Annotated in this window: 52 protein-coding genes and 8 pseudogenes (2 of these 60 cut by a window edge); 35 read left to right on the top strand and 25 right to left on the bottom strand. The window is 68.0% G+C overall.

What is annotated here, in order from left to right; translation table 11 throughout:
- Positions 1 to 260, top strand: the 3' portion of a protein-coding gene (locus tag ACWGI6_RS15340) for a hypothetical protein (protein WP_453267944.1). Its footprint begins 241 nt before the window's first position; only the last 260 of its 501 coding nucleotides appear in the window; the start codon falls outside the window, past its left edge; its stop codon occupies positions 258 to 260.
- Between the two features lie 108 nt (positions 261 to 368).
- A pseudogene (locus tag ACWGI6_RS15335) lies at positions 369 to 548 on the top strand (IS5/IS1182 family transposase); the annotation flags it as partial.
- 268 nt (positions 549 to 816) lie between these two features.
- Here ACWGI6_RS15335 and ACWGI6_RS15330 read toward each other — a convergent pair.
- Positions 817 to 1,377: a GNAT family N-acetyltransferase gene (locus ACWGI6_RS15330; protein WP_453267943.1), complete on the bottom strand. Its 561-nt coding sequence runs from the start codon at positions 1,375 to 1,377 to the stop codon at positions 817 to 819.
- A 1,730-nt stretch (positions 1,378 to 3,107) separates the two neighbouring features.
- Between ACWGI6_RS15330 and ACWGI6_RS15325 the strand changes: the two genes are divergently transcribed.
- Both ACWGI6_RS15325 and ACWGI6_RS15320 read left to right on the top strand, forming a co-directional pair.
- The gene (locus tag ACWGI6_RS15325) at positions 3,108 to 3,431 is read left to right on the top strand and encodes a hypothetical protein (RefSeq protein ID WP_453267942.1); all 324 of its coding nucleotides are present in this window, start codon (positions 3,108 to 3,110) and stop codon (positions 3,429 to 3,431) included.
- 1,136 nt (positions 3,432 to 4,567) lie between these two features.
- Positions 4,568 to 6,061, top strand: a complete 1,494-nt coding sequence (locus tag ACWGI6_RS15320) for an IMP dehydrogenase (RefSeq protein ID WP_453267941.1) — start codon at positions 4,568 to 4,570, stop codon at positions 6,059 to 6,061.
- Between the two features lie 216 nt (positions 6,062 to 6,277).
- Here ACWGI6_RS15320 and ACWGI6_RS15315 read toward each other — a convergent pair.
- Positions 6,278 to 6,667, bottom strand: a pseudogene (locus ACWGI6_RS15315) (FAD-dependent oxidoreductase); the annotation flags it as partial.
- A gap of 2 nt (positions 6,668 to 6,669) precedes the next feature.
- Here ACWGI6_RS15315 and ACWGI6_RS15310 point away from each other — a divergent pair.
- Entirely contained in the window at positions 6,670 to 6,855 is a 186-nt protein-coding gene (locus ACWGI6_RS15310; protein WP_453267940.1) for a hypothetical protein, read from the top strand.
- Positions 6,856 to 7,036: 181 nt separating this feature from the next.
- Here the strand turns inward: ACWGI6_RS15310 and ACWGI6_RS15305 are convergent, their stop codons facing one another.
- The 3 genes and pseudogenes from ACWGI6_RS15305 to ACWGI6_RS15295 all read right to left on the bottom strand — a co-directional run.
- On the bottom strand, positions 7,037 to 7,597 hold the full coding sequence (locus tag ACWGI6_RS15305) for an IS5 family transposase (RefSeq protein WP_453267939.1): 561 nt from the start codon (positions 7,595 to 7,597) through the stop codon (positions 7,037 to 7,039).
- On the bottom strand, positions 7,483 to 7,836 hold the full coding sequence (locus tag ACWGI6_RS15300) for a transposase (protein ID WP_453267938.1): 354 nt from the start codon (positions 7,834 to 7,836) through the stop codon (positions 7,483 to 7,485). Before ACWGI6_RS15300 ends, ACWGI6_RS15305 begins: the two co-directional genes overlap by 115 nt.
- Before the next feature lie 679 nt (positions 7,837 to 8,515).
- Positions 8,516 to 8,653, bottom strand: a pseudogene (locus ACWGI6_RS15295) (ATP-binding protein); the annotation flags it as partial.
- A 956-nt stretch (positions 8,654 to 9,609) separates the two neighbouring features.
- Here ACWGI6_RS15295 and ACWGI6_RS15290 point away from each other — a divergent pair.
- On the top strand, positions 9,610 to 9,948 hold the full coding sequence (locus ACWGI6_RS15290; protein ID WP_453267937.1) for a MerR family transcriptional regulator: 339 nt from the start codon (positions 9,610 to 9,612) through the stop codon (positions 9,946 to 9,948).
- A gap of 1,019 nt (positions 9,949 to 10,967) precedes the next feature.
- On the opposite strand, the gene ACWGI6_RS15285 is transcribed toward ACWGI6_RS15290, so the two are convergent.
- Complete coding sequence (locus ACWGI6_RS15285; protein ID WP_453267936.1) at positions 10,968 to 11,174, bottom strand: hypothetical protein; 207 nt, start codon at positions 11,172 to 11,174, stop codon at positions 10,968 to 10,970.
- A gap of 91 nt (positions 11,175 to 11,265) precedes the next feature.
- Positions 11,266 to 12,033: a type I methionyl aminopeptidase gene (map, locus tag ACWGI6_RS15280; RefSeq protein ID WP_453267935.1), complete on the bottom strand. Its 768-nt coding sequence runs from the start codon at positions 12,031 to 12,033 to the stop codon at positions 11,266 to 11,268.
- Positions 12,034 to 12,098: 65 nt separating this feature from the next.
- Here map and ACWGI6_RS15275 point away from each other — a divergent pair, with 65 nt between their 5' ends.
- A complete protein-coding gene (locus tag ACWGI6_RS15275; protein WP_453267934.1) occupies positions 12,099 to 12,404 on the top strand; it encodes a helix-turn-helix domain-containing protein in 306 nt (101 codons plus the stop codon).
- 93 nt (positions 12,405 to 12,497) lie between these two features.
- On the opposite strand, the gene ACWGI6_RS15270 is transcribed toward ACWGI6_RS15275, so the two are convergent.
- Positions 12,498 to 12,770 (bottom strand): hypothetical protein, encoded by a 273-nt coding sequence (locus tag ACWGI6_RS15270; RefSeq protein ID WP_453267933.1) that lies wholly within the window; start codon positions 12,768 to 12,770, stop codon positions 12,498 to 12,500.
- A 108-nt stretch (positions 12,771 to 12,878) separates the two neighbouring features.
- On the opposite strand from ACWGI6_RS15270, the gene ACWGI6_RS15265 reads away from it, so the two are divergent.
- Complete coding sequence (locus ACWGI6_RS15265) at positions 12,879 to 13,973, top strand: NAD-dependent epimerase/dehydratase family protein (RefSeq protein WP_453267932.1); 1,095 nt, start codon at positions 12,879 to 12,881, stop codon at positions 13,971 to 13,973.
- Positions 13,974 to 14,145: 172 nt separating this feature from the next.
- Positions 14,146 to 14,355 (top strand): annotated as a pseudogene (locus ACWGI6_RS15260) (cytochrome ubiquinol oxidase subunit I); the annotation flags it as partial.
- A 464-nt stretch (positions 14,356 to 14,819) separates the two neighbouring features.
- Here the strand turns inward: ACWGI6_RS15260 and ACWGI6_RS15255 are convergent.
- The 3 genes from ACWGI6_RS15255 to ACWGI6_RS15245 all read right to left on the bottom strand — a co-directional run bounded on the left by ACWGI6_RS15255 (position 14,820) and on the right by ACWGI6_RS15245 (position 16,247).
- The gene (locus ACWGI6_RS15255; protein WP_453267931.1) at positions 14,820 to 15,215 is read right to left on the bottom strand and encodes a DUF2267 domain-containing protein; all 396 of its coding nucleotides are present in this window, start codon (positions 15,213 to 15,215) and stop codon (positions 14,820 to 14,822) included.
- 107 nt (positions 15,216 to 15,322) lie between these two features.
- Positions 15,323 to 15,718, bottom strand: a complete 396-nt coding sequence (locus tag ACWGI6_RS15250; protein WP_453267930.1) for a DUF2267 domain-containing protein — start codon at positions 15,716 to 15,718, stop codon at positions 15,323 to 15,325.
- Between the two features lie 94 nt (positions 15,719 to 15,812).
- The gene (locus ACWGI6_RS15245) at positions 15,813 to 16,247 is read right to left on the bottom strand and encodes an Hsp20/alpha crystallin family protein (RefSeq protein WP_453267929.1); all 435 of its coding nucleotides are present in this window, start codon (positions 16,245 to 16,247) and stop codon (positions 15,813 to 15,815) included.
- Positions 16,248 to 16,375: 128 nt separating this feature from the next.
- Here ACWGI6_RS15245 and ACWGI6_RS15240 point away from each other — a divergent pair, with 128 nt between their 5' ends.
- Positions 16,376 to 17,053, top strand: a complete 678-nt coding sequence (locus tag ACWGI6_RS15240; protein ID WP_453267928.1) for a type III effector protein — start codon at positions 16,376 to 16,378, stop codon at positions 17,051 to 17,053.
- A 586-nt stretch (positions 17,054 to 17,639) separates the two neighbouring features.
- Here ACWGI6_RS15240 and ACWGI6_RS15235 read toward each other — a convergent pair.
- Positions 17,640 to 17,909, bottom strand: a pseudogene (locus ACWGI6_RS15235) (IS481 family transposase); the annotation flags it as partial.
- A 698-nt stretch (positions 17,910 to 18,607) separates the two neighbouring features.
- On the opposite strand from ACWGI6_RS15235, the gene ACWGI6_RS15230 reads away from it, so the two are divergent.
- Positions 18,608 to 18,877, top strand: coding sequence for a DUF6343 family protein (locus tag ACWGI6_RS15230; RefSeq protein ID WP_453267927.1), 270 nt, complete (start codon positions 18,608 to 18,610; stop codon positions 18,875 to 18,877).
- Between the two features lie 219 nt (positions 18,878 to 19,096).
- On the opposite strand, the gene ACWGI6_RS15225 is transcribed toward ACWGI6_RS15230, so the two are convergent.
- From ACWGI6_RS15225 to ACWGI6_RS15215, 3 genes are all read right to left on the bottom strand, one after another.
- Positions 19,097 to 19,225, bottom strand: coding sequence for an LPFR motif small protein (locus tag ACWGI6_RS15225; protein ID WP_326615786.1), 129 nt, complete (start codon positions 19,223 to 19,225; stop codon positions 19,097 to 19,099).
- Positions 19,226 to 19,565: 340 nt separating this feature from the next.
- Positions 19,566 to 19,901, bottom strand: coding sequence for an STAS domain-containing protein (locus ACWGI6_RS15220; protein ID WP_453267959.1), 336 nt, complete (start codon positions 19,899 to 19,901; stop codon positions 19,566 to 19,568).
- A gap of 115 nt (positions 19,902 to 20,016) precedes the next feature.
- Positions 20,017 to 20,208, bottom strand: coding sequence for a hypothetical protein (locus ACWGI6_RS15215; RefSeq protein WP_453267926.1), 192 nt, complete (start codon positions 20,206 to 20,208; stop codon positions 20,017 to 20,019).
- Between the two features lie 327 nt (positions 20,209 to 20,535).
- Between ACWGI6_RS15215 and ACWGI6_RS15210 the strand changes: the two genes are divergently transcribed.
- The 4 genes and pseudogenes from ACWGI6_RS15210 to ACWGI6_RS15195 all read left to right on the top strand — a co-directional run bounded on the left by ACWGI6_RS15210 (position 20,536) and on the right by ACWGI6_RS15195 (position 22,748).
- Entirely contained in the window at positions 20,536 to 20,967 is a 432-nt protein-coding gene (locus tag ACWGI6_RS15210; RefSeq protein WP_453267925.1) for a hypothetical protein, read from the top strand.
- 334 nt (positions 20,968 to 21,301) lie between these two features.
- Entirely contained in the window at positions 21,302 to 21,859 is a 558-nt protein-coding gene (locus ACWGI6_RS15205) for a hemerythrin domain-containing protein (protein WP_453267924.1), read from the top strand.
- Between the two features lie 61 nt (positions 21,860 to 21,920).
- A pseudogene (locus tag ACWGI6_RS15200) lies at positions 21,921 to 22,316 on the top strand (CBS domain-containing protein).
- A gap of 105 nt (positions 22,317 to 22,421) precedes the next feature.
- Positions 22,422 to 22,748: a plasmid stabilization protein gene (locus ACWGI6_RS15195; RefSeq protein ID WP_453267923.1), complete on the top strand. Its 327-nt coding sequence runs from the start codon at positions 22,422 to 22,424 to the stop codon at positions 22,746 to 22,748.
- 296 nt (positions 22,749 to 23,044) lie between these two features.
- On the opposite strand, the gene ACWGI6_RS15190 is transcribed toward ACWGI6_RS15195, so the two are convergent.
- Both ACWGI6_RS15190 and ACWGI6_RS15185 read right to left on the bottom strand, forming a co-directional pair.
- Entirely contained in the window at positions 23,045 to 23,929 is an 885-nt protein-coding gene (locus ACWGI6_RS15190) for a SigB/SigF/SigG family RNA polymerase sigma factor (RefSeq protein ID WP_453267922.1), read from the bottom strand.
- A gap of 787 nt (positions 23,930 to 24,716) precedes the next feature.
- The gene (locus ACWGI6_RS15185; protein ID WP_453267921.1) at positions 24,717 to 25,208 is read right to left on the bottom strand and encodes a peptidylprolyl isomerase; all 492 of its coding nucleotides are present in this window, start codon (positions 25,206 to 25,208) and stop codon (positions 24,717 to 24,719) included.
- A 918-nt stretch (positions 25,209 to 26,126) separates the two neighbouring features.
- Between ACWGI6_RS15185 and ku the strand changes: the two genes are divergently transcribed.
- The 3 genes from ku (at position 26,127) to ACWGI6_RS15170 (ending at position 30,250) form a co-directional block, all read left to right on the top strand.
- Positions 26,127 to 27,095 carry a non-homologous end joining protein Ku gene (gene ku, locus ACWGI6_RS15180; RefSeq protein ID WP_453267920.1) on the top strand — a complete coding sequence of 323 codons (969 nt, stop codon included), beginning with the start codon at positions 26,127 to 26,129 and terminating at the stop codon, positions 27,093 to 27,095.
- 183 nt (positions 27,096 to 27,278) lie between these two features.
- Entirely contained in the window at positions 27,279 to 29,777 is a 2,499-nt protein-coding gene (locus tag ACWGI6_RS15175) for a molybdopterin oxidoreductase family protein (protein WP_453267919.1), read from the top strand.
- On the top strand, positions 29,774 to 30,250 hold the full coding sequence (locus ACWGI6_RS15170; RefSeq protein WP_453267918.1) for a hypothetical protein: 477 nt from the start codon (positions 29,774 to 29,776) through the stop codon (positions 30,248 to 30,250). The genes ACWGI6_RS15175 and ACWGI6_RS15170 overlap by 4 nt, the downstream gene beginning before the upstream one ends.
- On the opposite strand, the gene ACWGI6_RS15165 is transcribed toward ACWGI6_RS15170, so the two are convergent.
- Together ACWGI6_RS15165 and ACWGI6_RS15160 are read right to left on the bottom strand one after the other, a co-directional pair.
- A complete protein-coding gene (locus tag ACWGI6_RS15165; RefSeq protein ID WP_453267958.1) occupies positions 30,233 to 31,243 on the bottom strand; it encodes an SMP-30/gluconolactonase/LRE family protein in 1,011 nt (336 codons plus the stop codon). The two genes, ACWGI6_RS15170 and ACWGI6_RS15165, sit on opposite strands and share 18 nt — an antisense overlap.
- Positions 31,240 to 31,884 (bottom strand): diguanylate cyclase, encoded by a 645-nt coding sequence (locus tag ACWGI6_RS15160; protein ID WP_453267917.1) that lies wholly within the window; start codon positions 31,882 to 31,884, stop codon positions 31,240 to 31,242. The genes ACWGI6_RS15165 and ACWGI6_RS15160 overlap by 4 nt, the downstream gene beginning before the upstream one ends.
- A gap of 513 nt (positions 31,885 to 32,397) precedes the next feature.
- Here ACWGI6_RS15160 and ACWGI6_RS15155 point away from each other — a divergent pair.
- From ACWGI6_RS15155 to ACWGI6_RS15120, 8 genes and pseudogenes are all read left to right on the top strand, one after another.
- Complete coding sequence (locus tag ACWGI6_RS15155; RefSeq protein WP_453267916.1) at positions 32,398 to 32,619, top strand: DUF5133 domain-containing protein; 222 nt, start codon at positions 32,398 to 32,400, stop codon at positions 32,617 to 32,619.
- Positions 32,620 to 32,970: 351 nt separating this feature from the next.
- A pseudogene (locus ACWGI6_RS15150) lies at positions 32,971 to 33,340 on the top strand (VOC family protein).
- 127 nt (positions 33,341 to 33,467) lie between these two features.
- On the top strand, positions 33,468 to 34,424 hold the full coding sequence (locus ACWGI6_RS15145; RefSeq protein WP_453267957.1) for an LLM class F420-dependent oxidoreductase: 957 nt from the start codon (positions 33,468 to 33,470) through the stop codon (positions 34,422 to 34,424).
- A 28-nt stretch (positions 34,425 to 34,452) separates the two neighbouring features.
- Positions 34,453 to 34,962 (top strand): DUF6328 family protein, encoded by a 510-nt coding sequence (locus ACWGI6_RS15140; RefSeq protein WP_453267915.1) that lies wholly within the window; start codon positions 34,453 to 34,455, stop codon positions 34,960 to 34,962.
- 474 nt (positions 34,963 to 35,436) lie between these two features.
- Positions 35,437 to 36,066, top strand: coding sequence for a DNA polymerase ligase N-terminal domain-containing protein (locus ACWGI6_RS15135; RefSeq protein WP_453267914.1), 630 nt, complete (start codon positions 35,437 to 35,439; stop codon positions 36,064 to 36,066).
- Entirely contained in the window at positions 36,050 to 37,072 is a 1,023-nt protein-coding gene (gene ligD, locus ACWGI6_RS15130; protein WP_453267913.1) for a non-homologous end-joining DNA ligase, read from the top strand. The genes ACWGI6_RS15135 and ligD overlap by 17 nt, the downstream gene beginning before the upstream one ends.
- Positions 37,073 to 37,086: 14 nt before the next feature.
- Positions 37,087 to 37,626 carry an isochorismatase family cysteine hydrolase gene (locus ACWGI6_RS15125; RefSeq protein ID WP_453267912.1) on the top strand — a complete coding sequence of 180 codons (540 nt, stop codon included), beginning with the start codon at positions 37,087 to 37,089 and terminating at the stop codon, positions 37,624 to 37,626.
- 346 nt (positions 37,627 to 37,972) lie between these two features.
- Positions 37,973 to 38,638 (top strand): HAD family hydrolase, encoded by a 666-nt coding sequence (locus tag ACWGI6_RS15120; protein ID WP_453267911.1) that lies wholly within the window; start codon positions 37,973 to 37,975, stop codon positions 38,636 to 38,638.
- 482 nt (positions 38,639 to 39,120) lie between these two features.
- Here ACWGI6_RS15120 and ACWGI6_RS15115 read toward each other — a convergent pair whose 3' ends face one another.
- The gene (locus ACWGI6_RS15115; RefSeq protein ID WP_453267910.1) at positions 39,121 to 40,587 is read right to left on the bottom strand and encodes an aminotransferase class I/II-fold pyridoxal phosphate-dependent enzyme; all 1,467 of its coding nucleotides are present in this window, start codon (positions 40,585 to 40,587) and stop codon (positions 39,121 to 39,123) included.
- A gap of 116 nt (positions 40,588 to 40,703) precedes the next feature.
- Between ACWGI6_RS15115 and ACWGI6_RS15110 the strand changes: the two genes are divergently transcribed.
- From ACWGI6_RS15110 to ACWGI6_RS15085, 6 genes are all read left to right on the top strand, one after another.
- Complete coding sequence (locus tag ACWGI6_RS15110; RefSeq protein WP_453267956.1) at positions 40,704 to 41,390, top strand: UdgX family uracil-DNA binding protein; 687 nt, start codon at positions 40,704 to 40,706, stop codon at positions 41,388 to 41,390.
- Positions 41,391 to 41,867: 477 nt separating this feature from the next.
- Positions 41,868 to 44,945, top strand: coding sequence for an FAD-binding and (Fe-S)-binding domain-containing protein (locus ACWGI6_RS15105; RefSeq protein WP_453267909.1), 3,078 nt, complete (start codon positions 41,868 to 41,870; stop codon positions 44,943 to 44,945).
- A gap of 18 nt (positions 44,946 to 44,963) precedes the next feature.
- Positions 44,964 to 46,763: a thiamine pyrophosphate-requiring protein gene (locus ACWGI6_RS15100; protein ID WP_453267908.1), complete on the top strand. Its 1,800-nt coding sequence runs from the start codon at positions 44,964 to 44,966 to the stop codon at positions 46,761 to 46,763.
- 2 nt (positions 46,764 to 46,765) lie between these two features.
- Positions 46,766 to 47,890 carry an enolase C-terminal domain-like protein gene (locus ACWGI6_RS15095; protein WP_453267907.1) on the top strand — a complete coding sequence of 375 codons (1,125 nt, stop codon included), beginning with the start codon at positions 46,766 to 46,768 and terminating at the stop codon, positions 47,888 to 47,890.
- A gap of 13 nt (positions 47,891 to 47,903) precedes the next feature.
- Positions 47,904 to 49,706 (top strand): glycoside hydrolase family 15 protein, encoded by a 1,803-nt coding sequence (locus ACWGI6_RS15090; RefSeq protein WP_453267906.1) that lies wholly within the window; start codon positions 47,904 to 47,906, stop codon positions 49,704 to 49,706.
- A 29-nt stretch (positions 49,707 to 49,735) separates the two neighbouring features.
- Positions 49,736 to 50,752, top strand: a complete 1,017-nt coding sequence (locus tag ACWGI6_RS15085; protein ID WP_453267905.1) for an SDR family oxidoreductase — start codon at positions 49,736 to 49,738, stop codon at positions 50,750 to 50,752.
- A 151-nt stretch (positions 50,753 to 50,903) separates the two neighbouring features.
- Here the strand turns inward: ACWGI6_RS15085 and ACWGI6_RS15080 are convergent, their stop codons facing one another.
- Positions 50,904 to 51,311, bottom strand: a complete 408-nt coding sequence (locus ACWGI6_RS15080) for an ester cyclase (protein WP_453267904.1) — start codon at positions 51,309 to 51,311, stop codon at positions 50,904 to 50,906.
- Between the two features lie 23 nt (positions 51,312 to 51,334).
- Positions 51,335 to 52,282: an alpha/beta hydrolase gene (locus ACWGI6_RS15075; RefSeq protein ID WP_453267903.1), complete on the bottom strand. Its 948-nt coding sequence runs from the start codon at positions 52,280 to 52,282 to the stop codon at positions 51,335 to 51,337.
- Positions 52,283 to 52,366: 84 nt separating this feature from the next.
- Between ACWGI6_RS15075 and ACWGI6_RS15070 the strand changes: the two genes are divergently transcribed.
- The gene (locus ACWGI6_RS15070; RefSeq protein WP_453267902.1) at positions 52,367 to 52,819 is read left to right on the top strand and encodes a MerR family transcriptional regulator; all 453 of its coding nucleotides are present in this window, start codon (positions 52,367 to 52,369) and stop codon (positions 52,817 to 52,819) included.
- Here ACWGI6_RS15070 and ACWGI6_RS15065 read toward each other — a convergent pair.
- On the bottom strand, positions 52,813 to 53,382 hold the full coding sequence (locus ACWGI6_RS15065; RefSeq protein ID WP_381845883.1) for a transposase: 570 nt from the start codon (positions 53,380 to 53,382) through the stop codon (positions 52,813 to 52,815). The two genes, ACWGI6_RS15070 and ACWGI6_RS15065, sit on opposite strands and share 7 nt — an antisense overlap.
- 17 nt (positions 53,383 to 53,399) lie before the next feature.
- On the bottom strand, positions 53,400 to 53,915 hold the full coding sequence (locus ACWGI6_RS15060; RefSeq protein ID WP_453267901.1) for a winged helix-turn-helix domain-containing protein: 516 nt from the start codon (positions 53,913 to 53,915) through the stop codon (positions 53,400 to 53,402).
- Between the two features lie 123 nt (positions 53,916 to 54,038).
- Between ACWGI6_RS15060 and ACWGI6_RS15055 the strand changes: the two genes are divergently transcribed.
- On the top strand, positions 54,039 to 54,932 hold the full coding sequence (locus ACWGI6_RS15055; protein WP_453267900.1) for an IS982 family transposase: 894 nt from the start codon (positions 54,039 to 54,041) through the stop codon (positions 54,930 to 54,932).
- Between the two features lie 416 nt (positions 54,933 to 55,348).
- A pseudogene (locus tag ACWGI6_RS15050) lies at positions 55,349 to 55,543 on the top strand (glyoxalase/bleomycin resistance/dioxygenase family protein); the annotation flags it as partial.
- Positions 55,544 to 55,605: 62 nt separating this feature from the next.
- Here the strand turns inward: ACWGI6_RS15050 and ACWGI6_RS15045 are convergent.
- Positions 55,606 to 55,942 carry the 3' end of a SulP family inorganic anion transporter gene (locus ACWGI6_RS15045; RefSeq protein ID WP_453267899.1) on the bottom strand. It continues 1,169 nt past the right edge of the window, so only the last 337 of its 1,506 coding nucleotides appear in the window; the start codon falls outside the window, past its right edge; it ends in the stop codon at positions 55,606 to 55,608.

Genomic DNA, 55,942 nt, shown 5'->3' with positions numbered 1-55,942 from the left:
CGGTCGCCGACAGGCAGATCACCTCCGAGGACCCGGAGACGGACCCGCAGTTGAAGGTCGCCCTTGTCCGGGACCTCGCCGCCGCCACTGTGCGCGACTCGGGCTTCGAACCAGAACACGTCCTGTCGGTGTGCGTGGGCACCAGCGGCACCATCAGCGAAGCCGGCGTCGTACGCGTCCGCACCGGCACCCCGGGTTCCTCGGCATCGACCTGCGCGCCACCATCGAGAAGGAATTCGGCTGGCACGTCATTGAGCTGATTCCAACCTGACGTTGGTGTCCGTTAGTTGGGCAGCTCTGCCACACGATGAAGCTCCTGGTAGGAGGTGTCACGACCAAGATCCACCGCGCCCTGCCAGGAGCTTCGTGTGCTTGTGTACCCGTCGGTGATCGATCTGTCCACCGCGCAGCTGCGCCACCTGAGCCGCGAACTCGCGGCCCGGCGCCGGGAGGTCGGCACGCGGTGGCGGCGGCTGACTGCAGGACGCCAGGCTCTGCTCACCCTCGCCCACCTGCGGTGCGGTGATACCTACGCGCAGCACGCGAGCACGGCATCATCGACACCCTCGCCATGGCCACCCTCAAGAACTGGCGACTCCTGCGCAAGCTCCGCTGCGGCACCAACCGGATCACAGGCACCGTGAAGGCCGTCCTCGCCCTTCACCTCACGTCAGCGTGAGAAGGGCTCACTCCAGCAGGGGCACCGGGGATGACATCGCGCTGCCCACCGTACGCCGACAGCGGACCGAGGCGACCTGATCCATAGGAGGGCTCCGGATATCGCCTGGTGACTCGATGCCGCGCACGCCAGGGCTACTACCGCTTCCATTGCTCCTGGGTGATCTCGTACCGTACGCCCCCGTGCACGGAACCCTCGATCATCTCCATGTCGGAGGGGATGGGGATGTTGTCCGTGAGCGTCATCTTGAGCTTTTCCATGATGTTGCGCGAACCGTGGTTCACGGACATCGTCTCGGCCCAGATCATGCGCACACCGAGCTCAGTGAATGCCTTCGCCAGCAGGGCTCGCGAGCCCTCGGTCGCATAGCCCTTGCCCCATGCCGCCTGCCGCAGTCGGTAGCCGAGCTCGACTTCGTCCAGCGGGCCCTCTGGTTGTGGACGGGAGTGGAACCAGCCGATAAATGCACCGCCGTCCTTTTCGTACGCGGCGAAGAGCCCCAGTGCGCCGTCCCACCGCTCGTAGCCGGCGAGGATGCGCGGCAGGTATTGCTCTCGGACGACCTGCGGCGCGGTGGGCCGGCCGCCGGTCAGGTAGCGCATCACCGCCGGGTCGCTGTCCAGCTCGATCAGCAGGTCGGCGTCATCGGCAGTGAAGCGCCACAGGACCAGGCGATCGGTCTCCAGATAGGCATCCATGAATAGATCATGACTGGAGCAAGCCGGGCAGCCCAACGGATTTCCTCGGAACCTCGAGAACTTTGCTGCTTCCAAGGCCGCACTGCGACGCCCCGTAATTCCCTCACCCTGACGTGAGGTGAAGGCAGAGGACGGCCTTCACCTCACGTCAGCGTGAGAGTGGAAAGAGCTCACTGCGACACTTCTTCGCCGGCAGCGCCATCGCCGGCGGATTGTCATTGCTTGAGGTCTCTCGCTGGCTGGGGCACGCCACCATTCAGATCACTGCTGACATCTACGGTCACTTGACTCCAGACGCGGGTGCGAGAATGAGGTCCGTGAGGGACGGGGGGGCTTGCCGCAGCCAAGGCCGACCGTGCTGACCCGAAGCCTATGGAGGGGACGAACATGCAGGTCGGAGCTGTTTCGTGAGAATTCTGCACACCTTTTAGCGCTGGCTCTTTACCACGGTAGCGGTGATGCAGCAAACGCGCAGGTGAGGGCGGTGTGCATCAGGGGTGGGTCTTGAGGGGTGCTGACTCGGTGCTGACCTGGAGGCACCCCTCAGCACCTGTCATCACCTGTCCCGTGCTGGTCTGGTGCTGGCTACGGGATATCAAGCGCTGCCATTGAGCATCCTGCTGGCCGGTTTGGCCTATCCCTGTGCTGCTCGGCAGTGGCAAGGCGTGCGCGGTCTTTGCCGTCGTGGCGCAAATAGTCGCCATGGTGTGACGGTGGTGCTCAAGCCAGTGCCTGAATTGAAGTGGCCCGAACATTGAGATCCCATTCGGCGTGCTTGATGTGACTGACTTGTTGGAGGTCTCCACACATCTTGAGTCCCGAAACGGAGCGAAGGAGGGATTGGCTGGGACGGCTACGGATGCCCCTGTGCCCCTTCGTCGGAACGTGGACGAGCCCGCGACGCCGTGTCGGTCGGCATTATTGTGGCGGTGCTCGGAGTGCGAGTGGTGAAGACGCGGACGGAATTGCCCTGACCTGTTCCCTATGACGCATCATGTGGAGTGCGTGGTGATTCTGGAGCGGGCGGGGAAGGGCGCCTGACCTGCGGTTTTGTCCGTGCGCATTATGTGCGGTGTGGGCGTTATGGGCGATATCTTGACGCTGAAATGACGCTCGTGACGCTCATTTGACGCTCGTTCTGATGGGTCGTCAGGTGCCCGGTGTTGCTGGTCAGATGCCCCGCTGGCTGCGTGAGTACGGTGGGGCGCTGAGAGTTCGAGGCGCTGAGTGGAGTGGGCTGTACAGGTGTCCGGTGCGCTCAGCAGGTTCTTCGTCTGCTGGTGGCGCAGGTCTTGCGCGTCGTCGGCCAGCAGAAATGGCGTATGTCGAGGCGGGTGGCGGGTCGCTGGCCCGTCAACGGTCCGGATCTTGGTCCGGACCCGACGTCTCCGACCACGAGGTCTCACGGGCGTGGTGGTGACCTGCACGATCATCACGACCTAGGCCCCCGATGCCGCCAGCCGGGCTGTGGTCCCGGGCCGGTGACGTCGCTTAGAACTCGCGCAAATATGTGCAAGGGCGCCCGTGGCAGCAAGGCAGGCGCAGGCAGCTTGTCTGGGTGATGGCGCGCAGGGCGTCGAAGGTCTCTTGTTCGTGACAGCCCGAACTCGAAGTAACTGGCCGCCGCAAGGTGACCCTGCACGCCCTGGCCCCGAAGACGTACCAGTCCCAGCCTGTATCTACAACCGCGTCTTTGTCCGGCACACCACCGGCACGGAGCTCACCTTCGCTTGCGCGAAGAGCATGGCCCCGCCGGTCCGGGCGTTCCCGACTACCCGCTGCTCGGCAAGCTCCGGATGCGGCTGAGCTTCCACGCGGCGATGAACGCGTGGAAGCCCACCGGGCAGTTGCCGCGGTTGACGATGTGCCTGCCCGAGGTCGTCACAGCGGGCCACGAGAACGCCCCCGAGGACTGGCGTCCCCTGGGCGCCACCGTGACCGTCACCACGATCCCGGGAGATCACGTCAGTATGCTCAGCGCCGGTGAACTCCACCAGGCCCTCACCACGGCCGGTCCCGCCGGCCAAACGCAGCTCAACGGGGAGGGTTGGTGACCACGACGGCCGACGTCCGCGTGCTGCTCTCCGACATCTGGCCCACGACGGGGCCCAAGCGGGGTGCTAGACATCGGCGGCGTACCGATGACGGAAGTCGCCGAGCGATACGGAACACCCGTATACGTCTTCGACGAGGTCGACTTCAGGGAACGCTGCACCATATTTCGTGAGGCGTTCCACGACTTCGACGTGTACTACGCGAGCAATGCGTTCCTCACCCGCACCAGCGCGCGCATCGCCGAGGAGACCGGCCTCAGCCTGGACGTCTGCACGGGGGGCGAACTCGCTATGCCAAGGCCGTGGACTTCCCTGCCGAGCGCCTCCTGCTACACGGAGTCAGGCCGCCCAGGTGGCCGGCGGCGAATCGCCCCACGGCCAGGGTGATTTCCCGCGACAGCGTCGCCAGCGCAGGCGGGGAAGAATAGAGAGAAAACGCGGCTCCACGGGCAGGACGTCTTGGTCGACACCTGTCTCAACGGGGCCGCGTTGCTCTCGTTCCGACCGGTACAAAAACGTCTCACCACTCCCCTTGTGTCACCCAACGACGCGTTGACTACCCGGCCTTGGGGAAACTTCATCTTCACCTACTTCGAGTACTCCGACGACGAGCTGGCGAGCATCGGTGTCTCGCGCGGCACGGTGCGACTGGCCCTCGGCTACAGCAACAACGTCGCGGACATCATCAAGGACCTCAGCCAAGCGCTGTCCCACGTCCTGTCCCCGGCAAGGATTCCGTCGCCTCCTGAGCCATCGGCCACCCGCGCCGTCCCGTTCCACCGGTGTATGCCGACCGTCCCGGCGATCCACACCGGCGCGACGGTCGGTGCCCGCCCCGGGAGGCCCGGGTGGGGTGCAATTCGCCGCCCAGCGGGCGAACGTGTGCGGTGCGGTACCATCTCGTATGGCGTAATGGAAGTCAACGGCTGTGCAACACCGTGCAGGTTGGGTCTGTGGTTACCTCGCTGCCGATTCGGCCGCGCGCGAGCACTGTCCCGCCGGGTGTGCCCGCTCTCAGTTATCCGGAGAGCGCATTCTTCCGACTGTGCACCACCGGGTGGCGACAATCTGCACTGCCCGCACGAGCCTCGCCAACTTCACCGATAGCGGTTTGCAGGCTCTTTTCTGGAGACGACGTGAAAATCCTCCCCGAGATCTCTCGTACGCTGAGTGAATACCTCCTCATCCCCGGCCTGACCACAGAGGACTGCACGCCGGACAACGTGGATCTCGGGGCGCCGCTGGTGCGTCACCGGGTCGGCGAGGAGTCGGCCGTCCGAATCGCCACACCCATGGTGAGCGCCATCATGCAGGCGGTGTCCTCGCCGACGCTGGCGGTGGCCCTGGCGCAGGTCGGCGGGCTGTCGTTCATCCATCAGAACCAGCAGATCCCGGACCAGGCCGCGGAAGTACTCGCGGTGAAGCGGCACAAGGCCGGCTTCCGCACTAGCGAGGTCACGGTGGCGCCGCAGACCCCCCTCGGCGAGGTCGCCCGCCAGCTCTCGGAGGCCGAGCAGGGCGTGGCCGTGGTCACGCGGAACGGCGAGACGGACGGCGAGTTCCTCGGCATCATCAGCCTCGACGACTTCCACCTGGAGCGTCACGGGGCGTCCGAGACCGCCGTCAACCGGATGCGCGGCCGCGACAACCAGGTGACCGCCGACGCCTCGGTCACTCTGTCCGAGGCCAACGAACTCATCTGGCAGCACCATCTGGACGTACTGCCGGTGCTCGAGGACGGCCGGGTCGCCTCCCTGGTCCTCAAACGAGATTACCAGGCCCACAAGACGTATCACCGTGCGTCGGTGGACGGCGAAAAGCGTCTGCGCGTCGGTGCTGGCATCAACTCCCGCGACTTCAAGGACCGCATTCCCGCGCTGGTGGAGGCCGGCGCGGACGTGCTGTGTCTGGACTCCTCCGACGGCTATTCCGTGTACCAGGCGAGGACCCTCGAATTCGCCAAGGAAAAGTACGGTGACGATGTTTTCGTCGGTGCAGGGAACGTCGTCGACGGCCGCGCCTTCCGTTACCTGGCCGACGCGGGCGCGGCGTTCGTGAAGGTGGGGATCGGCGGCGGCGCCATCTGCACCACGCGGGCTCAGAAGGGCATCGGCCGCGGGCAGGCATCCGCGCTGCTCGCCGTGGCGGAGGCGCGCGACGCCTACGCACAGGAGACCGGGGTGTACGTGCCGCTGTGCTGCGACGGCGGTCTGCTCAACGACTCGCACATGGCGATGGCCCTGGCGATGGGCGCGGACTTCATCATGCTCGGCCGCTACTTCGCCCGGCTCGACGAGAGCCCCTCGCGCAAGCTGCAAATCGGTGGCCAGTGGTACAAGGAGTACTGGGGCGAGGGCTCGCGGCGCGCGCAGAACGCGGCCCGCTACGGCCAGCGCGGCCAGATGGTCTTCGAGGAGGGCGTCGACGGCTACGTCCCCTACGCGGGCAGCCTGTACGACAACGTGGAGCGGACCCGGGCGAAGCTGATCTCCAGCATGATCAGCTGCGGGTCGACGACCCTGCGGGACTTCCACCGGGATGCGGTGCTGGTTCCGGTGTCGGCGGAGTCCTTCAAGCAGACCGGCGCGGAGATCGAGGTGCGCCGGCCTGCCATCGACGCCGGGGAGTGACCTGACCGGCCGGACGGCCCGGTGCCCTCAGCCTGCGTCCCGAAGGCGCGGGGCCGTTCACCGTTACTCAGGTTGAAATCGCGATGTCCGCGTCCTGGTGACAACACCGTTGGCTTAGTCGGGTAGCCGGGTCATGGCAACGTGACCCGGCTACCCGACTTAGTGCCGTTCGGCAGCGCAACGATGGCCGCGTAGCGGCTCGTGCCGGGCAGGCGCTCAGCTTCGGATAAGCGCATCCCACTGATCTCGGGTCGGGCCGTCGTGTTTCGGCGTGAAGTCTGGGTGGGCAGCCAGCCAGGCGGTGACGTGTTGGTCCACTTCGTCGGTGCCGTAGGCGTCGTCGGCCAGTCGCAAGAGATGGCGCACCTGGGCTCGGGCTCGTATGACGACGGGATCGTCAAAGGCGCAAGCGGCCAGGGCGGCAGCCCGCCGATCCGCGGGTGGTGAGCCCCCGACCAGGCATTGCTCGTCGGCGCGGTCGGCCTTCATCTGCGCGTCGAACCAGGGGCGGAGGGCCTGTGCTGCCCACGTGTGGTAGTCCATGGGGTCCGCGGCGATCTGGTCGGCATGGGTGGCGAGGTGCTGGGCCGCTCGCAGGCCCGGCGCCGGTGCTGCATCTCACCAAGGCCGCAGACGAAGCCGCCCCCTCTGCCTCCGCGGCCCCCAAGGCTGCCGCTGCTGCCGCCGGCGATTCGACCACGCGGGGCCTGGGCGTCGCGGGCCTGACCGCGGGTGTCCTGGGCATCGGCACGGCCGTTGTCGCCCTCTACCGCAGCCGCTCCGCCCGCCCGTAACCAACCGGAACACCGGGCACGCTCTGGCGAGGCCGGGGCAGGCGGAGTGCTACCGCCCCGGCCCTGCCACGGCTTCCGCGAGAGACCGCACAGCTGTTATCGGCAGCGGGGACTGCCCAGCGCTGCTCGAATGCCTATCAGTGCCACCAGGTTGAGCGCGGCGGTGTATTCAGACGTCGTCTCATTTGGTGAGTCTGCGGCAACAGATGAGGCTGCAGGCGATGGCGGTGAAGGCGAGGAAGTGCTCCGCTTTGCGTTCGTAGCGGCGGTGCAGGCGGCGGCAGCCGGCGCGCCAGGACATGGTGCGTTCGATCGTCCAGCGGTGCCGGCCCAGCAGTGTTGAGGATTCGATGCCCTTGCGGGCGATGCGGTGCCGGATGCCGCGCTGGCGAAGCCATCGGCGTAGGTGGTCGTAGTCGTAGCCCTTGTGCGTGGAGCTTGGCGGGGCGTCGTCTGCGCGGGCCGCGGCGGGAGCGATCGGCGGGATCCCGCGTACGAGTGGCCCGAGCGCCTGGCTGTCCTGGAGGTTCGCGCCGGAGATCCCGATGGATAGGGGTAAACCGGTCCGCTCGGTGATCAAGTGGATCTTCGAGCCTTTCTTGCCCCGGTCTACAGGGTTCGGACCTGTCAGCTCCCCTCTTTCAGCGCCCGCATGTTCACCGAGTCGGTCGCGCAACGCGACCAGTCCAGGTCGCCGCGCGAGCCCAGTTCGTCGAGGATCAGCCGGTGCAGCTTGGCCCACACCCGCGTTGCGGACCATTCGGTGAAACGCCGGTGCGCGGTCGGCCCGGACGGGCCGAAGGCCGGCGGCAACTGCCGCCAGGTACAGCCTGTTGTGGCGACGAAGATGATCGCCGCGAGGACCTCGCGGTCGCCGTGTCGTCGCCGGCCCCCGCCCTGCGGTGGCGTCGGGGCGGGAGGCACCACCCGCTGGAAGAGGTCGTACAACTCGCCTGGCACCAAGCGTTCCACGATCAGCACAAGCCCAGACTGCCGATTACACCAAATGAGACGACGTCTAAAGCAGCATCGGTTCCGTCGTACAACAGGAAAGGTGCGGGGAGCTACGCAAGCGGCTCGGAACGATGATGACTCAATACTGACGTTTCTGAGGGAGCGTCAGGTGTAGTGCCGGGATGGCTGGGCGCTCATCATCTGCCAGTGTGCTCGGTGCGAAGCAGGTGGGGGAGGAACGGAGTTGGGAGTCGCGACCTCCGGCTGCGCTCTGGCGCAGCGTGAGCGCGGCGCCGGTGAGGCCGTCGGCGGTGGCGACGGGGTGGTCGGCCACCTGGCCAACTTCTCACATTGCTGGCGGTAGGGAGCATGGCCGGTGAGGTGAGTGCCCCCATGGCCTTCCGGCAGCGCACACCACATCTCGCTCTGCTGGGATTCTGATGCCACGCCGCAGATCGGGTTGTGGCCAGGTGGCTGTCCTTGTCTGCCCAGCTCGCCCATTCCATGCGGTGGTCCGCCGCGGAGATAGGGGAGAGGTGGCGGCCTCGATGCCCACACCGCAGCATGCAGGCACACCGCGATTCGACCCCGTCTCGTTTGCGAGGAAAGAGAAGTGGAATCAGCGCGACCGCCATCCGCTGCCCCGGTCGGTCCCCACGGCCGGGCCCCGGGGTTGGTGAGCGCAGTCGGTACCGCCGCCTTGGCGCTACCGGGTGAGAAGGGCGCTTACGGTCTTGCCGCCGCATGGCCGGCGGGTCACTGCGGTGGTGCGGGCGAGGCGGTTGACCATGGGCCAGCCGAAGCCTCCGGTGCCGTCGTTCAGGTCGGGGGTGCGAATGCGCGGTCGACGGCCGGCTGCCGGAGGGCTTCCAGGAGGCCCGGGTGGTGTCGCGCGCATCGGCGACGGCGGTCGCGGAGCGGATGGTCGTGGCGTCGATGCACATCGTGTCGATCAGGTTCACCCTGGCCTCTGGCTCGTCAATGCCCGGCCCTGCCTGCCCGTCCCTCGTGCCCGCCCAGGGCTCCCTTAACCCGCCGGGCCCGATTACCTCACCGTCGAACACGCGAAAATCTATCTTGGCTGGAGTAGACATTGGGTGGTGGTGTGGTTATGGTTTCTCTCGTAGCCGAGATCAGCGAGGCCCGGCAGAGACGAACTGGCGGGCAGCAGTACAGGCAGTTGCAGTGTGCAGGACGGTGCGGTGGTGGAGTTCCGAAGCCAGAGCGGTTGCAGGAAGGCGACGGGACTGACGACCGGACCGGGGGCCCGCAGTGATCAGGGGCCGCCGTGAGCAGTACCGCAGTGGCAGTTCAGTAAGTGCAGTTCGCAGTACCAGCAGTGCGGTTGTCAGTAGTTCCTCGGCAAAGGCGTCGGCTGCGGCGCGCGTACCGGGAAGTTCGGCAGTGGGGTTCTAAGCCAGAGCAGACGCAAGATGGGCGACGGGGCTGGCTGCCGAATAGTGGCGCTTAATCAGGTCGCCAGCAGTTCGCATCACCAGTAGTACAAGCAGTACGCAGTCCCCGTTGGCAAGTAGTTGATCAAGAGGGAAGAACGGAGGAGTTGAGCGCCATCAGGATCGCCCGGGCGGAATCACTGAACCCGGGTACCGCAGGACATCGATAGTGAGGTGGTCTCCGGTCAAGCAACCGCGATCCCCGCACCCCCGACAGCATCTTGGTCGGGTCTGCGGAAACAGAAGGCCGGTGCAGTACCAGGACCGGCAGATGGTGTAGCAGTTCCTTCGGGGCCCTGGTGCCAATGGCACCAGGGCCCCTCCACGCGTTCCACAGAGAGGTGCAATGACAGCAGACGACTCGTACGGCCGTCTCGATGACGACGACTACCCCGCCTACACCATGGGCCGGGCCGCCGAAATGCTCGGCACCACGCAAGGCTTCCTCCGCTCCATCGGAGACGCCCACCTGATCACCCCGCTCCGCTCCGAGGGCGGCCACCGCCGCTACTCCCGCTACCAGCTGCGCATCGCCGCCCGCGCCCGGGAACTCGTCGACCAGGGCACCCCCATCGAGGCCGCCTGCCGCATCATCATCCTCGAAGACCAACTCGAAGAAGCCCAGCGCATCAACGCCGAACACCGCCGCTCCGCCGAATCGGCGAATCCAAAGGCCGCAGCCTGAGACGGCTGGGACCTGCGGCCTGCCCCGGCAGCTTCGTCGCTGCCGCTCACGCACGTTACCCGGAACGCTTCAACGTCCCGGGTAACGCTGTGGCGGGAACCTGCCTGTTTCTGCCTGACGGAGTCCGGCAGAAACAGAAGCCCACATCAGCCGCCTGAGCTGCCCCTCGGAGCGCGGCGGCCTGCGGCGAGTGCGTGGGCAGCTCACTGGGCTCGGGCCGCCGTGAATGCAGCGATTGCTGTACGGCGACATGCTCGCCAGCTGCGTGCCGACCACCTGGCTGGACTCACGGCTACTACCTGGATGTGGCGTCGCCAAAAGTCTCACCCGGCACGCCACCAAACCCCAGGCGGGCAAGTACGGCGAGGCAAAGACATGCGACTGGTACCGGGACCTCGACCTGCTGCCCGGCAGCGTCGAGAGCGTCATCGAACTGACAGCGTGTTGGCGGAGACCGTCGACCGCATCCTGCTGGACACGGGCTTGGCCGATCGATGGCGGTTGCCAGGCCCCGCGATGAGGAACTCGGCATCGTGTGCCCGGCACCGGACGCCACGGCCTTCCGACGGAACCCGCCCGGCGCGGCGCCCGCGGCCTCCCACGTCGCATGCTTGCCTCCGGCGGGCAGGCCGTACCTCCCGCAGGAGCGGCGAGACCTAGCGGGGGCTCGGGCGGAACGCGGCCAGGGTATGAATGGTGCCGATGGGGCGGGGCGAGTCCTGGGACCGCGACCCGACGCCTCCGGCAGGGTGTGCTCATCGAGGTGTCGGGTAGGGGGTGGGCGACGGGGGCTCAGCAACCGGACGGAGCCGGCCATGCGCGAGAGCGTCATGACGGCAGGAGCGGTACGGGAGACGGCGTCGAAGGTGTGTGCCGTCCCGGCTCCGACGGTGCTGCCGCAGATCAAGGACCCGCGGCACATGGCTCCCGCCGATGCGCGTGAGCTCACGAAACTGTTCGTGCTGCGCCTTGAGCGTTGGAGGAGGGAACGCACGAGTATCGGTACGTGCGCAACACCCTCATGAGGAAGCCGAGGCCAGCGGGACTCCAGCCGGCCGAGCCGGAGGAGTCGAGATCGGGCTGGGGGCGAAGCCCGCGTCGGCGAGGCAGCGGCGGGCGGGCGGCACCTTCCGGAAGCTCTCCCAGTTCGGAAGGTTGATGGCAACCAGGACCTCGCCATCGTGCGGGTGGCTGTTCGGTGTGCAAGTGGCGATCAGCTCGGACATGGTGACCTCCCGGTTCGAGGCGGCCGGGATAGTTGAGGCCCGGCCGCGCCTGGCAGCCGGGTCTGCTGACGCGGCAGCGGTGTGGGCTCCCTTACGGTCGGGTGAGAATTTCGGCTCCGCTGTCGGTGATGGCGATGGTGTGCTCGCTGTGCGCGGTCCGGCAGCCTGTCGCGCTGCGCAGCGTCCAACCGTCGGCGTCGGTGACGAGTGTGGCAGTGTCGGCCATGACCCAGGGCTCCAGGGCGAGCAGCAGTCCGGGGCGCAGCTTGTATCCGCGGCCGGGCCGTCCGGTGTTCGCGATGTGTGGGTCCTGGTGCATGGTCGAGCCGATGCCGTGGCCTCCGAACTCGGTGTTGATCGGGTAGCCCGCCTTGCTGAGGATCGTGCCGATGGCGTGGGAGAGGTCGCCGGTGCGCGCCCCAGGCTTGGCGGCAGCGATGCCGGCGGCGAGTGCACGTTCGGTCGTCTCGATCATCGCGACGCTCTCCGCTGGCCTGGCCTTGCCCACCAGAAAGCTGATCGCGGCGTCCGCGGCCACCCCGCCCCTGGCTACGGCGAGGTCGAGAGTCAGCAGATCCCCGTCTGCCAGCGTGTAGTTGTGAGGCTGCCCATGGAGCACTCCGTCGTTGACGGCCGTGCAGATGTAGTGCCCGAACGGGCCGCGCCCGAAGGAAGGCGCGTAGTCGACGTAGCAGGACTGCGCTCCCGCCTCGGTGATCATCTCCTTGGCCCACTGGTCGATGTCCAGCAGGTTCGTCCCGACCGTGCTGCGCTGCTTCAGCGTGTGCAGGATGTTTCCGACCAGGGCGCCGGTGTCCCTCGCCCGCTCAAGTCGCGCGGAGTTCAGGATCTCAATCATGGGGGACCTCTCATGTGCGTCCAATAACTATCCCGGTATAACTGTACCGGTATTAGAATGGGGTCATGGTCAGGTTGCCGCTCACCCCCGCCGAGGTAGAACGCGGACAGCGCCTTGGCGTCCTGCTCCGCCGAGCCCGGGGTTGCCGCTCGATGCTGGACGTGGCGCTCGCTTCGCGCATCTCGCCGGAAACTCTGCGGAAGATCGAATCCGGCCGTGTGGCTACCCCCGCCTTCCCGACCATCGCAGCGATCGCCGACACCCTCGGCCTGTCTCTCGACGCCGTCTGGGCCGAGATTAGCCAGGCGGAGCGAACCGTCGAGGATCAGTTGGTCCTGCCTGTCACACGGCATCCATCGCTGGTTTCGTAACGCCGCACTCAGAGAGTCAGCGGTTCACTGACCGCGCTGTGCCGGTACGCCTGCGCGCAGGCTGATCACCTCGTCGACCAGCCCGAGCACCGCCTAGCGGACCTCGGCGGCTACACCGACCTGGCCGCCTGTCGGCTCCATCGCTTCCTGCCCGAAGGGCGCGAGCGCCCTCACCGTCGCGGTGTGCCCGCACTCGGGGAAGGTGTGGGAGACCCGGTAGCCGACGCACTCGCGGCAGGCGGCGACATCGCCGTTCTTCCACTTCGGCATCGCGGTGCGGTTGGCCGCTTCACCGTCGACCCACGTCTTCGCTCGGCCGCCGGCCCGGGCCGGCGGCCGCTTCACGGAGGCGTCAGCGGATGCCACGTAACACGTGATGGTGAGAAAATCGAACCAGGGGCAAGGGTGGGCTCCGAGAGCGAGCACGCCAGGTTCACGAGCCCTTGGCGATGCCGGCCGCGAAAGGAGTCCGTCATGGTGGACGACCACAGTGGCAGCGAGACTCGGGCTTCCGGCCTGAAGGTGGTCGTTGTCGGGGCCACGGGCAACGTCGGCACCAGTGTCGTGCGGGCGCTGAGCGAGGAGCCCGCGGTCGGCTCCGTCCTCGGCCTCGCCCGTCGGCCGTGCCAGCTGTCGGTTGCCAAGACCCGATGGGCGTGTGTAGACGTCGGCGACCCGCAGGCCGACCTCGAAAGTCACTTCCGGGGCGTGGATGAGGTCATCAACTTGGCCTGGCTTTTCCAGCCCACCCACAACCCGGTGACCACCTGGCGTACGAACGTCTTGGGGAGCATGCGGGTCTTCGACGCGGTGGTGGCCGCCGGTGTCCCCGCTCTCGTCCACGCTTCCTCGGTGGGCGCCTACTCACCCGGGCCGAAGCACCGATTCGTCGACGAATCCTGGCCCACCCACGGCTGGCCGGAGGCGGCCTACTGCCGGGAGAAGGCTTATCTGGAGCGGGTGCTCGATGCCTTCGAAGAACAGCACCCCTTCGTCCGGGTGGTACGGATGCGACCCGGTTTTCTCTTCAAACGAGAATCGGCCTCCGAGCAGCGCCGCCTTTTCGCCGGCCCCCTACTGCCCCAACGCCTGGCCCGCCCCTCACTTCTCCCCGTCCTTCCCGATATCCCAGGACTACGGTTCCAGGCGTTGCACACCGACGACGCGGCCGACGCCTACCGCCGCGCGGTACTGCGCCCGGTTCACGGAGCGTTCAATCTCGCTGCCGACCCGGTCATCGACGCCAAGGAACTCGCCGGTCTTTTCCATGCCGGTACCGTGCGGCTCCCGCTGCTGCCGCTACGAAATGCGCTCGCCGCGGCGTGGCACCTCCATCTCGTGCCGGCCTCTCCCCAGCTTTTCGACGCGGTCCTGCGGCTGCCGCTGCTGGACACCACACGAGCCCGCACCGAGCTGGACTGGACCCCGCAGTACAGCGCGACCGAGGCCCTCACCGAGTTCCTCCACGGGCTGCAAGAGGTCGCCGGAGCGGACACAGTACCCCTGGCCCCCCGGCTGCCCGGTGGACGGGCCAGGGAACTGGTCACAGGCGTCGGCCGACGCCCATGACAACGGAGGCGCGCACCGGGAAGTTCGGCGCTGTGGTTCTAAGCAGAGCAGAAGCAAGAGGGGCGAAGGGGCTGGCTGCCGAACAGTGGTGCTGTCACAGACCATCCAGAGCGGCACGGACGACGCCAGCAAATAGAGCTGGCCGAGCTTCTTATGGTCCGTCGTGGTAGCCCGCTCGCTCGAATGGGCCACCTCCTGCCCGCAGCCGCGGCACAAGTTCAACACGCTGCCCAAGATCCGTACCGAGTCGCCGGCCTTCGACCTCCACTACCCGCAGGTGGCCCGGCTCGACGAGAAGCGGTCCGCCGGCCGACGAGATGTCGTCGAGCCCAGCAAAGGCGTAGCGCCGATGACGGATGAGACCAAGGACGACGACGCATGACTCCTCCCTCCGCCCAAGGGCCAGCCCCTGACCCGGCAGCAGGCACCGACAGATTCGAACGATTCCTCGGCGCGGAACACGAGCGTGCCCAGACCCGGAAGCGCTACCATGCCGGCGAACGACCCACTCAGCCCCAGCGCGTGCAAGGGCGGCTCGCACCACAAGAGACAACTCACGAGATACGAGAACGGGTTCGCCGCCGTTGCCTCAAAGTCGCTTTGCTCCTTGGCTCCATCTTGCACTGACCCTGTGCCTGATCCTATGGATCACGCAATGAGCACAATGGGCAGGAAGCATGCCCTCATCGCAGCCATGCCCCGAGCGCATCAGCCTGCCCAGGGCAACCCCGCGCACAAGTGAAACGTCAGTGGCGCTGCCAGGAGCGCTGTCAACGCCCGCTTCCCGGGCCGGCGGCGCATTCGCGGCCATTCTTCCCGAGGCACAGCCCAGCGGGGCGGCTGTGTTCAGGCAGCCTGTGTGAGTTCGGCGCGGCCGAACAGGAGCCCGTATCCGGAGGGGAGCTGGGCAAGGATGCGGGTGAGGAGGCTGTGGCCGGCGAGCTTGGCGACGGACGTGAGAACAGTGCCGGTGTCCCATCGTGCGGTGGCCGGAGTGCCGCCGGTGCGGGCGGCGAGGTCCTTGACGAAGTCCCGGCCGGTGAGGGGCTGGGTGCCGGGGATCTGGGCGGTGAACACCATGGCGGCCTCGACGGGCAGGCGGGCCGCGAGGTCGACGCGCTCCTCACCGGTGAGCTGCCGGCCCAGCGCGGCCAGTACGGCGCGGACGACTTCGCCGGCTCGCTCGCGGGTGGGGTAGGCACCTTCGTACCGGACTCGCTCCAGCATCTGGTCGAAGGTCATACCCGGTGCTGGAAGAGCCGGTTCAGGCTGCAGGGACATCGGGGAACGTCGCCTTTCTGGTCAAAGGATCGTGGTTGAACGTGCGCAATGTGGGCCGTGTTCTGCGCTCATGCAGACTGGGGGCGGCCGAAGAGGAGGTCGTAGCCCGGTGGGAGCTGGAGCAGGATGCGCTGCATGAGCTCTTCGCCCGCCGCGTCCGCGGCGACGCTGAGCACGGCACCGATGTCCCACTCGACGGTCTCCTTGGTGGCTCCCTCGATCCAGGCCGCGGTGGCCTGCACGAACCGCTCGGCGGAGAGCGGTTCATCGGCCTGTAGCGGGTTGAGAAGGATCAGGGCGTAGGTTTCCGGCAGCCGGGCGGCGAGTTCGGCTCGTTCGTGTCCCACCAAGTGGGCGCCGAGCAGAGCCAGGACGACTCGGGCCGCCCGGTCCGCCTCCTGTGGTGCGTCATATTCGCCGCGTTCCTGGACGTGGGTCAGGAACGCCTCCCACCGCAGGGTCATCGCAGATGCCCCCTTCGGAGCGTGCGCGGAGGGCGGGGCCAGGAGGGAGGGGAGATCCGCCCCGTCCTCCGCCGCTAATACAGGTGTGATCGGCTCAGCCGCTGATCTGCTTCTGCGTAGAGTCCCCGCCGATGGCGATCTTGCGGGGCTTGGCGCGCTCGGCGATTGGGATGCGCAGGGTCAGGACACCTGCGTCGTAATCGGCCTTGATGTGTTCGGTATCGAGGGTGTCGGCCAGCATGACCTGGCGCGAGAAGACGCCCAGCGGGCGCTCGGAGAGCTCCATCTGCACGGTGTCGCCCTTGGTGCCCGGCCGGCGCTCGGCCCTGACGGTGAGCATGTTCCGCTCGACGTCGATGTCGATCGCATCCGTGGTCACCCCGGGCAGGTCGAGGGCGATCACGTACTCCTCACCCTCGCGGTAGGCGTCCATCGGCATCGGCGATGGCCTCGACCAGGTGCCGGATGTTCCCAGCAGCTGCTGGGTGAGCCGGTCGAGTTCGCGGAACGGGTCGGTGCGCATCAACATCGCGAAACACCTCCAGAGACTTAGGGCAGTAGCTGCCAATGCGCTTCACCTGACACCGTTGTACCATGTCATCCGATGGACGACAAGCCAGAGAGTCGTCCATCGGGTGACAAGATCGGAGGATCACGGTGCCCCCACCCGACCAGCCCACGCCTTCCCCGAGCCAGCACGCGGCTCCCGTGCCCTTCCTCGCTGCCGCAGCGGCGCTGAACACCATCAACGAAGCCATGCACACCGCCCACACCGCGCAGGCCGACGAACCGCACACCCCCGCCACCGCACCCCAGCAGGCCCTGGCATCTCTGATACTGCTTCGGGAAGTCCGCGAACAGCTGGCGGTCTGGGAGACCGGCCTGATCGAAGCAGCCCGGGAAGCCGGCGCCAGCTGGGCGGACCTGGCCCAGCCCCTCGGCGTCGCCAGCCGCCAGGCCGCCGAGCGCCGCTACCTCCGCCTGCGACCCGATCCCGCCAACACCACCGGCGAAGAACGCGTCAAAGCCACCCGCGACCGCCGTGCCGCCAACCGCACCGTGGCCGCCTGGGCCCGCAACCATGCCGCCGACCTGCGCCAGCTCGCCGGCCAGATCACCGCCCTCACCAACCTCCCCGCCAACGCCCACGCCCCCATCGAGCACCTCAACCGAGCCCTCGCCGACAACGACGCCGCCCATCTCCTCGCCCCCCTGGCCGCCACCGCGCCGCACCTCCAGCACAACCACCCCGACCTCGTCACCCGCATCGAAACCCTCACCCGCCACGCCGAACAACTGCGCCACCACAGCAACGATCAGCGCCGCACCGCCTGAGCTTGGGGACAAGCGCAGGACCGCATGCGTCTGCTGGATGCGCCGATGCTGCACCCAAGGGGCAAGTACGGCAGAAGAGGGACTCGGTTCCGCTTCTTGGGCTCGGAGCCGCGAAGGCATGCGGGCCTGCGCACGCGTCCGCCGCCCGCTGGGAGGGTATGCAGTATCGCTTGGGCGAGCCTTCCGGAGGCCGTGGCTGAAGGCGGAAGCGGCGAGTGGGAGCCGAGCGGGTGAGTTTCCGGTTCTTGTATCGGGCACCTGGACAGTGAATGGCGCGGGTGTACCTAGGGCAGCACCGACCCGTTTTGCGAAGATCGGCTTCTGGAGGAAATATGCAGGTCACCATGCACGGGAATGCTGTTGGAACGCCGCCGGTCGAGCCTGCGCCACCGCCGGTGCCCACGCCGGGGAGGCCGCCCCTGCAGCCGGACCCGGATGCCCCAGAGCCCCCGCCCGGGCCCCTCGATCCCGTACACCCCGACCCGCAACCACCGCCGGCTCCCGAGCCGGAACCACAGCCTGAGCCGACCTAGGCGCTCGGCCTCTGAGGCGCGGGTCAGGAAGGCCGCGCAGGTGGGGCGGTCTTGTCGGGCAGACCCTCGGTGTAGGCCGGGCGGGAGTGGTCGTCCAGGGCGGTGTGCAGGTAGGTGTATCCCATGCCGCCTCGTCGGTCCTTGTTGGTACTGCCGGCTGCCCGGCCGAGGACTTTGTGGCCGCCGCTGTCGGGGATACGGCCAAGTTTCTTGACGTCGATGTGGACCAGTTCGCCGGGCCGGTCCCGCTGGGAGCGGCGGATGGGCTCGCCGGTGGCCCGGTCCAGTGCGGCCAGGGCCGGCAGGCCGTGGCGTTTGAGGATCCGGTGGGCGCTGGAAGCTGCCACGCCCACGCGAGCGGCCCGCCGCAGGGGCCGATCGATGCCCTCTGCGGCGGCGTCGGATTGCAGTCGGCGCGTAGCTCGGCCGCTATCGCCTCAGCGGCGATGCGGACGAGGTCTCCGCAGCGATGGCACGCCACGAGATCCTGCCTCTGCCCGTCATCGACGGCCACCCGCCTGGTCGGCTTGGTGGACTGGCCGACATCGCGCGCCTGCCCGACCCCAGGTCGCCCAGCTCCTTGAAGCCCTCTCGACAGGCTGAACCGACGCGACAGCAGATCGTCTGGAGCCCTGCGGGCTTGCCAGGTGGCGGGAGTTCTCCTTCGGACCTGGACTAGAGATGTGCTCCCGGCGCCGCGTAGGAGTGCCAGTGCCCCAGAGCGCCGGGTGCGCCCATCCACCAGAATCCGGCGGCCGGGTGGCCGTGCCGAGCGGTCCGCCCGCCGGGCCGGAGGGGTGGACCGCGTCGTTGTCGTCGCTCCGTGATCGCGTCCAGTAGCGTTTCGCGTTCAGGCTGATCCGGCCTGGTGCAAGGCTCCTCCTGGCCCCGACGCCTTGGGCGAGGCCACCCCCACATCCAAGGGGCGCTGGGGTGGTCTTCACACCTCACGGGCGCTGTGCATCGCAGGAGCGGGATGTGACAGTCCCTGGGCAGTACTGCATCTGCGAGGAGCGCAGCCATGAGACGTCCACGCACTGGGACCGAACCGGTAACGGCCCGTAGCCCCTTGCGGCTGCGGCTCATCCTGGCTTCTGCCGCGGTGGTGATCTTCGTCGCGGCAGCCGTGGGCCTCGCGATGGGAGTGCGCTCCGCCGGACCACACGATTCCCCCAGTCCCACCGTGCTGTTGGTGCTGGCGGTGGTGTGTGGCGTGCTCGCCATCGCCGCGGTGCTGGATCTCGTGGTCGTCATCCGCCGCCTGCGAAGCGAGAGGACCACGGGCCCGTAGGGCCTGTGCCGCTCGTGCCGGCCTGGCCTCGAGTTGCGGAGGGGCCGGCACGAGATGGAGGTGCCCACGTCGCGGCGAGCGCATTTCGTAGCGGCAGCGGGAGCCACACGGCGCGCGCGTTACTGGCTTCCGGGTAGGTCGGGCAAGCGCAAGCCCGGCTGGACGGGGTACCAGCCGGGCAGTTTGGGGGCGTCCGCGCGTCGATGTGCGGCTGATCTATCAGTGGTGCCCGTGAGCAGAGCTTGAGGCACCGCCGAACAGCCGGGCCACGGCCCGGAATGGCAGGGTGACGACGGTGGCGATGGCCCCGCCGATGGACCGAAGAACATCTGCGATTGCCCTCAACACGGTGAACCTCCGTACTTCTCCAGCACAGTGCGCCGGCTCGGACTTGCCGCTGCACGGCCGATCACTGGTCAGGTGCCCGCTGACCGGCCGAGGAAACAGAGTCGGTGATGGAACAGAACGCCATCCGGCCAGACGGAGCAGTCTCCGCACAGGCTCCCGGAGCGAAAGCTCCAGCCCGACGCCGCCGCGTAGAAGCCCTGAGAGGCCTGCAGGTCGCGGGTCAACAGGTTCACTCGCATAGACCCAGGCGCGGGAGTGGCGGCGGGAGGCGGCATCTGGACCGGCGTCGCCCTCGTCGAGCGGTGTAGCCCTGCCGCAGCATGCGCCGCGCCCGGCTCCGCTACTCCGTGAGGCTCACGACGGTGTCGAGGCCGGCATGCCGCAGGGTGCGCTGAACGGCGCGGCGGGCCCCGCGGGTGGTGACGGAGACAGTTTCCGGCGCTCGTGTGACCGCGCGGAGCAGGGCGTAGGCGCACGCGAGGCCGATGCGCTCAAGGCCGCTCATGTCCCATACCCAGGTGCCTGCCTGCCGCAGGTTCCGGTCGTTGAGGAGCTCTTCGAGCTCGGGCAGAGCGTGCGCGTCCAGGACACCGGAGAACGTCAGGACAGCAAGCTGCTCGTCAGCCTGGGTAAGCGCTACGGGTGCGCGCTCCGGCTGGGCGGGCTGAGGGGGCATGGCTGCCACGGCGACCTCCTTGCAACACGTCGCGAACGTGCCTCCATATTCTCAACATTCTCGACGGACGCTGCGGGGTAGCCCGCTGGTTGACCGTGGCTCGTGCCATGCGGGGTCAGTCCGCGGGGTGGGCGGGGTCCTTCATCACCCAGGTACCGCCGGGGCAGTCTTCCGGCAGGGGAGGGAAGGTGTGGTTCTTGACGTTGGTGCTGGTGTTCCACCGGTGGGACTGTCCGCAGTCGCACTCGTGGATGCCGCTCTGGGGGACGGTTTCGCCCGGGTGGAAGGTCTGCGCTGGTTCGCTCATGTTTCCTGTCCATGGCTGGCAGCCTGGCCCCGCGACCGGAGACATGCGCAGGAGGGATGCATGCAGCTTCGGCGATCGCGGGCCGTGCCGATGCCGTCACTTTGCGAATTTGTCCGGTAGCTTTTTGTGTCCAGGCTGGTCGGTTCCGCGCGGTCAGTTAGTCCTCTCGGCGAGTGGCGGGCGGCCTGGGTGCAGGCCCCCTGTATCTGGCAGCCGGGTTTGCGTGAGCCGCCCCTGCTTCTTTCAGGGACAGGGGCGGCCTTCGCGTCTGCCGACCTCCGATACCCGTTCCCGGGTGCCGTGGCAGGGATGGGAACGAGGAACGGTATGGACAAGAGCGACGAACCGATGGCCGGCCTGGCGCTCTGTGACCTGTGCGGCATGCCCCTTCCGCCGGCAACGCAGACCTGCAGCCTGGTCCCCGATTCTTCCTTCCTCCACCCCTACGACCCGGACCATGACGGCCTGCGCCGCCTGGCAGCCTGCGGCCCCGAACACCTCAGTGAACTCCAGCAGCAGTACCGCGAGCGGCCCTTCGTCAAGGACGAGCTGTGGGCGGGCAAGGTCGTCCGTGCCCTGCGCACGCAGCCGGACCTCGACGAGGACGAGCTCGCCGACGTGACAGGACTGAACTACATCCAGATCGAGCGCGGCCTGACCTGGGAGAGCGAACGCTTCCTGCGGGAACAGACGCCCCCGAACGATCGCGAGGGACCAGCAGGAGCAGCCGGGACGCAGAACACCGAAGAGCCGAACTGAGCCCCAGCCGCCGCTGTGAGGGCAGCAGGGGCGGGTGGTGCGTGGACACAATGCGAAGAGCCACCCTGGTGGCCTGGGGCCAGGGTGGCTCCTTTCTCTCCACCACGGGCTCTGGCACGGCCCGTCTTCTCCGGCGCCTGCCTCCCGGAGGTCTTTCCCCCTTCAGCATAGGCCAATAGGCCCTGGGACCTTCAGGCGTCCTGTGTCCGGTCGCCACGCCCATTCGTCCGCTAGAGGGGCAATTGGGTCCCCAGCGGTGTTAGGCCCCCACGAGTTCGGGAACCCGTGGTGCGAGAGCCGGACGTGCCGGCTGCAGAGCGAGAGGCGGCATGCCATGGGGCATGGCGGCGATGTGATCGCGGAGCTGACCACCGACCACCGGGAAGTCGATGACCTCTTCAAACAGTTCGAGGATGCTCCCCCTGGCAGTAAGGATCGCAGGCGGCTGGTGGATGCGTTGACGATCGAGCTGGTGCGGCACTCCGTCGCCGAGGAGGAGTACCTCTACCCGGCGGTGCGGGAACACCTGGAGGAGGGCGACACGCTGGCGGACAAGGAGCTCGCCGACCACGCGCGCGTAGAGCAGCTCCTTGACGACCTCCAGCAGCGCGAGGCCGATGATCTCGACTTCGACCGGTTGGTGCTGAAGCTGCGCACCGAGGTGACCGCGCACGTTGATGACGAGGAGAACCACCTCTTCACCCAGCTGCGCACCCACGTGCATCCCTACGTCCTCGAAGAGCTGGGCAACAAGATCCGGCAGGCGAAGAAGACCGCTCCTACTCGTCCGCATCCCGGCGCCCCGAGTACGCCGCCGGCCAACAAGCTGCTCGCCCCGGGCCTTGGGATGGTGGACCGGGTGCGCGATTACGTCTCCGGCCGCGGCAAGTAACCGCCGTCTCCTTCCCCTACCCAACGAAAGGTGCAAGAGCATATCTGCGGCACGCGACATCATGACCGCTGCCGCGGAGTGCATCGGCCCTGAGGACAGCGTCCTGGACGCCGCCCGCAAGCTCACCGACCTCGGCGTCGGCGCCCTGCCGATCTGCGGTACCGACGACAAACTCAAGGGTGTTCTGACCGACCGGGACATCACCGTCAAGGTGCGGGCAAGGGCCGCGACCCGCAGCAGACCAAGGCCGGTGAACTCGCCCAGGGCGAGGCCGTCACCATCGGCGCCGACGACAGCGCCGACGAAATCTTCGCCACGATGGCCCGACAACAAGGTACGCCGCCTGGCCGTCCTCGACGGGCACCGCCTGGTCGGCATGGCGGCACTGGCTGACGTCGCCCGCGCCCTGCCCGACCCGCAGGTCGGTGACCTCCTCGAAGCCCTCTCCACCGACTGACGACACCGACGCTGCCCGGGTGGCGACGTCGGCCCGCCGGACGTGGACTGGTATTGCCCGCCGCAGAACCGCCGGGAAGGCTGAACGAAGAAAGGGTGAGCAACCGTGCCTGCAGGATCCAACAAGAAGCGTGAACGGCAGTACGAGCACATCAAGGAACAGGCCGAGGAGCGTGGCACCTCCGAGAAGCGGGCCAAGGAGATCGCCTCCCGCACGGTGAACAAGGAACGCGCCCGCTCCGGCGAAGCCAAAACCGCCGGCAAGGCCTCCACCCGCGACCCGAAATCCGCCCCGCAACGCGGCGGCGAACGCTCCCACAGCGGGCCCGGCGGCCCGACCAGGGACCAGCTCTATGAAGAGGCCAAGAAGAAGAACATCGAAGGCCGCTCCACCATGAACAAGGACCAACTGCGCCGGGCCGTCGGCCGCTGAACCACTGGCTCCGACCCGCTCACATGGAGACAAGGGCCGGGCGCAGCCTGCCACTACTTCGGGGAGTGGCAGGCTGCGCCCGGCAGCTGAATAGGGCAGCCGCAGATCACCCAGACCGTCTCCGGCCCGCGTGTCCAAGAGCTTCGTCGTCGTCCCCCGCCACTGGTAAGTCGAGCGCACGTTGGGTGGTTGATGTCGAGACGGGAGATGCGGGCGGGCTCGTGCGGGCCACCGCCGCCTGGGCCCCGCGCAGCGACGACCAGGTCGATCCCGGCGGTCCTCTTCGGCAGTCTGGCTCAGGCGTCGGCGAGGAGTCCCGCCCGCAGAGTGGCGCATGCACGGGCGAGGAGGCGGGAGACGTGCATCTGGGACAGTCCCAGCTTCTTGCCGATCTCGGACTGGGTCATCTCCGCCCCGAAACGGAGCTCAAGGAGAGTGCGCTCACGCTCATCGAGCTGAGCCACGTGCGGCTTGAGAGCCTGGAGATCCTCGGCCAGCGCGAGCGCGGGGTCCTCGTTGCCGATCAGGTCGGCGATGAATCCGGTCCGCTGCTGGCTGCCACCGGTTTCGATGGGCCGGTCGATGGAATCGGCGTCATAGCCGTTGCAGGCGACCAGGCCCTCGATGACCTCGTCCTCCGCCAGCTCCAGCTGGGCCGCGTAGTCGGCTATGGAGGGCTCGGGAATGCCGCGTCCCTCCAGCTCCTCGCGGGCGCGCGCAAGGTCCACGCGCAGCTCCTGCAGCCGGCGCGGGACGTGCACGGACCAGGTCGTGTCGCGAAAGAACCGCTTGATCTCCCCGGTGATGTAAGGAATCGAGAAAGTGGTGAACTCGTTCTCCCGCGCTATGTCGAAGCGGTCGATGGCCTTGATCAGACCGATCGTGCCGACCTGCACGACGTCTTCCATCTCCTGCCCGCGGCTGCGGAAGCGGCGCGCGACGTAGCGCACCAGTGACAGGTTCATCTCGATGAGCGTGTTGCGCGTGTACTGGTACTCCGCCGTGCCTTCCTCAAGGGTCGCCAACCGCTCGAAGAACAGCTTCGACAGGCGACGCGCATCCGGCGGGGCCATACGCTGGGCCTTGTCCACCAAGGGCAAAGAAGGCGGTGCAGACTCAGGCGCTGCTTGCCTTTCCGAGCGGGTCACGGATGTGTGGATCTGCGTCGCTGGCGTCGCCATGGCTGGCTGCTCCTCTCTGTTTCCTGTCACCGCGTCGCTCCGTCACCTACCCGTCGGCTCCAGGTAAAACATCTTCCATGGGGAAACTGTTTCCGCAGGGCAACTGAGACGGCACATGCCTGCGGCGCGCCCCCGTCGCGGCCGATGAGCCCCAAACAGGCCTTGATCGAGCTGCTCTTGTAGCGCACGCAGACAGGCCATCGGGCAACTGGGCTCCCTACCGCGGAGGCCCGCCCGGATCGTTGCCCAGCGCACCACCACCCACGCGCAAGTCAAAGCCTGCGCACCGGCACCGTCGCAGCGCTGAATCGCACCCGCACCCCACAGGGAGCTCCTCCTCGTCAAGGTTCAGCTGCTTACGCAAGATCCGTGCGATCTTGCCCGCCCACGGCTCCTCGACGAACGAATGCTCGCGGTACGGCTGGTGAAGTTACCGGGGTACTCGCGGCCGAAAGCCCGGGGGTGCAGTCGAGCGCGTGTGGCCGAGCGGAAGAGACAGACTGCGCCCGCGCAGCCTTTTCTTCGGCATCGCCCAGGCACCCGTGGGGCGACCGCTACCGCCGCCCCGACGTGCTGCTCGAGGCCGGATCCTGCCCTGCGCTGTGCAGCCCGCCCGGCTCGTTGGTTTTGTCCACGAGAACGGACGTCAGATGTTCACGTCTTCGGGAGGCGCGGAGAAGGGGATGTCGTTCGAATTCTGTGGCCGCATCCTGTCTGCCAGGACGGGCCGGTCGGGTGCGAGGGCGCTGGCCGGTAGCCGAAGGCGCCCTCCCAGGTGGCCCGGTTCTCAGTCGATGCGCTTGGCGGATGTGATGTAGATCGGCTCGACCGGGACGTTCTGCATGCCGTTCTTGGTTGTCGTGGGGGTGTTCACGATCTGGTCGACCACGTCCATGCCCTTGGTGACCTTCCCGAAGACCGCGTAGCCGGCATCACGGCCGGGGTCGAGGAAGGCGTTGTCGGCCACGTTGAAGAAGAATTGCGAGGTGGCCGAGTCCGGGTTCGAGGTGCGGGCCATGGTCACCGTTCCCCTGACGTTGTGCAGCCCGTTGCTGGCCTCGTTGCGGATCGGGGCCTTGGTGTCCTTCTGTTGCATCTGCCGGGTGAAGCCGCCGCCCTGGGCCATGAAGCCAGGGATCACGCGGTGGAAGATCGTGTTGTTGTAGAACCCACTGTCGACGTACTGCAGGAAGTTCGCTGCCGAGACTGGGGCCTTCGCGCCGTCGAGCTCGATCTCGATGTCTCCGAAGCTGGTACTCAGCAGGACATGGGGGCCCATAGTCGTGTCTCCTGTCACCGATGGATTGTTGATCACTCTCGGTGGCAGCCTGCACCATCCTCAGGCTGCGCGAGGCCCAATCCGGCCAGTCGGCGGCGTGTTCCTCGCTGAGAATGAGGCGCTTGGAGAGGTGTCGACGTTCGATTCCCCAACGGGAACGCTGACTCCCGAAGTGGTGTACAAACGCTGCTCAACCTCGTGGACAAAGCCAGCTCGTCGAGCATGTCCTCCCGCGCTGGAGGAGCACGGGGATCTCGACCGGGCCATGGGGTTCTTGCGCCGGCTCGGCGAGCGGGGCTGCGGCGCTCAGCATCAGCGGGCCGCATGGCGCCGTCGTGCACGCCTGGCGGACGTGGTGGACGACCTCGAGCTGCTGACGCCTGGCCGACGAGGAGGGCCAAGGCGGAGGCTCCTGGAAGACCGTGGTCTCCGCCGGATCCCAGAGGCTCTCAGTGATCTCGTCCATCACACCCTCCTGTAGTCCCCTCGGGTCCTCTTGGTGAGACGCGGCTTTCAGGTCTCGCTCCGTGCGGGCCGGCGGGCACGGACGCGTGGCAACGGTGCCGGCAGTGCGGTGCGGTTTTCCCGCCAGACGGCAAGTAGATATGCGGCAAGTCGGCCCTCGAGAAGTGTGGTGGCACCGATTCCGAAATGTGCCGACGGAACCGGAAGCTGTCCAGGCGAGGACCGGACAGGGTGCTTCTCGCTGGCTGTCTTTGCCTGCGTTGAGCGCCGAAAGAGGACGGCGTTGCTCGCGGTCACCGACCCCGCGCCGGCAGCCGAGGGCTTGGACTGCGACCCCACCGAACCGGTTCCAACCGCTGGCCCGTGGCGCAGCAGCGGATGCGATCACCGGCGATAGCGCGTGCCATGGAGGGGTGACGGAGCAGGAGGGCTCGGTGCAGAGAGGTGCGGCTTGTGGCGCGCGCGGTATGGAGTGGTTCCCTGACCTTTGGGTTGGTCACGCTGCCGGTGCGGATGTACACGGCGACGGAGAGCCACACCTTGCACTTTCACCAGCTCCAGCGCGGCACCGCAGACCGGGTCCGTAACCAGCGGGTCAATGAGCGGACCGGGGAGGAGGTCGCGCCCGACGACATCGTCAAGGGCCTGGACGCAGGCGACGAGTACGTACTGGTCGAGCCGGAGGAGCTGGATGACATAGCGCCTGGCCGGTCCAAGGCGCTGGAGATCAGCGGTTTCGTGGATCTGGCTGAGGTCGAGCCGGTCTTCTTCGACCGGACCTACTACCTGGGCCCGGCGGGTAAGGACTACGCCAAGGTCTACGGCCTGCTGCACAAGGCTCTTGCCGAGGCCGACAAGGCCGGCATCGCCACCTTCGTGATGCGCAACCGCGCGTACCTGGTCGCGGTCAAGGCCGAGGACGACATCCTCGCCCTGCATACCCTGCACTGGGCCGACGAAGTCCGCGACCCGCACGACGAAGTGCCGGATCTCCCTGGGAAGCCGAAACTCACCGATCGTGAGCTGGAGACCGCGAAGCAACTGATCGAGGCCCTGGCCACAGACTGGGACCCCGCGGAGTACCACGACACCTACCAGGAACGCGTGCACAAGCTCGTCGAGTCCAAACGCAAGGGCGAAACCGTGGAGAAGGCGGAGGAGGCACCTGAATCCACCAACGTGGTCGACCTGATGGATGCCCTCAAAGCCAGCGTCGAATCGGCAAAGGACGGCCGTACCAAGCAGGCAAAAGGAGGCGGCAGGGGTGACAAGAGTCGGCGGCGGCGCCAACAGAGACGTTCTTCACCCACCGATCTGGCCCGGTGCAGCAAGGCGGAGCTGTACGAGCGCGCCTCCCGGGCCGAAATCCGGGGCCGCTCATCGATGAACCGGGAAGAACTCATTGAGGCCCTCACTGCCTGATCACATGGCCAGACTCTCCTGCGGCGACGTGCCCACGAGCGACCGGCTCGAGAGCATCGCGCGCCCCCACCGGGCCGTCTCGCAGACGCCCGCCTGCGGCAAAGCCCTAGCTGGCATGAGTGGTACCTGAGAGGTGTCACCATTTCGGCGCCCTGATAGACGGCAGCACACCGGAGGTGTGAGATGGCACCAGTGCCCGATCGCATCGCAGAGCCGTGGGGGACGCGTACACCGTACGGGCTGGGGGAGGAGTGGCCGGCTCGGGTGGATACTCAGCTCGCCGACGGAGTAACCGAACGCGATGTCGAGCGATGGGTTCCCACGACCTCGCTTCTGCACTCCAACGGGGATGCGATGGACGTGGCGGTCGGCGCGGGCCGGATCCTGGGGGTGAGGGGCCGACCCGGCGACAGGGTCAACCGGGGACGTCTCGGTCCCAAGGATCTCTTCGGCTGGCAGGCGAATGCCGCTCCGGACCGGCTTACCCGGCCGCTGGTGCGGGAGGCGGGCCGGCTGATCGAGACCGACTGGTCCACTGCCATGGAACGGATCGTGGACCGGTCGCAACACCTGCTGAGTGAGTGCGGCCCCGGCTCGATCGGCTTTTACACCACCGGCCAGTTGTTCCTGGAGGAGTACTACACACTCGCGGTCATCGCACGCGCCGGGATCGGCACCAACCATCTGGACGGCAACACCCGTCTGTGCACCTCCACCGCCGCGGAGGCGCTCAAGCAGAGCTTCGGCTCGGACGGCCAGCCGGGCTCCTACACGGATTTCGACAGCGCCGACACCATTGCCCTCTTCGGGCACAACATGGCGGAGACCCAGCCCGTGCTGTGGATGCGGGTACTGGACCGGCTGGCCGGCCGCCAGCCACCGAAGCTGGTCTGTGTGGACCCGCGGCCCACGCCCTCAGCCCGCCGGGCGACCGTGCACCTAGCGCCGCGGGCAGGTACCAACGTCGCCCTGATGAACGCGCTGCTCCACGAAATCATCCGCACCGGCCGGATCGACGAAGACTACATCCGGGCCCACACCACCGGATTCGACGAACTGAAACATCGCGTGGCCGAGTGCACGCCGCACTGGGCGTCAGACATCTGCGACGTCCCTGCCGAATTGATCCGGGAAGCTGCGGAGATCCTCGGCACAGCGCACCGGTTGGTATCCACGGTGCTCCAGGGCTTTTACCAGTCCCACCAAGCGACAGCCGCCGCCGTGCAGATCAACAATCTGCACCTGGTACGCGGCATGATCGGCCGGCCTGGTGCAGGAGTGCTGCAGATGAACGGCCAGCCCACGGCGCAGAACACCCGGGAGTGCGGGGCTAACGGAGATCTGCCAGGCTTCCGCAACTGGCAGAACGACGACCACGTTGCCGAACTCGCCCGGGTATGGAACGTCGACGCCGCTACCATTCCGCATTTCGCTCCGCCCACGCATGCCATGCAGATGTTCCGCTACGCCGAACAGGGGTCCCTGCGGATGCTCTGGATCAGCGGAACCAACCCGGCCGTCTCCCTGCCCGAACTCACCCGTGTCCGCGCCATTTTGAGGGACGAGAGCCTCTTCACCGTCGTCCAGGACATCTTCCTGACCGAGACGGCGCAGCTCGCCGACGTGGTGCTCCCCGCGGCGACGTGGGCGGAGAAGACCGGCACCTGCACCAACGCCGACCGCACGGTGCACCTGTCCGAGAAGGCCATCGAGCCGCCCGGCCAGGCTCGCGCCGACCTCGACATCTTTCTCGACTACGCCCGGCGCATGGGATTCCGTGACCGGGACGGAGCGGCGCTCGTGTCCTGGGACAACCCTGCCTCCGCATTCGAGGCGTGGAAGAAGTGCAGCGCGGGACGGCCGTGCGACTACACCGGCCTCACCTACGAGCGACTGCGACAGGTCGGCGGTATCCAGTGGCCATGCACCGCTTCAGAACCCGGAGGGACGGAACGCCTCTACACCAAGGGGTTCACATGGGCCGACGCGGCGCTGTGCGAGAGCTACGGAAAGGACGTCGTCACGGGAGCTGCCTCTTCCGGGATCGAGTACCAAGGGGCGAATCCGCAGGGAAAGGCGATGATCAAGACGGCCGAATACCTTCCGCCGCACGAATTTCCTTCCGCGGAGTACCCACTCCAGCTCACCACGGGACGAACCCTCTACCACTTCCACACCCGCACGAAGACCGGACGTGTACCCCAGCTGAACGCCGCGGCCCCCGATGTCTGGATCGAAATATCCCCGGCCGAGGCAGCCCGACACGGGCTGGAGGAGGGCGACATGGTGGAGGCCGCCACACGACGGGGCTCCGTACGCGGCAGGCTCCGGATCACCTACATCCGCGACGGCATGCTTTTCGTGCCCTTCCACTACGGATACTGGGACACCCCGAAAGGCAGCGGTCCCGCCGCAGACGAGGGCGGCCGAGCGGCGAACGAGACCATCGTCACCGACTGGGACCCTGTCTCGAAGCAGCCGCTTTTCAAAACCGCTGCTGCCCGCCTCTCGCTCGTCGAACGCGGTTTCGGGCGGAGCGCACCCGCCCCGACCACCGGCGCCTCCGCACCCGCCCACTCCGCTATGCCCGATGCGAAGACCGGTGGCCGGGGCCCGGCGTCGCGGCGCACCTCCGACCAGCCGCGAAACGACGGCGCACCACGCAACGGTGGCGCCAGGTGAACGGCATCACCGCCATTCTGGGCGCGCTCCTCGATGGGGAGGACGAGCTTGCGGGTCGACTGCTCGATCTGGCAGAGCGGCACCCCGCTGAGGCCGAGGTGCACCATGTCGCGCGGGACCTCGCCCGGTGGTCCCACGACAGCGGCGACCGCATCAGAGCGACCGGTCCGCATTACGGCCTGCAGGAAGCTGAACGGCCACGCCACCGGAGCGACGGGCCACGGCCCTCTCCAGCCTCCGTACTGCAGGGGCAGGACAGTGGGCTGGTCCTCCTCGGGGAGCTGAGCGAGGTGCACCTCGCGGCCGCAGGGAACTCCCTGCACTGGGACATGCTCAGCCAAGCCGCACAGGCGAACAGGGACGACCGGCTGCTGGAGCTGGCCTCGACCTGCCAGCCGTACACGCGGCGACAGATGCGCTGGACCCACACCGTACTGAAGGAACTCAGCCCCCAACTATTGACCAGCGCCTGAAGCACATGGCCGGGTCGATCCGGGGAGCTCGCACACTGCGAGGCCACTTTCCACGAGACTTCCCATGATCAAGAACGAGCCGGACCGGCAGACACTCGTCACCATCCGGTACGGCGACTTGACCCGCCGCAGGTCGCACACCACATCGCCATCGGAGCGGACGGCCATGATGCGAACGGTGCCGCGCGGGCGAGGGCGGAACGGTTTCACCCCGCGCCACACCGCTCTCCTGGACCTGGGTGACATGCGGTGCAGCAAGTCGAGGCCGCGTTCCCGGGGCCCGGCCAGAGCGACCCAGAACACGTCCCCGGGCCCGCGTGAAATGTTGTCGGGGAACCCCGGCAGATCGCGGACAAGCATGTCGCATTGACCGGACCGTGGGCCGGTCAGCCAGAGTCGGCGGAGCCGGTACGCACCGCTCTCGGCCACGATGACAAAGGAGTCGCCCTCAGCCAGCGCTACCCCGTTGGCGAATTGCAACCCGTCCAGCAGAACTTCAGGGCTACCGCCTGGCCGTAGCTGCAGCAGCTGTCCGGTTCCGGTGTGCTCCAGAATGTCGCCCACCCAGTCTTCGAGGCCGTAACGCCGGCTGGAAACGCTGAAGTAGAGGGTTCCGTCTGCTCCCTCGGCAACATTGCTGCAGAACCGCAAGGGCTCACCACCCACCTCTCGGGCCAGCACACGTACAGCCCCGTTGCGCGTGTCGACATGCAACAGGCCCCGTTGTGCGTCGCACACCAGCAGTTGGCCATCCAATGTGGGCGCCAGGCCGAGCGGCCTCCCACCAGTGAAGGCAGCGGCTGCCGCGCGGACGGCCCCGAAAGCGGAGAATGCCAGCCGCCAAATGGTGCCGTCTGCGGCTCCCGTGAAGAGCCGGCCCTCAGCGTCGACCACCACGTCTTCAGGGCCCTGAATCTCGGTGGCGACCACTCGTGGCGCGGGGAGCTGATGCGGTTCGGCGGACTGAACAGTTCGTTTGTTGCTCTGATTCACGAGCTCTTTCGCGTCCTTGCCGTCCGGAGACACCGCGTCATCTCTTCGGCATAGGGGAGGGCGACGCAGGCGCCGATGGCCAAGCCAAGACCGGCCAGGTACTTGACTGGCAGGGGATTTTCCTTGGGGAGCAGCCTCCAGTCATCTGTCCCGATCCCGCCGCGCAGCGTGGCGCGGACCTGGTCGGCATGCAGACAGCAGGTGAAGGCCATTGCCGCGAGCGGCAAGACCTCCAGGAAGCTGTGTATGTGCTGCTCCACCGGGCGGACTTCCCGCTCGTCGGTCGCCAAGCTGACGTCCCACAGCGCGGTAGCCCCGTGAGCCACGGCGGCACCCCCCATCACGGAGAGTACGAGCGGATTGACCTTGGCGAGCAGGCCCATCGCCACGGGGATGCCCGCTTCCGTCATCATCAGTGCATGCAACGCTGACTCACGCGTGCCCGTGGTGTCCTCGATGTGGGTACGGCGGTGCATGATCCAGTCCGCTACGGCGGGCACACACCACAAAGGCAGCACCCCATACATAAGAAAACGCCGGTTCGCGTCCTCCGCATCGAATGAGCGTGCGGGAACCGACAGATCGCGGGGGCGCCGCCACCGGTGCCAGGCACGCAATACCGGGCCGTGCCGCAGGTTCATGTTTTGCCTCCAGAATCATTTCTCTACCCTGCCTCCGCAGGGCGGCAACTGGAATCGGGTGGTCCTCAATGCGGCTCTTTGCCCCCGCGTCACTGTCGGTAGGCTGGCTCGAGTACCCCGAGCTGGCTCCGACACGCGGTCCTCGGCCAACCAGGAGCAGCAGTCAGCACTCTGTGGAGAGCCAACCGTCCATCAAAGCATCTGTCCCGGTGAGCCCCTTCGCTACTCCAGCTCTGGTGGAGCTGCCCTCACTCCCTTGACCGATGCTCAGCCGGGACGCGTTCAGGATGGCTGAGCCATGAAGTGGGGGCGGATCATTCAAGAGCAGACCAATGAGCTGAGCGGAGCGGGCGGGAACGCTGCTGCGCTGCGCCGAGCCCTCACGCTGGCAGAGCCGCGACTGTTGAAGGCCCGGCAACTGAGTTCCGTGTCGTGAGGAAGGAGGACCCGTTGGAGGCATGACTGGCGCCGTCGGGGACACACCCTGAGGAGAGTCGATAAGGAGCCTGGATCATGTTGATGCCGGACCCGAAGGACGTGCGGGCCCTCCTCAGCCGGTATGCCGCTGCTCGGTTGGCCCACGCGGAGAGGGAAGCCCCGAAGACCGCCGCGCAGCTGGACGATGTGTCGTACACCTTGTGCGTGGCCACGGCGACCACAGAGATCAACGATGCCCTCGCCGCCGCAGACCGTATTCTGGCGCAGACTCCTCCCTCTGCCTGCAGCCACCAGTGAGGCAGTGCGGAGAATCAGCCACGTAACACAGGGGATGGCCGCCGCGTGGGCGTGAAGGCGCGGAGCACAGCGCCCGAGAGGCGGACGCCGACCGCTTCGGCCAGTCGGCGGTTCGCAGCCGCCGGATGTCTCCCCGTAACGTTCGCGCAGGTCGTGCAGGCCTCTGTGTATAGCTCCGCCCGACGCGCCCGGCGGCGACCGCAGCCTCGAATTTCCTGTCCGAGGTTGGGCCGACCCGGATCTCCAGCCTTCGGTCACGTGAGGGAGGGGGCCAACCGGGACAACTACCGATGCGAAACGGTTGCGCACGATCCATTCGGGTACCTGTTCCATTCACCCCGAGGAGGACCGATGGCCATCGCGACGATCCGTACGCTCGTTTTTGATTGTCCCCATCCGTACGCCCTCGCCGACTTCTATGCGCAGCTGCTGGGAGGCGAGATCAAGGGCGAGACCGACAGCGAGTGGGTGGATCTCTACATCAGTGACGTGAAGCGGCTCGTTCCAGCGAGTACCTGATTACGTTCCGCCCGAGTGGCCCAGCACGAGCCACTCGCAACAGCTCCATCTCGACCTGGACGTGGACGACATGGAGGCGCGTGAAAGGGAAGTGCTCGCCCTCGGAGCAAAATCCCTGGACCTTGAGGATGAAGGCGGAAGGCGAGACTTTCGTGTCTATGCCGATCCTGTCGGCCACCCTTTCTGTCTCATTCGACCGTAGTGACGTCCCGCCCCCTACCGAAGGCGGAACGGAACACGATGCAGACGGTCTGGGCGCAATGCCCACGCGCCGGTCTTCACTGGTGTCAGATACGTGAAAGTCCCAAGGAGCCGACGATGGAGGTCTGATCGTGCAGTACGGCTATTTCCTGTCCTGTGAGGAGCACGGGCCGGCAGAACTGGTCGAGCAGGCTCGTATGGCAGAGCAGGCAGGCTTCACCTCGTTGTGGATCTCCGATCACTACCACCCGTGGAACGATGCGCAGGGCCAGAGCCCCTTCGTCTGGTCGGTGATCGGCGCTCTTTCACGGGCAACATCGCTTCCTGTGGAGACGGCTGTGACCTGCCCGACGATGCGGCTGCATCCTGCCGTCACCGCCCAAGCGGCAGCGACTGCAGCGGTGCAGCTGGGGGGACGGTTCCGGCTCGGGGTAGGTAGCGGAGAAGCACTCAACGAGCACATCCTCGGAGACGCATGGCCCCAGGCGTCGGTTCGTCTGGATATGCTCGAAGAGGCCGTGCAGGTGATGCGGAAGCTCTTCACAGGCGAGCAGGTCAGCCACCACGGCAGGCATTACACCGTGGAAAACGCCCGCCTCTATACCGTCCCCGACGAGCCGGTCCCCATCGACGTATCGGGGTTCGGCCCCGCCGCCACGGAACTGGCCGGTCGGATCGGCGACGGCTTTGTGACCATGGTTCCGGATGCTGAGGCGGTCGAGCGTTTCCGACGCAGCGGCGGCGGCACGAAACCCGTTCGCGGCGGATTGAAAGTGTGCTGGTCCACCGTTCGAGACGAGGCCGTCCGGACTGCGCATCGGCTGTGGGCCAACGAGCAGCTCCCCGGTGAACTGCCGCAGATCCTCCCCACTCCCCGGCACTTCGAGCAGGCGGCGCAACTGGTTACCCCGGACCGCGTCGCGGAGAACGTGACGTGCGGAGGCGATGTGGACGCGCACCTCAGCGCGATCAACGCCTACGCGGACGCGGGGTTCGATGCCGTGTACATCAGCCAGATCGGCCCTGACCAACGCGGCTTCTTCGACTTCTACCGCACACAGGTGCTGCCGCAGCTGACGCAATGACTGGCTCGTGAGAATCACGGGAGGGCGTATGGAATCGTCAGGCCGAGGACAGATATCCGAGGGACGCCATGAGTCGGCGGAGGAGCGGGCAGACCGGCGCTGGAACGAATTGCTGCAAGAAGTCCGCGTCATTCAGACCGGTGTGCAGATCCTCTTCGGGTTTCTGCTCACCGTCGTCTTTACGCCTCGCTTCGCCACGCTCGGCCAAAGGGACAAGACCATTTACGTGGTCACCGTCGTCCTCGGCGCAGCCACCACCGGTGCGCTCATCGGTCCCGTCACCCTTCACCGGCTGGTCACCGGACGCCGGATCAAACCTGAAACGGTCCTCTGGGCCTCACGGATGACACTCGCCGGAACCTTGCTGCTGCTGGCCACCGTCACGGCGGTGCTGCTCCTCATTCTGCGCGTCGCGATGCACAACAGCGCCGTCCCCTGGCTCGTCATGGGGCTCGTTGTCTGGTTCCTGCTTTGCTGGTTCGCCCTGCCCACCTGGGCCCGCCACCGGAACTCACGCGAGAACTCACGCGAGAAGTGAGCCGCCGCCCGCGAGCGCTTCGACGCCTGGAGCCCGCCCTCGGCCCCGTGGGCGGTGCTCACCGCCCTGGGCACCACCGACCCGTCATCCGTCCCACTGACGGACAGCTGCTTCACATTCGCCTGGGTCTCTGTTGCCGCGCAGCCCGCTCGCGTCGGAATGTCTGCCAGATGTGGGCGCGCGCTGCCGTCATCTGACCCTGAGCTTGCTCCCATCGATGCCTGGCCTCCTTCAGCCGACCGGTCAACTCCGGTGCCCTCGGACATCACGGCGCATCCGCGGTCTGCGGGCTGCCGCCGACGAGCTGGCGATCGTGGACAGCAATCCGCGCCCATGACCCCTGGGGCAGGTGGTGTTATCCGCCGTATTGGGCAGGCGGAGGGCTGCGGCGCGAGCCAACGGGTGCACATGCGCCGCTGTCCGCCGCGCGCCACAGTGAGAGAGGCGGCCTCCGAAGAAAGGCAGGAAGAGCCCGTGACCAGCAGGAACAAACTGACTACGTATCGTGGCAAGCGGGACTTCGGCCGGACCCACGAGCCGCAGGGCGGGCATGCTTCCGCTGGTGACACGCTGTGCTTCGTGGTGCAGATTCATGACGCCAGTACCTTGCACTTCGACTTCCGGCTGGAGGTCGACGGCGTATTGAAGTCCTGGTCCGTGCCGAAGGGCCCGTCCACGGACCCGCAGGACAAGCGGCTGGCGATGCCCACCGAGGACCACCCGCTGGAGTACCGGGATTTTGAAGGAGTCATCGCGGAAGGGGAGTACGGCGCAGGCACCGTGATTGTCTGGGACGAGGGCGGCTACCGGCCGCTGCCGGGGAAGAAGGGCCGCAGCCGCACGTTCAGCGAGGCGCTGGAACATGGCCATGCGTCCTTCTGGCTCGACGGCAGCAAGCTGCACGGCGGCTATGCGCTCACCCGGTTCCGCGGCGGCGGCACCGGGGAGCGGGAGTCCTGGCTGCTGGTCAAGGAGGACGACGAGCGGGCGGGACGTCGTGGCACTCCCGACGCCCGCCGGGCCCGGTCCGTCCGCAGCGGTCGGACCCTGAAGCGCGTCGCCCAGGAAGAGGCCGAAGGGAGCGGTGATGACCGGGGCCGGTGAGCTGCTGGCGGCCCTGCCTCCGGACGAGCGGGCACTGCTGGACGACGCCCCGGCCGGCGAGGAGTACGCGGTGCGTCCGATGCTGGCCGTGCTCAGCGACCGCCGGGAGTTCGACGACGGCTGGATCTTCGAACGCAAACTCGATGGAGTGCGGACGCTCGGCGTCCGCGAGCCGGACCGCACCCGGCTGCTGTCCCGCACCGGCCGCGAGGTCAACTCCAGCTACCCGGAGATCGTCGACGCCCTCGGTCGCCAGCGGTGCCGGGACTTCATCGTCGACGGCGAGATCGTCGCCTTCGCGCACGGTCGCACCGACTTCGCCCGCCTCCAGCAGCGGATGCAGCTCACCGACCCCGACGAGGCCCGCGCCAGCGGCGTCGCCGTGACGTACTACGTCTTCGACCTGCTGCGGCTGGCCGGCCGCGATCTCACCCGGCTGCCGCTGCGCACCCGCAAATCCCTGCTGCGCCAGGCGCTCGACTTCTCACAGCCGCTGCGCTTCACCCCGCACCGCAACCGCGGTGGCGCCCGGGAGCTGGACGAGGCGTGCGCCCGCGGCTGGGAGGGGCTGATCGCCAAGCGGGCCGCGAGCCGCTACCTGCCCCGCCGCTCCTCGGACTGGCTCAAACTCAAATGCGCGCAGGGCCAGGAATTCGTCATCGGCGGCTTCACCGAACCGGCCGGCAGCAGAATCGGCTTCGGCGCCCTGCTCCTCGGCTACTACGCCGACGGCGCCCTTCGTTACGCGGGCAAGGTCGGCACGGGCTTCGACCAGCAGACACTGCGCCGGCTCCGGGCCCTGCTCGACGCCCGCCGATGCGACCGCTCTCCGTTCGACGGGCCCGTGCGTGAGCGGGGCGCCCACTGGGTCCGTCCCGAACTCGTCGCCCAGATCGGCTTCACGGAGTGGACCCGCGACGGCATGCTGCGCCATCCGCGCTTCCTCGGCCTGCGCGACGACAAGCGGCCCGAGGACGTGGTCCGCGAACGTCCGGCCCGGGGCTGACAGGGGCCCGCGACATGTCCGACACCGCACTCGTCGTGATCGACATGCTCAACTCCTACGACCACGAGGACGCCGAACTGCTGCTGCCCTCGGTGCGCACGGTGCTGCCGCGCGTCACCTCACTGATCGACCGGGCCCGGCGCGGCGATACCGAGGTCATTTACGTCAACGACAATTTCGGGCTGTGGCGCTCGCACCATGACGAGCTGCTGGACACCGTGCTCAGCGGACCGCACGCGGACCTGGTGGAGCCGCTCCGGCCGGATGAGAATTCGCTGTTCGTGGTCAAGGCGCGGCACTCGATCTTCTACCAGACGCCCCTGGAATACCTGCTGCGTCAGCACGGCATCGGCACGATCGTGCTCTGCGGCCAGGTCACCGAACAATGCGTGCTCTATTCGGCGCTCGACGCGCACATCCGGCACATCGGTGTCACGGTCGTCGAGGACGCCTGTGCGCACATCCACCGGGATCTCGCGGAAGCCGCCCTGCGCATGATGGAACGCAATATGCAGGCCCAAATCGTCAGATCCACTGCTGAGGAGATCTTCTGAGTGGAAAGGACGACTCCGCTGTCGAGCCATGGGCCCTTCATGCTCCGGTGTGCCCTTGACCGGGCTCATCCCGTCTCCCCGTGCTGCCCCTGCCGGTGGGGCGTTGCACACCCTGCGCTGGCCGATACGGACTACCACTGTTCCAACGTCGATGAACGGGGTGTTCTCATCAAGGCGCGCTCTTTGCGTGATGCCGGCGCTTGCTTCGCCAGACGACGGGCACCCGCCCGGGAGCTGAGCACTGGCACACCGCACGAGCTGAAGGGCGACGGCATCGACCGAAGGTGCCGGCCTGATTCCTGCGCTGGATCGGGAGCAGCTTCTGGACGACCCGTAGGAGGCGATCATGAATGCGAACCGCAGAGCTGCACTGTTCGACATGGACGGGACGCTCGTGGACAGCACCTATCTGCACGCCGTCACTTGGTGGGAGGCGTTCCGCCAGGCCGGCCACCGGGTACCGATGGCCGCCATCCACCGAACTGTCGGGATGGGGGCCGACCACCTCATCGGCCACCTCCTGGGCCCCGGCCGGGACCGCGATCGCGATGCCGCTCTCAGCGCGGCGCACACGACCCTCTTTGCCGAGTACTGGACCCGTCTTGCGCCCTTGGACGGCGCTGCTGACCTGTTGCGTGCCTGCGCCGGACGCGGCTGGGAGGTGGTGCTCGCCAGCTCGGCGGGCGGGGCGGAGCTGAGCGCCATGCGAAGCGCCCTGGACGCCGAGGACGCGCTCACCGCGGTGACCGGCGCGGACGACGTGGAGTCCAGCAAACCCGCCCCTGACCTCGTGGAACAGGCGCTCGCGCAGGCCGGCACCGAGCCCGGGCGAGCGGTGTTCGTGGGAGACACGGTCTGGGACATGAAGGCCGGTCGCCGGGCCGGGGTGCCGTGCGTGGGAGTGCTCAGCGGTGGCTACTGCCGCCACGAGCTACTGGAGGCCGGGGCGCAGGAGGTCTACGAGGGGCCGGGTGACCTGCTGAGCCAATTGGACTCGTCTCCACTCGGGTGAGACAAGACCTGCGGCACGCCACAGACTGCCCCTCGGCCGTACCGGCGCCTTCACGAGGCGATGGGCCGGGCGCTCCGCAGCTCCGTGCGCGCCGGGTGCGTGCCGCCGTGGCGTTCCTGGCTCATGGGACGCAGGGGACGACAGTGAGCCGCTGTGACCGCGCTGCGGCCAGCCGCGTCGAATTGCCGGCCGCCGCACCGTCTGGTTTCCACGCTGCCAGCCCTGTACGGCTTTCCTGTGAGCCGGGCCGGACATGCGGCCCGTGGTGACTCGATGCCGCAGCCTGGGCCCGCAGGCGGTCGGGGCCTCGTTCTGTGTTCTCTCGTCTTCAGGGGCCCGGGAACCGCTGAAGATGCTCCCTGGGCACCACTGCTCGACGGGCGTGGCCGGCTTCACTGGTGGGTCCGTACCTGCCATCACTGATGCCCTGACAGGACAGACTGAACAGGCCACGACCGTCGGAGTTATCGCGCTTCCCGCCGTCACTGCATGACCCGCACCGTATTGAGCTGGGTGTCGACGGCGTCGGGCACATTCATCCCTGCCTCGATCCCTGGGCGCAGGTACCGCAGCACAGGTTCAGTGAGGAGTTCGCCCGGCAGCACGGTGGGGATTCCCGGCGGGTAGGGCGTGAGCATCTCTGCCGCCACACGGCCGACAGCATCCTGCACGGCGACATCCTCCACGCGGCCGAAGAAGGCATCGCGCGGGAGGCACGTTTGTTCGAGTCGAAGCAGCGCAGGCGGAGGGACGTCCACCATGGGGCCGGTGTGCAGGTCCGGCGAGGCCGCCGAAGCAGCGTTCAGCGCCTCCAGGAGGGTCCCTGTCGTCTCGTGGTCGTCGGCGTGGGTGAGCTGGGTGTTGATGCGGCGATGGTCGGCGAGGTGTACATCGACGCTTCGGTGTGTGCGCAGCCAGTCCGCCACCCGGTATCCCGTCGTATTGAGCCTGCTGACGTCGATGACGACGGGAAGCGGATCGAGGTCCTCTGCCAGGCCGGGCCCGCAGAAATCTGCACGGTCATGTACGTGCAGCCCTTCGATTTCCTCGATCGCCGCCCGCACACGGGTAGCCAGCCCGAGGGCCCGGTCGAACAGGCCCTGGCCGTGCTGAGCCATTTGCCGCCGCCAGCCGTCAAGGCCGGCGTAGATGAGCACAGAGGGGCTGGTGGTGCCGAGCAGGTCGGCGCGAGTCTTCAGGAGGGCCGGGTCGATCAGGTCGCCCTGAAGGTGGAAGACGGAGCCCTGCTCCAAGCCGCTGCCCATCTTGTGGATGCTGGTCACACAGACATCCGCGCCTGCGTCCATCGCCCACGTGGGCAGATCAGGGTGGAAGGGCAGATGTGCACCCCATGCCTCATCAACGATCAGTGGAAGGCCCCGGCGATGGCAGGTGTCCGCGATGGCGCGGAGGTCCGCGCAGGAACCGTAGGAGGTCGGGCTGGTGACCAAGGCGCCCTTTGCGTCCGGCTGGGCGGCGAAGGCTGCCTCGTAGTCGTCGGCGGACGGTGGGTGGGCCAGGTGGAGGTCGGCATCCCATCGGGGCTCCACCCACACGGGGCGAATGCCGGAGAGGATCAGACCGGAAACAACAGATTTGTGGGCGTCCCGGCCGATCAGCAACTTCTCGTGAGGATGTGCCACCGAGAGCATGGCGGCCTTCACCGACAGGGAGCTGCCGCAGGTCGAGAAGAAGGTGTGGGAAGCGTGCACCGCGTCGGCCATCAGTTTCTCGGCACGCTCAAGGACCTGGTTACGGGTACGCCGGTCATCCAGGCCGCCGGAAGCCAGGACGTCCCCGTAGAAGACGGCGTCACCCAAGATGTCCCGGACCCGGGGGTCGGCGCCTCGGGCCTGCTTGTGGCCAGGTGGAGTGAACGAGAGGTGTTTCGAGGCGTGGTACTCGGCCAGCGCTTCCAATACCGGTGCACGGCTGTGGTCAGGTGCCATGCGAGACCGGTTCCCGACGGCCAATACGGCTAATCATGAGCCCTTGGCTCGTCGCTCTTCCGCTGGCGCCGAGAGCTTCAAGGGAGTGGACTGGGGTCGTGCGGGAGGTGACGGTGATGGTCGCAGGTGCAGCACCGGGGGGAGGAGACGATTACGACGCCACTCCGTTTCTGCCGCGCCGTGGTGGTCTCCCGGCGCATCGGCGTGCTGCCGCGCGCTGTCAGGGCTGTCCGCTGTTCGAGGACGCGTCCGGGACGGTCTTCGGGGCGGGCGAATCCTCTGCACGGATCATGTTCGTCGGCGAGCAGCCGGGAGATCAGGAGGACCGGGCGGGCGAGCCGTTCGTGGGGCCCGCCGGACGCCTGCTGCGGACTGCGCTGGGCGAGGTGGGAATCGCCGAGGAGCATGCCTACTTCACCAATGTGGTCAAGCATTTCAAGTTCGAGGTGGCGGGGCGGGGGAAGCGACGGATTCACAAGCCGCCGAGTCTGCGGGAGATGCGGGCCTGCCGCCCTTGGTTGAGTGCCGAGTTGCGTCTCGTGCACCCTGAGGTCGTGGTGGCCCTCGGAGCGACTGCCGGTAAGGCACTGCTCGGCCCGTCGTTTCGGGTCACCAAGGACCGCGGCGCTCTCCTTCCGCTGCCCCAAGCGGAGCAACGCTCGACCGAGGGTCGGGACGGCCAAGAGCCAGGGCTGATTGTCGCCACTGTTCATCCTTCGGCGATCCTCCGGTCCGATGAGCGCGAAGCGGCTTACGCGGGGCTCGTGTCAGATCTCCGAGTGGCTGCCGGAGCGTTGGGCTGAGGGCTGAGCGAGCCGCCCAGGGATCAGCGAGTGAAGGCCGATGGCGAGCCGTCGAGCTCACATACCGCGACGCTTCGTTCTGTGAGACTCCCCATGATCAGGAAGGCAGAGACGGCAGAGACGGCAGGGCCGGTAGGGCCGGTAGGCGCCGCTTTCGGTCACGCCCACGAAGGACTCGTCCTCGGCCGGTTGGCACTGCCGCAGGCCCAGCACAACTTCTGGCTCGCCGGAGGCGCTCGACGAGCCCGTGGCTTGGATGTCGTAGCCGCCGGTCCCGGCCCGGGGCTGGGTGCGGACGCCTTATACCGGCGGGCGCGGGAGACAGCGCAGTGCCCGGGCATGACAGGCCGTCCTGCCGTCCCCACAGCTCCACCCGGCGCAATCCGCGCTGATCCACGCGTTATCTGGCCCCCTTCAGGGGAACGCGTGTCGTGTGGCCGACTGACGGCGGCTGTCCGACCGGTGGGAGGTGTGGCGATGGAGCACGACGCAGGCACCGCTCAAGTCCGAGCGCCCGGCCTGTCCACGAAGGCTCTGCGGCGGGCCCTGCGGGACCGGGTCGACGGCGAGGTCCGTTTCGACGCGGGAAGCCGGGGCACGTACTCCACCGACGGTTCGAACTACCGGCAGCTGCCGATCGGGGTGGTGGTGCCGCGGAGTGTCGAGGCCGGCGCGGCCGCGGTCGCGGTGTGTGCGGAGTTCGGGGCGCCGGTGCTCTCCCGCGGCGGCGGGACCAGCCTGGGTGGACAGTGCACCAATGCCGCTGTCGTCATTGACTGGACGAAGTACTGCAACCGCCTGGTGACGGTGGATGCGGAGCGGCGCACCTGTGTGGTCGAGCCGGGCATCGTCCTGGACGAGCTAAATCGCCAACTCGCCGGTCAAGGACTGAAGTTCGGTCCCAAGCCATCGACGCACAGCCACTGTTCGCTGGGCGGGATGATCGGCAACAATTCGTGTGGAGCGTCGGCGCAGGCGTACGGCAAGACTGTCGACAACGTGCGGCGGCTGGAGATTCTCACCTACGACGGCGTCCGGATGTGGGTCGGGGCCACCTCGGACGAGGAGTACGACCGGGTCGTGGCATCCGGTGGCCGCCGGGCGGAGCTGTATGCGGGGGCGCGGGAGCTCATCGACCGCTATCGGGGGGACGTCCGCCGGGGCTTCCCGAAGATTCCCCGGCGGGTGTCGGGCTACAACCTCGACTCGCTGCTGCCGGAGAACGGCTTCGACCTCGCGCGCGCTCTGGTGGGCAGCGAGGGCACGCTCGTTACCGTGCTGCGGGCAGAGCTGGATCTCGTACCGGTGCCTGAGAGCGAGTCCATGGTGGTACTCGGGTACCCGGACATCTGTGCCGCGGCGGACGACGTGCCGCGCCTGCTGGAGCTGTGCCGCCCCACGCAGCTGGAGGCGCTGGACGGGCGGATGGCGCAGCTGATGCGCGAGGAGGGCGCCTATCTGGACTCGCTGGAGCGGCTCCCGGAGGGCGACAGCTGGCTGCTGGTGCAGTTCAGCGGGGAGACCGTGGCGGACGTCGACCGGCAGGGCCACGATCTGCTGCGGGCGCTGGGGCGTGACGAGGACGACCCGTCGGTGGTGCTTTCCGACGATCCGCAGCGCGAGCAGCAGATGCTCAGGGCGCGCGAGGCAGGCCTGGGGGTGACCGCGCGGCCGCCCGACGACCGCGAGACCTGGGAGGGCTGGGAGGACTCGGCCGTCCCGCCGGAGCGGCTCGGGGATTACCTTCGCGACCTCAAAAAGCTCTTCGAGGAATTCGGCTACGACCACCCCTCCCTCTACGGCCACTTCGGCCAGGGCTGCGTGCACACCCGGGTCCCGTTCGATCTGAAGAGTGCCGACGGCGTGGCCGACTTCCGCCGGTTCCTGCTGCGCGCAGCCGACCTGGTGGTGTCGTACGGCGGGTCGCTCTCCGGCGAGCACGGCGACGGGCAGGCGCGTGGCGAGCTGCTGCCGAAGATGTTCGGGGAGCGCCTGGTGGCGGCCTTCGGGGAGATGAAGGCGCTGTTCGATCCGGATAACCGGATGAACCCAGGGAAGGTCGTCGCCCCGCGCCGGGTCGATGAGGGGCTCCGGCTGGGGGCGGAGTGGCGGCCGGCGGAGCCCGCGACGCACTTCGGCTATCCCGAGGACGAGCACTCCTTCCGCCGCGCCGTGCTGCGCTGCGTGGGGATCGGCAACTGCCGGTCCCACAGCGGCGGGGTGATGTGCCCGTCCTACCGGGCCACCGGCGAGGAGGAGCATTCCACCCGCGGCCGGGCGCGGCTGCTGTTCGAGATGCTCGACGGACATCCTGATTCGTCCGTCACCGACGGCTGGCGCTCGACGGAAGTGCGAGACGCGCTCGATCTGTGCCTGGCCTGCAAGGGCTGCAAATCCGACTGCCCCACCGGCGTCGACATGGCGACCTACAAGGCAGAGTTCCTCTCGCACCACTACGCCCATCGGCTGCGCCCGGCCGCACACTATGCGCTGGGCTGGCTGCCGTTGTGGGCTCGCCTCGCCCGGGTAGCGCCACGTCTGGTCAATGCGGTTCTGCACGCGCCAGGGCTGGCGCGGCTGGGCAAACGGGTGGCGGGCGTAGCGGTTGAGCGGGAGGCGCCGGCGTTCGCCGAGCAGAGCTTCGCCGAGTGGTTCCGGGCCCGGGGCCTACCGCAGCCGGACCCCGCAGACCCCCGAGCGGTGGTGCTCTGGCCGGACACGTTCAGCAACCACCTTCATCCGAACGTCGCGAAGTCTGCGGTGCGCGTCCTGGAGGACGCCGGCTTCCGCATCGCCGTCCCGGAGCAGAGCGTGTGCTGCGGGCTGACGTGGATTTCCACCGGTCAGCTGGAGACGGCGAAGCGGGTGCTGCGTCGGACCATCGACGTGCTGCGCCCCTGGCTGGATGCCGGCACACCGGTCATCGGGCTGGAGCCGTCGTGCACCGCGGTCTTCCGCTCCGACGCGCCGGAGCTGTTCCCCGGAGACCTGGACGTCCAGCGGCTGGCCGGGCAGGTCCGCACGCTGGCCGAACAGCTCGTCAACCACGCCCCCGACGACTGGCGGCCGCCACGGCCTGCCCGCACGGCGATCGTCCAGACCCACTGTCACCAGCACGCGGTGCTGAAGGACGACGCTGACCGGGAACTGATGCGCCGGGCCGGACTGGAGGCCGAGGTGCTGGACGCCGGTTGTTGCGGCCTGGCGGGCAACTTCGGCTTCGAACACGGTCATTACGGCCTGTCGATGGACATCGGGGAGCTGGGCGTGCTGCCCGCTGTGCGCGCGGCGTCGCCCGGGGCGCTGGTCCTGGCGGACGGTTTCAGCTGTCGTACCCAGATCGCGCACGGCGGTACCGGCCGGGGCGCGCTGCACTTGGCCGAGGCGCTCGCGCTCGCCCTCGACGGCCCGGCACCCGCCCACTACCCAGAAAAACTCGTCGACCGCCCGCGCCCCGATGCCCGCGACGCCCGTCTGGCCACCGCAGCGGCCCTCGCCGCCGTCGGCGCGGCGGCCTGCGCAGCGGGCGCGGCGCTCCTGCGACGACGCACCTGAACCGGAAAAGGAGCTTCAGTGTCCACCAAGGTCTCCGACCACATCCTCCAGCGTCTGCGCGAGTGGGACGTCGAGCATGTCTTCGCCTATGCCGGTGACGGCATCAACGGGCTGCTCGCCGCCTGGGAACGCGCCGACAACAAGCCGAAGTTCGTCCAGGCGCGGCATGAGGAGATGGCCGCCTTCCAGGCCGTCGGGTATGCCAAGTTCTCCGGCAAGGTCGGCGTCTGCGCGGCCACCTCCGGACCCGGCGCGATCCACCTGCTCAACGGCCTCTACGACGCCAAGCTCGACCACGTGCCGGTCGTGGCGATCGTCGGGCAGACCAACCGCAGTGCGATGGGCGGTTCCTACCAGCAGGAAGTCGATCTGCAGAGCCTGTACAAAGACGTCGCCTCCGACTTCTGCGAGATGGTGACCGTCCCCGAGCAACTGCCCAACGCCATCGACCGGGCGATCCGTACCGCCTACGGCCGACGGACGGTGACCGCGGTGATCATCCCGGCGGACGTCCAGGAACTGGACTACTCGCCGCCGACGCACGACTTCAAGATGGTCCCCTCCAGCCTCGGCCTCGCCTCCTACGAGCCGGTCCCGACCGATGACGACCTCGCCCGCGCGGCCGAGGTGCTCAATGCGGGGGAGAAGGTCGCCATCCTGATCGGGCAGGGCGCCCGCGGGGCGCGGGCCGAAGTGGAACAGGTCGCCGAGGTGCTCAGCGCGGGGGTGGCCAAGGCACTGCTGGGCAAGGACGCACTCCCCGACGACCTGCCGTATGTCACGGGCGCGATCGGCCTGCTGGGCACCCGCCCTTCCTACGAGCTGATGCAGGACTGCGACACGTTGCTCGTCATCGGCTCCAGCTTCCCCTACACGCAGTTCATGCCCGAGCTGGACCAGGCGCGGGCGGTGCAGATCGACATCGACCCGCACATGGTCGGTATGCGTTACCCCTTCGAGGTCAATCTCGTCGGAGACTCCCGCGCGACGCTGCAACGGCTACTGCCGCAGCTCAAGCGCAAGAAGCACGGTGAGTGGCGAAAGAAGATCACGAAGGACACGGCACGCTGGTGGGAGGTGATGGAGCGACGGGCCGCTGTAGAGGCCGATCCGATCAACCCGGAGTATGTCGTGCACGCGCTGGATCCGCTGCTGCCGGACGATGTCATCCTGGCCGCGGACTCCGGCTCAGCCGCCAACTGGTACGCGCGTCACCTGCGGATGCGCGGCACGATGCGCGGCTCGCTGTCCGGGACGCTCGCCACCATGGGCCCAGGCGTGCCCTATGTCATCGGTGCGAAGTTCGCCCACCCGGACCGGCCGGCGCTGGCCATCGTCGGGGACGGCGCGATGCAGATGAACGGCATGGCGGAACTCATCACCGCGGCCAAGTACTGGCAGGAGTGGCGCGACCCACGGCTCATCGTCGCCGTCCTGAACAACCAGGACCTCAACCAGGTGACGTGGGAGATGCGCGCGATGTCCGGCGCCCCGCAGTTCCTCGCCTCGCAGGCGCTGCCGGACGTGCCCTACGCCGACTTCGCGCGGTCCATCGGGCTCGGCGGCGTACGGGTGGAGAAGCCCGACGACGTCGAGGACGCCTGGCGCCAGGCGCTCACCGCCGACCGGCCGTTCGTCATCGATTTCCGCACCGACCCGGCCGTGCCACCGATCCCGCCGCACGCCAGCCTCGACCAGATCGAGGCCGCGGCCACCTCCGTCCTCAAGGGCGACAGTGACCGTGCGGCGATGGTCAAGCAGGGCTTGAAGGCCAAGGTCCAGGAGTTTCTCCCGGGCCGGAAGCACCACCAGGACTGACGGTGCAACAGCATGCCCGGGGCGCGGACCCCGTTGTCGAGACGGTCGGAACCTCGGTCTACCGGGTTCCCACCGATGCCCCCGAGGGCGACGGCACGCTGACCTGGGAGTCCACCACCATGGTCGTGGTCCAGGTCCGCTCCGGCGACACGACGGGCCTGGGCTACACCTATGGGGCCGCGGCCACCGCCCAGGTCATCGATGAGCAGCTGGCCGGCCTCGTGACCGATCGCTGCGCGTGGGATGTGCCTGGCGCCAACGAGGCGATGTCCCGGGCGGTGCGCAATGCGGGTCGGCCCGGGCTGGTCGCGGGTGCCATCTCGGCCGTCGACATCGCCCTGTGGGACCTCAAGGCGCGGCTGCTTCAGGTGCCGCTCGTCGGGCTGCTGGGAGCGAGCGGCACCGACGTGCCCGTGTACGGCAGCGGCGGCTTCACCACGTACGACGACCGGCAGCAGGACCAGCAGCTGCGCACCTGGGTCGCGGAGCAGGGCATTCCACGGGTCAAGATCAAGATCGGTGAGTCGTGGGGTACCGCGGAGCAGCGCGACCGGCGGCGCATCGCGCTCGCCCGCCGGAGCATCGGCGACGCCACGGAGCTCTATGTCGATGCCAACGGCGCCCTCACCCGCAAACAGGCAATCCGGCTCGGCCCCTGCCTCGACGCGCACGGGGTGACCTGGTTCGAGGAGCCGGTCTCCTCCGACGACCGGGCCGGCCTGGCGCAGGTCCGGGCCGGCGTCGCGGCCGACGTGACGGCGGGGGAGTACGGCTACACGCTGCCGTACTTCTGGCACCTCCTCCAGGCCGGTGCCGTGGACTGTCTGCAGGCCGACGCCACCCGATGCGGCGGCCTGACCGTCTGGCTGCGGGCGGCAGCCCTGGCCGAAGCGGCCGCTCTGCAGATCTCCGGCCACTGCGCACCGCACGTCCACGCCCATGCGGCAGCGTCCGTACCCAACCTGCGGCACCTGGAGTGGTTCCACGACCACGTGCGTATCGAGAACCTGTTCTTCAGCGGCGTGCTGGACCCGGCGGGCGGAACCATCCGGCCGGGCGAGGACCGGTCACCCGGCCATGGGCTCACGCTGCGCGCCGACCGTGCCGACCCGTACCGCGTCACCTGAGGACACGGAGACGATGAGCACCGACCACCGGCCCGGCGAAGACCTCCATTATCCGCCGCAGGACCTGGGCAGTTACGCGCTGCTCGCCGACGGCGAGCGCGGCGCCCTGGTCGGGCCGCGCGGCGAAATCTGCTGGCTGTGCGCACCGCGCTGGCACGACGAGGCGGTGTTCGCCGCGCTCATCGGGGGCGGCGGCCTGTATGCCGTCACTCCGGCGGAGCCGTTCGTGCCCGGTGGCGCGTATGAGGACGGTTCGTTGATCTGGCGCAGCCGGTGGGTGACGCGCAGCGGCATCGTCGAGTGCCGCGATGCGCTGGCGTTCCCCGGGCAGACCGGGCGACTGGTGCTGCTGCGACGCATCGTGGCCTGCGAGGGCCCGGCCCGGTTGCAGGTGGTGCTGCATCCGGTCGCGGCCTATGGACGGGAGCCGATGCGCGAGGTGCGGCGCGACCCGACCGGCGAGTGGCAGGCACGGCTGGGCGGGCTGGCGTTGCGGTGGTCGGGTGCCGAGGACGCCCGGCCGGCCGGCGGGGACGGCGACCGGTTCATGCTGGAGCTCAACTTGGCGGAGGGGCAGCAGCGGGACCTGGTGCTGGAGCTGAGCGCCGGGCCGCTGCGTACCACGGCCGTCGATCCGGGGCGCGCCTGGGCGGCCACCGAGCGGGCTTGGGCCTCGGCGGTCCCCGCTCTCACCGACACCGTCGCGGTCCGCGACGCCCGGCAGGCGCATGCGATCCTGCGCGGAATGACGAGCGCCGACGGGGGAATGGTCGCCGCAGCCACCACCAGCTTGCCCGAGCGCGCCGAGGAGGGCCGCAACTACGACTACCGGTACGTCTGGATTCGCGACCAGGCCTATGCGGGCCAGGCCGTTGCCGCGGCCGCCCCCGGCCCGCTGCTGGACGACGCGGTCCGCTTCACCACGGCCCGACTCCACGCCGACGGACCGGATCTCAGCCCCGCGTACACCGTGACCGGGCAGCCCGTCCCCGACCAGCACCCGCTCGACCTGCCCGGCTACCCCGGCGGCTACGACCGGATCGGCAACCACGTCAACCGGCAGTTCCAGCTCGACTGCTTCGGTGAGGCACTGCTGCTCCTCGCCGCCGCGGCCGAGCACGGCCGTTTGGACGACGACGGCTGGGCGGCCGCTCGCATCGCCGCGGACACCGTCAGGCGACGGTGGCGGGAGGCGGACGCCGGAATCTGGGAACTGGGCAACCGGGACTGGACACACAGCCGCCTCATCTGCGCCGCCGGTCTGCGCCGCCTGGCGGGCGCAGCGCCCCGCGGCCCGGCCGCCCGTGACTGGTCGGGCCTGGCGGACGCCCTCCTCGCCGATACCGAAAGGCGCGCCCTGCACCCTGACGGCCACTGGCAGCGCTCGCCCGACGACCCCTCGCTCGACGCCGCGCTGCTGCTGCCTCCCCTACGGGGCCTGCTGCCGACCGACGATCCCCGCACCCGGGCCACACTCCGCGCCTACACCGCCAATCTGACCGACGGCTACTACGCCTACCGCTTCCGGCACGACGACCGCCCCCTCAGCAAAGCCGAAGGCGCCTTCCTCCTCTGCGGCTTCGTCACCGCGCTCGCCGAGCACCAGCAAGGCCACGACCTCGACGCCTACCGCTGGTTCGAACGCAACCGCGGCGCCTGCGGCGCACCGGGCCTGTACGCGGAGGAATACGACGTTGCCCAGCGCAGATTGCTGGGCAATCTGCCCCAGGCATTCGTCCACGCCCTGTTCCTCGAAGCCTCCGCACGGCTGGCCCGCCCGGAGGCCCGCCGCCCGGACAGCCCCCGCCCCACATGACCACCCCGTTCGAAAGGAGCCGACCGCTCATGTCCCAAACCGTCGTCATCACCGGCGCCAGCGCCGGAATCGGCCGTGCGACCGCCCGTCTCTTCGCCGAACGTGGCGCGAAGGTCGTACTCCTGGCCCGTGGAACCGCAGGTCTGGACGCGGCCGCGGCCGAGATCGAGACGCTCGGTGGGCGCGCCCTGAGCGTGCCCACCGATGTCGCCGACCACACGCAGGTCGAGGCGGCGGCGCAAGCCGCGGAGGAGGCGTTCGGGCCCATCGACGTCTGGGTCAACAACGGCTTCGTGTCGGTCTTCGCCCCGTTCACCGAGATCGAGCCGGACGAGTACCGGCGCGTCACCGAAGTCACCTACCTGGGGTTCGTCAACGGCACCCGTACCGCACTGCGGCGCATGCTGCCCCGGAACCGAGGCACGATCGTGCAGGTCGGCTCGGCACTCGGCGAACGGTCCGTGCCGCTGCAGTCGGCCTACTGCGGCGCCAAACACGCCATCAACGGCTTCACCTCCGCCCTGCGCACGGAACTCCTCCACCAAGGCAGCGCGGTCAGCGTCACCCTGGTGAAGATGCCGGCGGTCAACACCCCGCAATTCTCCTGGGTGCTCTCCCGGCTCCCCCGTCATCCGCAGCCGGTAGAACCCATCTACCAGCCGGAGGTCGCAGCCCGCGCCATCGTCCACGCCGCCGACCACCCCCGGCGCAAGCAGTACGCCATCGGCGCCTCGACCGTCGCCACCGTACTGGCCAACAAGCTCGCCCCCGCCCTCCTCGACCGCTATCTCGCCCGCACCGGCTTCGACTCCCAGCAGACCGACGAGCCGGCGTCGGCGGGCCGGCCCAGCAACCTCTGGGATCCCGCCGACGGCAAGGACGGACACGACTACGGGGCCCACGGCATCTTCGACGACCGTTCCAGCGCCCGCTCGCCACTGACGGCGCTGGCCCGTCACCCCGCGGTCACGAGCGGTCTGCTCGGCGCTGCCCTGGGCGCGGCCTCCCTGTCCCGTGCAGTGCACCGGCGCCGGAACCGCTGCTAGACGAGTCATTCCGAATGATCAGTGGTCGTATGCGATCAGTGACGATCTTGGACGCCCTGTCTGCGTTCCCGGACACCCCGTCAGCATTCGGAATGACTCGTCTAGTCGACACCGTCCGGGCCGGTCCGAAGGCTGCGGAGAGCTCAGTGAATCAGGCTACTGACTGCGGGGCGGTCAGTTGCTGCTGGATAGTCTGGGCGTCGAGCAGGTACCACATGTGCTCGAAGCGTCCGTCGCGGAAGTGGTAGAAGGCGTACTCGGTGAAGGTGACGCTCCGGCCGGTGGGCTCCAGCCCGAGCCACTGCTTGACCGGGGTGCCGGTGTCGGTGAGCCGGGCCGCCACCCGGTTGTCCTCGATGGCGAGGTCGTCCAGACGCCAGACGAAGTCGTCCACGGCGTCCATGTGCTGCTGCATCGTGGCGACGTAGTCGTCCCGTGAGACCGGTTCCCCGTTGAGCACGAGGGTGTCGTGGGCGAACTCGGCCATCCGGTGAAACTCCCGGGCGTTGATGGCCTCGATGTAGTCGAGGTAGAGCTTGCGCAGGTCCTGGGTACTCATGGTCTTTCCTTGCCGGTGGCTGTTCAGAGGGACTTCAGGAGGGTGACGCGGCGGGCGTGGACCGGTGCGTGCACGGAGATGCCGGGTGCGAAGTGGTCCCAGCCGTGGCTCAGGCCAGGCAGGACGTGCAGTTCGGTGCTGACGCCGGCCAGCCACAGTCGCTGGGCGTAGGCGACGGTCTCATCCCGCAAGGCGTCGAGCTCGCCGACCTCAAGGTAGGCCGGGGGCAGGCCGGCATGGTCCTCCAGGCGGGCGGGGACGACTGTCGCGGGCGCGTCGTCGGCGTGGGCGCGGGTGTCGCCGAGTACAAGCTGCCAGGCGGTGTTCTTCAGGGTGTGCAGGTCGGCGGAGAAGGCGTGCAGGTGCGGGGCGAGCGGGGTGTCGCTGTTGTCGAGCATGGGGTAGATGAGGATCTGCCGGGCCAGGCCGATGCCGTCCCGGCGGGCGCGGATCGCCGTGGTCGCCGCCAAGGTGGCTCCGGCGCTCTCGCCCTGCACCGCGATCCGGGCCGCGTCCACGCCCAACTCGTCCGCGTGCTCGATCAGCCAGGTCAGTCCCGTGTACACGTCTTCTGCGGGGGCCGAGCCGGTCGCCTCCGGGGCCAGCCGGTACTCCACCGACAGGAACGGCACACCGGCGGCGGCGACGTACTGGGCGATGAACGGTGCGAAGTGCGCCACCTCCCCGGCGACCAAGGCGCCCCCGTGAGCGTGGACGACGGCCGCGGTCGGGCCGGGCACACCGGGCGGGGTGAACCAGTGCAGGTCGATGTGCGCGCCGTCCCGCGTGGCCGCGGTGAATACCTGATGCCCGACCTCGGGCCGGTCCAGGCCGGCGGTCAAGGTCGGATAGACGGCGGCGACGCTGTCCCGCCAGGTCTTCCAGTCACCGAGCGCCAATGGCGCGGGCGGCGTGTCACCGGCACGGGCGGCGAACACGGCGGCCAGCTCGGGGTCGAGGGAAAGAGTCATGGTGCATGCTCCGGGGTCGTTGCTTCGAGGTACGTCGACGAAGCTACGATCTAGACCTCGGTCTAGGTCAAGAAGGGAGTGAGCATGAACGATGACAACCTCACGATCGGCGAGGTCAGCGAGCGCACCGGGCTGGGCATCCACACCCTGCGCTACTACGAGAAACAAGGACTGCTGCTGGGCTCGGTGGCACGCAGCAGCGGCGGACGGCGCCGCTACTCCGCCTTCGACGTCGAATGGCTCCAGCTCTGCAACCGCTTCCGTGCCTGCGGCATGCCGCTGACCGACATCCGGCGCTACGCCGAGCTGGTCGCCGCCGGCCCGGGCAACGAACAGCAACGCCTTGAACTCCTGCGCACCCATGAGACCCGTGTGCGAGCCGAACTGGCCCAGATGACAGAGAACCTCGCGGTGATCGAGGCCAAAAGCCGCTTGTACGCCGAGCACGTCGAGGCCGGCACCGCAGGCACACTGTGGACCGGCCAGACACCGACCTGCCTCGCCCTGGAGGCTATGGCAAACCGTGACAACTACTGATCTTTTCGTAAGTTCGGTGGGTGTGGTGGCTGGATGGTCAGGCCGGTGTGGGCGAGGTAGGACCATGGCAGGTGCTGGTTGTGGTTGATCCTGTGGACGCCTTGTTCGGTGGCGTCGGCAACGTCGGCGAGGTGGTCGCCGGCGAGGTTGGCGAGTTCGCGCTTCTTGAGCGACGACCAGAGCAGTTCCACCGGGTTCAGCTCGGGTGCGTATGCGGGTAATCGCTCGAGGGTGAGCCAGTCCTGCTCGGTGACCCAGGCTCGCATCGCCCGGCTCCAGTGGGCGGACAGGCCGTCCCAGACCAGGATCACTGGCTCGCCACGGTAGAACGCTTTGACCTGTTCAAGGACCTCGATAAGAGCGATGGTGTCGTAGCTGCCGGGCTTGAGGTGGAAACACAGGCGAGGACCGCGGTCGAAGTCGGTGGAGTGGTAGCCCAGAGCCGCAGCCATCGACGCACGCTTCCAGTTCAGCCGGTGCCGCAGAAGCGGCGTGCGGCCGCGAGGTGCGTAAGTACGGCGGATCTGGGGCAGCAGCGAGACGCCTGATTCGTCGAGGAACACGATCCAGGCACGTGTGTTCACCGCCCCCTTTTGATGCGCGGCCACTCGTGCGTGATCCAGCGGGCGATCTCGGACTCGTCCCGCTCCACCGCCCGCCGCTCAGGCCGCTGCAGACTCCACCCCAGCCGGCCGGTCAGCAGACGCCATACCGACGCCCGTGACAGGGACACTCCTGTCACCCGCTCGACGACCGCGCCGACTCGTTCCAGGGTCCACAGATCGGCCTCGAATCCATGAGCCTGGGCACCTCGCTCCAAGGCGGCCCGCACAGTCTCGACCTGGGCGTCATTCAGCTTGGGCGGGCGACCGGTGGCCTGACGCCGGCGTAAGGCTGGAGCACCCCCTTCCTCCCACACACGCCTCCACCGCCGCACGCTCTCGGCACACACTCCCACCGCCCGCGCGATCTCCGGATTCGACCCGCCCTCCTCGAACAGCTCGACCGCCCGAACACGACGCGCCTCCGCCAACTGCGGCCGTGACAACGGAGGTACGGAAGAACCAGACGCAGAGGACAAAGGTCGATAAGCCATCCCGACAGCCTCCCACCCACAAAGCCACCACATCCACCGAACTTACGAAAAGATCAGTAGACGAGTCATTCCGAATGCTGACGGGGTGTCCGGGAACGCAGACAGGCCGTCCAAGATCGTTCTGTGACGAATGAGCTGGACGCCCTGCTGACCGCACTGTACGTGAAGATCGACGACGAGATCGGAGGTATCCGATGGCTGGGCCGTCCGCCCCGGCTGACCGACTCCGAGTTGGTCTGCCTCGCCGTCGCGCAGGCGCTGTTGGGGTACACGTCCGAGTCGCGCTGGCTGCGGTTCGCGCACTCCCGCCTGGGGACGATGTTCCCGTACGTACCGAAGCAGCCGGGCTGGAACAAGCGGCTTCGGGCCGCGTTGCCGCTGGTCAAGCGTGCAATACGCATTGTGGCGGCGGATACGGACTTCTGGTTCGACAACCACTGGATCGTCGACTCCACGCCGGTGGAGTGCGGCCGCTCGCGTCCGACGGTGAAGCGGTCGGACATGGCCGGCTGGGCCGGGTACGGATACTGCGCCTCGCACTCCCGGTTCTTCTGGGGCTTGCGCCTCTTCCTGGTCTGCACCCCGACCGGGATGCCCATCCTGTGGGCGCTGGCGAACCCGAAGGTGGACGAGCGGGAGGTGCTGGCCGCGATGCTGGACCGCGAACCGCACTTGGCCATGGACCGGCCGGGCCTGCTGGTGATCACGGACAAGGGCTTCGCGTCCAAGGAGTTCGAGACCGATCTGGCCTTCCGGGGCGCGGAGCTGCTGCGGCCTTCGTTCAAGCGCGAGGAGAAACGCAAGGGTGAGAGCCTCCTGAAGTCGGTGCGGCAGTTGATCGAGTCGGTCAACGACACCCTCAAGGGCCAGCTCGACCTGGAGCAGCACGGCGGGCGGACCTTCGAGGGCGTCGCCGTCCGCGTCGCCCAGCGCATCCTCGCGATGGCCGCCGCCATCTGGCACAACCACAAGACCCACCAGCCAGTCGCCCGATCACTGATCGCATACGACCACTGATCATTCGGAATGACTCGTCTAGGGGTCGGCCACTGTGCAGGACAGCTATTGGCAGCCGACCGACTGCGGTCAGGCCGGGGTCCGCCTTTCCGGTTCAGGACGCCGGGTCGACGTCAGGCGATCAGGAGCGTGAGGTCCAGCTGCGCCTCGACAACCGCGAGGCATGAGGCGGCACCTGACAGCTGTCCCCGCTGCGGAGCGGTCTCGTGGTGAGGCCGCCTCACGGTCGAGCCGCGGGCCCGGCTGACAGGGACCTGTACCGGACCACGGCCGATGCAACTGCGCCGTGGGGGAGGGGGCGGACGGCTTCGACGGCTCGTGCGCTTGAGCCTGCCCGGAATCTTCGCGGCATCAGCGCATCGCTCCTTCTTCAGCTGCCAACTGGGCCAGGTGGTCACCGAAGCCGCCGACGGCCCTCGTGCTGCTACGCCCTGCAGGACAAGGTGTGGGTGCACGGCCCCGGCAAGGAGCCGTGGGAGGTCTACGCCGTCAAGGCCGACGCCGACACGCTCGGCAAGAGCGCCGACCCCAACGCGGCCACGAGCGGTGACGCCTGCTGCACCAGCCGGCCGGACAAGGAAGCCCCCGCCGCAGCCTGCACCTGCGCCTGACGCACGGCAGAGGACCGCGAATGCCCTCAGCCGCCGCGCCTTCTGCCGTGCCGAGGCACCCGCTAGTGGCTGCCGGCGAGTTCGCCGCTGAGCTTCTCGTGGATCTGGGCGCTGGGCTGGTTGAGGCCGATGATCTCGACGGTCTTGCCGCGCTCCTTGTACTTGGTCTCGATGGCGTCGAGGGCGGCGACGGAGGAGGCGTCCCAGATATGGGCGGCGGTCAGGTCGATGACGACCTTGTCGGGGCCGGTGGCGTAGTTGAACTGGGTGACCAGGTCGTTGGAGGAGGCGAAGAAGAGTTCGCCGGTGACGGAGTAGACCACGCTGGTGCCGTCGGGGTCGGTGACCGAGGTGACGTTGGCGAGGTGGGCAACGCGCTTGGCGAAGATCATCATGGCG

It is taken from the genome of Streptomyces sp. NPDC054786 (genome assembly GCF_053611685.1).
Note: the sequence above shows the minus strand (reverse complement) of the source record. Positions and strands in the feature narration are given on the sequence as shown.

Bases quoted from the DNA above. Each gene is read 5' to 3' on its own strand.
- ACWGI6_RS15075 (WP_453267903.1), bottom strand. From the start codon at position 52,282: ATGACTCTTTCCCTCGACCCCGAGCTGGCCGCCGTGTTCGCCGCCCGT.
- ACWGI6_RS15220 (WP_453267959.1), bottom strand. From the start codon at position 19,901: ATGCCCCCTCAGCCCGCCCAGCCGGAGCGCGCACCCGTAGCGCTTACC.
- ACWGI6_RS15125 (WP_453267912.1), top strand. From the start codon at position 37,087: ATGTCCGACACCGCACTCGTCGTGATCGACATGCTCAACTCCTACGAC.
- ACWGI6_RS15275 (WP_453267934.1), top strand. From the start codon at position 12,099: ATGGTCAGGTTGCCGCTCACCCCCGCCGAGGTAGAACGCGGACAGCGC.
- ACWGI6_RS15155 (WP_453267916.1), top strand. From the start codon at position 32,398: ATGTTGATGCCGGACCCGAAGGACGTGCGGGCCCTCCTCAGCCGGTAT.
- ACWGI6_RS15190 (WP_453267922.1), bottom strand. From the start codon at position 23,929: ATGGCGACGCCAGCGACGCAGATCCACACATCCGTGACCCGCTCGGAA.
- ACWGI6_RS15120 (WP_453267911.1), top strand. From the start codon at position 37,973: ATGAATGCGAACCGCAGAGCTGCACTGTTCGACATGGACGGGACGCTC.
- ACWGI6_RS15175 (WP_453267919.1), top strand. From the start codon at position 27,279: ATGGCACCAGTGCCCGATCGCATCGCAGAGCCGTGGGGGACGCGTACA.
- ACWGI6_RS15110 (WP_453267956.1), top strand. From the start codon at position 40,704: ATGGTCGCAGGTGCAGCACCGGGGGGAGGAGACGATTACGACGCCACT.
- ACWGI6_RS15140 (WP_453267915.1), top strand. From the start codon at position 34,453: ATGGAATCGTCAGGCCGAGGACAGATATCCGAGGGACGCCATGAGTCG.
- ACWGI6_RS15245 (WP_453267929.1), bottom strand. From the start codon at position 16,247: ATGTTGATGCGCACCGACCCGTTCCGCGAACTCGACCGGCTCACCCAG.
- ACWGI6_RS15265 (WP_453267932.1), top strand. From the start codon at position 12,879: ATGGTGGACGACCACAGTGGCAGCGAGACTCGGGCTTCCGGCCTGAAG.
- ACWGI6_RS15290 (WP_453267937.1), top strand. From the start codon at position 9,610: ATGACAGCAGACGACTCGTACGGCCGTCTCGATGACGACGACTACCCC.
- ACWGI6_RS15185 (WP_453267921.1), bottom strand. From the start codon at position 25,208: ATGGGCCCCCATGTCCTGCTGAGTACCAGCTTCGGAGACATCGAGATC.
- ACWGI6_RS15115 (WP_453267910.1), bottom strand. From the start codon at position 40,587: ATGGCACCTGACCACAGCCGTGCACCGGTATTGGAAGCGCTGGCCGAG.
- ACWGI6_RS15255 (WP_453267931.1), bottom strand. From the start codon at position 15,215: ATGACCTTCGACCAGATGCTGGAGCGAGTCCGGTACGAAGGTGCCTAC.
- map (WP_453267935.1), bottom strand. From the start codon at position 12,033: ATGATTGAGATCCTGAACTCCGCGCGACTTGAGCGGGCGAGGGACACC.
- ACWGI6_RS15060 (WP_453267901.1), bottom strand. From the start codon at position 53,915: ATGGCTTATCGACCTTTGTCCTCTGCGTCTGGTTCTTCCGTACCTCCG.
- ACWGI6_RS15205 (WP_453267924.1), top strand. From the start codon at position 21,302: ATGGGGCATGGCGGCGATGTGATCGCGGAGCTGACCACCGACCACCGG.
- ACWGI6_RS15250 (WP_453267930.1), bottom strand. From the start codon at position 15,718: ATGACCCTGCGGTGGGAGGCGTTCCTGACCCACGTCCAGGAACGCGGC.
- ACWGI6_RS15080 (WP_453267904.1), bottom strand. From the start codon at position 51,311: ATGAGTACCCAGGACCTGCGCAAGCTCTACCTCGACTACATCGAGGCC.
- ACWGI6_RS15160 (WP_453267917.1), bottom strand. From the start codon at position 31,884: ATGAACCTGCGGCACGGCCCGGTATTGCGTGCCTGGCACCGGTGGCGG.
- ACWGI6_RS15230 (WP_453267927.1), top strand. From the start codon at position 18,608: ATGAGACGTCCACGCACTGGGACCGAACCGGTAACGGCCCGTAGCCCC.
- ACWGI6_RS15085 (WP_453267905.1), top strand. From the start codon at position 49,736: ATGTCCCAAACCGTCGTCATCACCGGCGCCAGCGCCGGAATCGGCCGT.
- ACWGI6_RS15070 (WP_453267902.1), top strand. From the start codon at position 52,367: ATGAACGATGACAACCTCACGATCGGCGAGGTCAGCGAGCGCACCGGG.
- ACWGI6_RS15090 (WP_453267906.1), top strand. From the start codon at position 47,904: ATGAGCACCGACCACCGGCCCGGCGAAGACCTCCATTATCCGCCGCAG.
- ACWGI6_RS15210 (WP_453267925.1), top strand. From the start codon at position 20,536: ATGGACAAGAGCGACGAACCGATGGCCGGCCTGGCGCTCTGTGACCTG.
- ACWGI6_RS15105 (WP_453267909.1), top strand. From the start codon at position 41,868: ATGGAGCACGACGCAGGCACCGCTCAAGTCCGAGCGCCCGGCCTGTCC.
- ACWGI6_RS15215 (WP_453267926.1), bottom strand. From the start codon at position 20,208: ATGAGCGAACCAGCGCAGACCTTCCACCCGGGCGAAACCGTCCCCCAG.
- ligD (WP_453267913.1), top strand. From the start codon at position 36,050: ATGACCGGGGCCGGTGAGCTGCTGGCGGCCCTGCCTCCGGACGAGCGG.
- ACWGI6_RS15330 (WP_453267943.1), bottom strand. From the start codon at position 1,377: ATGGATGCCTATCTGGAGACCGATCGCCTGGTCCTGTGGCGCTTCACT.
- ACWGI6_RS15285 (WP_453267936.1), bottom strand. From the start codon at position 11,174: ATGTCCGAGCTGATCGCCACTTGCACACCGAACAGCCACCCGCACGAT.